The sequence below is a fragment of the Amycolatopsis eburnea genome, from assembly GCF_003937945.1.
Classification (GTDB): domain Bacteria; phylum Actinomycetota; class Actinomycetes; order Mycobacteriales; family Pseudonocardiaceae; genus Amycolatopsis; species Amycolatopsis eburnea.
Window position 1 is genome coordinate 1,119,635 of the sequence record NZ_RSEC01000036.1, and the last position, 53,035, is coordinate 1,172,669.

A 53,035-nucleotide genomic window follows, 5' to 3' on the forward strand; every position below is an offset into this window, starting at 1 on the left:
TCGAGATCGCCGACCTCAAGGACATCCTCGAGAAGCCGGAGCGGCAGCGCGCGCTGATCCGCGACGAGCTGATGGCGATCGTCGAGAAGTACGGCGACGACCGGCGCACCCAGATCGTCGGTTTCGGCGGCGACGTGACCGACGAAGAGCTCATCGCGGTCGAGGACGTCGTCGTCACCATCACCCGCACGGGGTACGCCAAGCGGACGAAAACCGATCTGTACCGCTCGCAGAAGCGCGGCGGCAAGGGCGTGCAGGGCGCGACGCTGAAGCAGGACGACATCGTCCAGCACTTCTTCGTCTGCTCGACGCACGACTGGATCTTGTTCTTCACGAACAAGGGCCGCGTCTACCGGACCAAGACCTACGAGCTGCCCGAGGCCAACCGCAACGCGCGCGGCCAGCACGTGGCGAACCTCATGGCGTTCCAGCCGGACGAGCAGATCGCCCAGGTCATCCAGATCAAGAACTACGAAGTGGCGCCGTACCTGGTGCTCGCCACCAAGCGCGGCCTGGTGAAGAAGACCAAGCTCACGGACTTCGACTCCAACCGCTCGGGCGGCCTGATCGCCATCAACCTGCGCGAAGGCGACGAGCTGGTCGGCGCGGTGCTGGCCGGCGCCGAGGACGACCTGCTGCTGGTGTCGGCCGAGGGCCAGTCGATCCGCTTCCACGCGACCGACGAGGCACTGCGCCCGATGGGCCGCCCGACGTCCGGCGTGATGGGCATGCGCTTCAACGACGGCGACGAGCTGCTCGGCATCAGCGTCGTCAAGGAGGGCAAGTTCCTGCTCGTCGCCACCGACGGCGGGTACTCCAAGCGCACCCCGATCGAGGACTACCCGGTCCAGGGCCGCGGCGGCAAGGGCGTGCTCACCATTCAGCACGACCGCAAACGTGGCAGGCTGGTGGGAGCGCTCATCGTCGACGCCGAGGACGAGCTGTACGCGATCACCTCGAGCGGCGGCGTGATCCGCACGCCGGCGGGCGACGTGCGCAAGGCAGGACGGCAGACGAAGGGGGTCCGGCTGATGAATCTCGGCGAAGGAACCACTCTTCTCGCCGTCGCACGCAACGCGGACGAGCCCTCGGACGTCGCCAACGGTGACACCCCCGAGGACGCACCGGCTCCGGAAGCACCTGACGCGGGTGAGGAAACGACGGCCACGCCGGAGCAGTAAGTTTGCTCCGACGGCGGCCCCACGGCACGGGTAAGGACTGACTCTTCGTGACACCATCCGAGAATCCCGAGGCAGCGGGTTCGAACGGGACTCCGGCGAGCCCGCCCTGGCAGCGGGTCGACAAGGAAGGCGACTCCGAAGCGACGGTCAAGCTGGCCACGGAGCAGCCGGCCGGGGAGACCCAGCCGGTCTCCCCGGAGCAGCGCCCGGTGGTGACCGGAAGCGCCGCCCCCCGCCTCTTCGGCGGCGGCGACACCCCACCGGGCGGCGAGCAGGCGGTGCCGTCGGCGTCGGCCCAGCGAGCCCGCCCCAGCGCGCTCCGCCGCCCGGGCCGCGGCCCGCGCCGGGCCTCGCTGCAGGTGAAGCGGTTCGACCCGTGGTCGGTCCTGAAGCTGTCCCTGGTGCTCGGCGTGGCGATGTTCTTCGTCTGGCTGGTCGCGGTCGGCGTCCTGTACACGGTCCTCGACGGCATGGGCGTCTGGGACAAGCTGAACGGCACGTACTCGTCCCTGGTCGGCGGCGAAGGCGCGAACGCGTCGGCGGAACCCCTGATCAGCGCCGGCCGCGTCTTCGGCATCGCGGCCATCCTCGGCGCGATCAACATCGTCCTGGTGTCCGCGCTGGCCACGGTGAGCGCGTTCATCTACAACGTGTCCGCCGACCTGGCCGGCGGCCTCGAAGTCACGCTGTCGGAACGGGAGTGACCCGGTTGCAGGGCCCCTTCGGGGGTCCTGTAAAGTTCTCCTCGTTCAAGGGCCTATAGCTCAGGCGGTTAGAGCGCTTCGCTGATAACGAAGAGGTCCCAGGTTCAAGTCCTGGTAGGCCCACGCAGGTCAAAGGCCGGTTCGCATGTCGCGAACCGGCCTTTTGCATGACCTGGGTGACAAACAGGGTGACTAAGCGGCTGGATCCGGGAATAGCGTGTCCATCGCCGTCGCCCCGTTCTGGATCACCGGGCGCAGCTGGTGGCGGTAGACCAACTCGGTCACCTTCGTGTCGGAGTGGCCCACGAGTCGGGAGATCTCCTCGATGCTGAGGCCGCTGTCGGAGAGCAGGGACACGAAGCTGTGCCGCAGCTCACGCGGTGTCCAGTCCTTCGGTTCCAACCCGGCAAGCTTCAAGATGCGTCGGAAGCCGCGCCGGACGTTGGCGGCGTCGAGCTCGGTCCCGACGTCCGAGGCGAAGACGATGCCGAGCTCGTGCCACCGTTCGCCGGCCAACTCGCGTTGGCGCGCCTGCCTTCGCTCCTGGCGCGTCAGCGCCTCGATTGCCCGACCGGGGAGCGCGAGCGACCGGCGCGACTTCTTGGTCTTCGTGTCCCCGCCGGCGCGCACCGACCGCCACACGTTGACGTGCGGGGGAATCGGCGGACTCGCGTCCGGTTTCCCGACCTTGTCGACCTCCGACCAGGACAGTGGGCGGGCCTCTTCCGTCCGCGCCCCGGTCAGCAACGACACGACGGTGTAGTCGCCGTAGGTTGAGTCCTCCGCCTCAGCCGCGGCGAGTACCGCGACGGCCTGAGCGAGGGTCAACGACTTCGACCGCCGGCCATCACGACCGACCGGAAGTTCGTCGCACAGCAGCACCACGTTCCGGATTCCCTTGGTTCGCTTCGCTGCCCGGTTGATCGAGCGGCGAAGGACCGAACGGAGATCTTGAAGGGTGCGGGTGGCGAGTACTTCCGCCTTCTCGGCTAGCCAGGCGTCGACATCGTCGGCGCTCAGCTCGTTTTTCTGCTTCGGATCCAGAAGAACCCGTGCTCCGAGATCGGGAATGATGTGAGTTTCGGCGAGGATGGTCAGCTTCTCGACGGTCGAGGCGCTGCGACCGTTCAGGCCGTGTCGGAGCCAGTCGCGCACCGCCTTTTCCACCGTGAACCCGCCGACCGCTGTTGCCGTGCCTTCTTTCCTGCGCTCGACCAACCGGTCAAGGGCAGCCTTTGCCTCCGTCTTCGTTTTCCCGCTGGCCTTGCGCACGATCCGCTTGCCGTTGGGGCGGTAGCCGACCGTCAGCTCAGCAATCCACCGCTGCCGGGGTTCCGACCAGTAGAGCCCGCCATCTCCGCGACTACGCCGCGTGGCCATAGCCGGTCACCTCCGCTTCGCTGATGAGCATGTCCACGTACTGCTGGATGGCTTTCGCCGGAATGAGCCGCGCCCGGCCCTGCTTCACGGACCCAAGGCGACCGGCGCGCAATTGCTCGTAAATCACCGAACGGCTCATGGAAAGCAGCTGCTTGGCTTCCTCGACCGTGTACAGGTGCCGCGCGGGAACCGCGGCCGGCGTGATTGCGGTATCCATCGGGTGTGTCCCCTCGGGTCGTGCTGCTGCTGACGGGCGGGAGCGATGAACATCGGTGACTCCTTTCGGTGGGTGTCACAGCTGGTGTCACACCTGTTTGTGCTGGTCAAGGTGGGTTGAGTGACGGAGTGACAGGTGTGACACCTGCGGGGTGGTCGCTGGTGTCACACCCGGCCGGGGACGTGACAACGTGCAGGTCAGGCGGCTAGGCGAGGCCGCGGCGCTTCTGCTCGGCACGGATCGCGTCGTAGATCTGCGAGGGGGTGAGCGGATCGCGCAGGGCCGCGGCTAGGTCATCGGCGCTGGCGTTGCCGACGCCGGCGGCCTGGACACGGTCCTTTGCGGAGTTGTCACGCGGTTTTTCGATGCAGATGAGGTGCTGGGGTTCTCCGCTGTAGTCCACCGCCGCGGCGTGGTCTTCGTCGGTCAGGGCCTTGCGGTTGTCCTCCATCGTGAGGTGGACATTGGGGTTCGTGCGCGCCATTTCGCGCAGGGTGCGGCTCACTTCGTCGTGGTCGACGTCCCCAAGCATCTTGCGGAGGTCCACAAGACCGACCCATCCGCCTTCCTCTCGGGCCAGCTTGGCGACGGCGTCGCGGATGCGGTCCTGGGTGGAGCTGGCCGGGGTCGTCGGTTCGGGTTTGCTCGGCTGCGGTTCGCTGCGCTTGGACATCGGCTTCTCCGGTGCGGTCGGTTCGGGTGTGGTGGGCAGCTGGCCGGCGAACGTGCCGACGTCGGGCGGCGGTCCGCCGGTGACGGCGGTGTACTTCGCTTCGGCGGCGGCAATCCGGTCCGGGTCGCCGGCGGCGCGAGCGGCTTCCAGGCCGCGGCGGGCGCGGGAGCGGGCTTGGCGGGCGCGGGCGCCGGCGGCTCCGCAGCTGCGTCCGCTGCACCGGCGGCCACCTTCGGCGGCTGAGCGACACATCCGGTTCTCCTCTCGGGTGCGGTGAGCTGGGCTTTGTCACGTCCCCACCGAGTGGGCGGCGGCTCGCGGCGGTGACGGCGGGGTGTGACAGGTCCGAGGGGTGTCACACCCGCTGTCACTCCTGTTCGTGCTGGTCAGCGGTTTGGAGTGACAGCGGTGACAGGGGTGACAGGGCGGGGGTGGTGCTGCTGTCACCGCTCCCGCCGGGCGCGCTGTAGGTGCCGTCCACGGTGCGGGCGAGCTGGCCGGCGTCGCCCATGCGCTTGCAGGTCTGGCGGATGCTGCCCGGGTTGGCCCCGAGCGCTTCGGCGATCCGCGCGGGCTTGAGCGGCCCGTGCTCACGCAGCAACCGCAGGATGTCCGCGCGGGTGTCGCCGACCAGGTGATCGGCGGCGGGGCCGTCGAGCTTGGTCCAGGCGCCGGCGGTGGCGTCGAAGCTCATGGCGTAGTCGGCCTCTTCGACGTCCCGGCCGGTCACGTGCAGCACCCCGTCCGCCTGCCCACGGCCGCGCTCCAGCACCAGGGTGGCGTCCACAGCGCCGGTGATGCCCGCCGTGCCAGAAACGAGGTTCTGCCAGTCTTCGGCGCTCTGCTTGCGGACGTGGTGGATGAGCAGAAACGGGACGCTGTAGTGGTCGGCCAGCTGCTTGAACCGGCCGGCCGCGGCGTAGTCGGCGCTGTAGGCCGACGCGCCCGCGGCGTCGCTGCCGCGCATCTTCTCGAAGGTGTCGATGATGACCAGCCGCGCGTGCGGGTTCTCCTCCAGCCACTCGACCAGCACCGCGTCACCGCCGTTGGTCATGGTGGGGCAGGCGGTTTCGAGGGTGAGCAGCGGCGCGGCCCGGCCGCCGGCGGCGAGCATCTGCCGCCGCCGGCGCTGCAACCGCCGGCCGGTGTCCTCCAGCGCGCAGTACAGGACCGGGCCGCGCTCCACCTCGATCGACCCCAACACCGGGTCGCCGTTGGCGATCGCGGCACCGGTACCGAGGGAAAACCACGACTTGCCCAGCTTCGGCGCGCCGGCCAGCAGGTTCAGCCCTTCCGCGAGCAGACCGGGAACGGCCCACTTCGGCGGCGGGAACTCCTCTCGCATCAGCTCCGCATCGGTCCACCGGGTGCGGCGGGCGGGCGGTGTCGGCACGGCGGCCAGCGGCCGGGGCGTGGTCATGGTTCGGACCTCCAGGGACGTGACAACGTGCAGGTCAGGCGGTCAGGCCGCGGCGGGGACCGGAACGGCAGCGCGAGCGAGCAGCGGCGCGAGCACCGCGGCGGCCAGCGGCGGCGGCATCGCGTCGCCGATCTGCTGCTGTCGCGCTGTCACGTCCCCGCGCCACGGGTAGTCGGCCGGAAACCCTTGCAGCTGCCCGGCTTCGGCGAGGGTGAGCGGGCGGCGGGTGCCGTCCGGGTGCTCCCACTTGTTGCGTCCACATCGGCCGGTCACGGTGAACGCGGGCGCGGTCATCGGCCGCCGGCCGCGGCGCTTGGGGTCGCCGCCGGTGCCGTAGTTGGACACCAGCACCGCACCGCCCCACCCGAGCGCGTCCGCCATCGACACCGGCACCGGGGACGTGACACACGGCCGCTCGACCGGCCGCCCGTCGCGACGGGCCATCAGCACCGCGCGACGCCGGGTTTGCGGGACGCCGTAGTCCTCCGCGGCCAGCACCCCGCACCAGACCCGGTAGCCGAGCTGGGTCAGCAGCTCGGCAGCGTGCTCCCACAACGGCAGCCCCGCACGGACCTGCTCCAGCGCCACCCACCGCGGCGCCAGCGCCCGAACCCACCGCAGCGGCTCCGCCGTCAACGGCGAGCGGGGGTCCGCCCACGCCACCGCCGGCGGGACGTCGCCGGCGGCGAAGGCGGTCATCCGGTCGGCGATCGCCGGACGGTCCCCGAGGCCCTTGCGGGCACCGGCGACCGACAGCCCCGGGCACGGCGGGGACAACACCACCCCGTCCACCGGGCCGAACAGCCGGACGTCGACCGCGGCGACGTCGCCGCGCACCCGCTCGTGCCCGGCCGCCCGCGCGGTCGCACAGGCGTCGGCGTTCAGCTCGACCCCGCGCGCGCGACCGGAGAACCCGGCCATGCGCAGGCCCTGCGACCAGCCGCCCGGCCCGGCGAACCCCTCCACCACCTGCTCGTTCTCGGTGAACATCAGGCCACCTTTCGCGGTCGGTTGGCGCCGGCGCGCAGGCCGGACGTGATCGTGGTTTCCGCCTCGCGGGCGGTGAACTGCCGCGTCCCGATGTGGCGCCCGGCCGCGGTCATCAGCGCCGCACGAACCTCCTCTTCGGTGAGCGCGTTCCCGGCCACCAGCTGTCCGAGCGCGAGCGCGGCGGCGTAGAGGGTGGCGTTGCGGTTCTGTGTGGCGTCGGCGACCTTCCCGGCTTCGGCCCGTACCGCGGCGTCGAGGTAGCGGGAGCGCCGGTCACCGGCGGGCCGGATCGGCAGGACCGGCGCGGCCGGCAGCGGGGCGGGGGTGAGCCGCTCGACCAACCAGCCGGGCAGCGGGGCCACCGGCCCGTCCCAGAGGAACGCGTACCGGCCGGCGGCGGTGAGCGTGCCGGGGCCGACGACGTAGCCGCCGCCGGCGCGGGTGTCGACCTTCCAGCCCAGGCCGTTGCCGTCCTCGCCGCGGGTGTTCCGCAGTGTCACGTCCCCCGGCACCCGGTAGTACAGGTGCAGCCCACCCGAGGGGGTCCGGACGGTGAGGGTGTCCCCGGGCAGTTCCTGCCCGGCCTCGTCGGCGACGACGGCGAGCACGTCCTCTCCGGACCGGGCGCCGGCCGCGGCCCACCGCGCGGGGATCTCCTCGCCTGCCTTGAGCGTGTCGAGGTCCAGCACGCACAGCCCGGACGGGCCGGTCGCGATGCCGATCCCGTACGGGGCGTGCGTCCACGCGGCCCGGATCTTGGCCGGGTCGGTGGTGGCGCGCTGCTCCCAGGTGCGGTGTCCGCCGGCGCACCGGCCGGTGCCGGGGCACCGGTCCTCGGGGTGGCCGGCGGGGCGCTTGCTGCCGGGGCGGAGCGGGAAGACGTGCCACCCGCGGGCGGCGGCGGCGAGTGCGGCGTCCAAAGTGGTCGGTTCCATCGCAGGCTCCTTTCAGTACAGCGACGTGGTGATGGGCAGGGCACCTGGTGTGCCGGCGGGAACGGGCGCATACGTCACGTCCCCGTCCGGGATGCCGGGAACCGGGTTGAGCACCCAGCCGACTTCGAGGTCTGCCGGTGTCTGCGCGTTCAGGTCGCGTAGGGCTTCCGGGTCGTCGAGGTAGGCGGCGTGCTCGCGCAGCAGCGTCAGGGCCTGCTCCCGTGTGCACGGCCCAACCACGTGGTAGTTGGCGTCCTCGTCGACGAAGACGGTCAGCGACCGCGCGCCGGCGCTCATCGGGGCACCTCCAGGTTGAGGCGGTTCAGGGCACTGACGGCGTCGGCGAGGATGTTCGCGTGGTCGAAGGCGACGGAGCCGCGGTTGCGCAGCAGCCACGGCACCGACACCCACGCGGCGTGGGCGGCGTCGTCGCCGGCGGTGGGCATGACCGGGGCGGGCAGGACGGTGTAGAACGCGACGTTCACGTAACGGCCCCGCGGATCACGCTCGGGGTGGTCGTAGATCCCCAGCACCCGCAGGTCGGACAGTCGGAGCCCGGTTTCCTCGGTCAGCTCGCGGGCGGCGGCGGCCCGGAACGTCTCGCCCGGGTCGACGTGCCCGCCGGGGAAAGCCCAGCAGCCGCGGAACGGCTCCCAGCGGCGCTGGATCATCAGGATGTGCCAGATGGTGCGGCGGCGGACGAACACGAGTGCGTCCGCGGTCAAGCGGACCACTTCGGGCGTGTCGTGGGTGGATTCCATCGCAAGGTGTCCTTTCGGGACGGTCGCGGGAGGTGTCGCGTCCCCGCGGTGATCAGGGGAAAGGCGGGTCACTGGTCGGCGGTGTCGTGGATGGTGCCGCCGAAGACGAACCCGACCTGCGTGCGCACCTGGTCGTCTCCGGTGGTGGTGTTGGTGTTCGTCCGCTCGCCTGCCTGGCGGCGGGCCTTGGTGCGGGCGTGGGCCGCGGCCTGCTGCGCGCGGCGGACCGCGTCGCTGACGTCGGCCGGTGCGGCGCCGGCGTCCCGGTGGTCGGCGCCGGCGGCGTCGCCGTAGACCACGCCGTGCTGTTCGCCGACGTGCGCGCCGGGCGCGGCGTAGTTGACGTTGGTGAACGTCGCACCGCCGGGCAGGGTGTGGTGGGTGACCTGCGCGGTGTCACGTCCCCCGGGGCCACCGCTCGCGTCGTCGGCGACGTACGTGAACTGGCGGCCGTTCCCGCCGTGGACGAAACGCGGGTCCTCCCCGAACGTCTCGACCCAGCGACCCCCACCCTGCTCGGATGCCGGTGCGGGAGCGTCGAGGCCGCGGGCGCGTCGCGACGCCGCGACGTCTCCGGCCGTGGTCGTCCACTCCGGTCCCAACTCGACCGAGTCGCCGGCCGCGGTCGAGCCGCTGACGCTGTTGACCTGGTCGGTGTGGGACTCGGGGCCGGCGACCGGGATGGGGGTACTGCCGTGGTTGTGGAAGACGTTGTCTCCGATGCGGTAGCTCTGGCCGGGCTGCACGAAGAACCCGCCGTTCGCTGTCGTGTCCCCCTCGTGGCCACGGGTTTCGCCGTGCCCCGCCGTGTCGGCGGCGTCGGGGTCGGCGCTGTCGGGCATGGTGTCGTCGGTCATGGCGGTGTCCTCTCCGGTGTCGCGTCCCCGCTGCGGGGCGGCGGCGGGGGTGTGCGGGTGCGCTGCACGGGTCTGCTCCAGGCGGTTTTCCGCGGTGGCGAGCCGGGTTTCCGCGGCGGTGACGGCGTCCGGGTCGCCGGCGGTGTGCGCCTGGTCGAGGCGCCCGCGGGCACGCTCGACGGCCTTGCGGGCGGTGCCCAGCGCGCGGGTGCGGTGCCGGCTGCTGCCGGAGCAGCGGCGCCCGCCGTCCGAAGTGGAGCGGCACATCGCTACTTGCCCCCGTTCTTCTGCACCGCCAGGCAGTCCGGGCAGGTCTTGACGAAAACGGGGAACCACAACGACTTGGCGTTGTCGGACGGGAGGATGAGCCCGCAGAGGGTCTTGACGTCGCCGGACCACCAGGACTTCTTGCCGATGTGCGCGTACTGGGTAGCCATGTCGACCCCTTCCGATCGGTGACTGTGTGTGCCTGTTTTTGGGTAGGAGGTGCCGACGCGAGCACCCTGAGGCGGTGTCGCGTGGCGGTGAGATCGGTGAGTTAGGCCGCGGATTTCGGGTTAGGTTCCTAACCCGATGGGTTAGAGACCTGGTCAAGCCGCTGGCCTGCGGTTAGTGAGGTGAGTTAGGTGGGTTAGCCCGTCGCCGGCGGCCGGGTTTCCGGCCGGATTCCGGGGTGTGAGCGGGCCGGCGGGCGAGCTAACCCGGGCTAGCTTTCGTCGTCGAGGTCAGCGGTCGCCTGCCCGGCCAGGGCCTTACGGATCGTGACCGGGTCGACCGGGTAGCGGTTCTGCGAGCTGGGCACCTTCACCCCGACCGCGGCGAGATCGGCGCACAGCTGCTTGCCGGTCAGGCCGCTGTAGTCGGTCGCGAGCGCGATGAGCAGCGGCGCAGCCTTCGCGGCCGGCACCGGCTCGTCCCCGAGGACCTCGGAGAGATCTTCCAGGAGGTTCCGCGGCGCCGGCGGCGCCTCCAGCTCGCCGTTTGCCCTGGTGGACCAGGGGACGCGACCGCGCTTGGCGATCGCGGCCAACCCTCGTTCGATGATCGGGGTGACCTGGTCGTGGTCCTTGGAGACGTCCAGGAAGTACACCTGCACGATCTCCGAGCGCTCCCCGGAGAAGCCCTTGACCACCGCGGTTCCCTTGTCGGTGCCCGGAATCAGCTCCGTTGCGCGGTGCCCGGCCGCGTAGGCGCCCTGCCCGAGCAGCGCGTCGTTGGCGACGTGGTCCCCGACGGCGAACGCGATACCGTTGGAGCAGTTGCGTGTCACGTCCCTGGGCATGCTGTCCTTGGTCGGCGCCTGCGTCGAAACGATCAGGTGGATGGCGCGCTTGCGGCCCAGGCGGACGATGTCCACCAGCAGCTGGCCGATGTCCTCGCCGTACTTCTTGTGCTGGATCGCCACGTGCGCCTCCTCCAGCAGGCAGAAGATCGGGTGCAGCCCGACGTTCTTCGACGCCAACTCCCGGGTCACCGCGGGAATCTCGTTCTTGACCAGCAGGTCACCGCGGCGCTGGACCTCCGCGTGCAGTTCTTGCAGGTCGGCGAGGATCTGCGCGATCTTGTCGTCTTCGGCGCCCATCACGTAGCGGGAGCAGCGCGGCGCGAACACCTCGAAGTCGAAGTTCGCGTCCGGCACCCAAATCCGCAGCTCCGCGGTCGGGTCCAGGGCGGCGCCGGCCATGATGACCCGGGCCGCGGACGACTTGCCCTGACCGGGCATACCCCCGCAGATGGTGTTGCGCTCCAGCAGCGGCGCCATCATCGGCTCCCCACGCAACGTCCGTCCGAACGGGACACCCTTGAACACGTCCACCGTGCCGTCTTCCAGCAGCGGGTAGTCCCCGGCGCCTTCGGCGAGCGCGCCCTTGTCGGCCACCCACAGGTCCAGGATCCCTGCTTCGCTGCCGGTGGTCGGCCAGACCTCTTTGGACAGCCGGTGCAACCCGGTGGCCAAGTCGGCGCGGCGGCGGGCGACCTTTTCCGCGGTCACCCCGGCCGGGAGCCGCACGACGGCGTGCGTGCCGCGGCCGTCCCGGCGCGCCGGGGTGAGGTACTGCATCGGCAACCCTTCCTTGAGGTAGTTGGTGATCTGCGGAATCCGAAGCGCGCCAAGGGCTTGCGCGATGGTCGTCTCGTCGATCGCGACATCGGAGTCCTGTGTGGACGTCGCCAGCCAGCCCGGGACCTTGCCGCGCTGGCGGCCTTCGCGCCACGCGGCGAGCACCACCCCGACGCTGACCACGTAGGGGGCGACCAGCGCCAACGGGGTCCAGGCCCACGCGATGGCGGTGAAGATGAACCGCAGCGCGTCCATCACCGCGCCCACGACGCGGGTGAACTCGCCGGCGCCGGACAGCTGCACGAGCAGCCCGATCAGCAGCACGATCACCACCAGCGCGGCCAGGCCGATCACCCCGGCCTTGACCAGCCCGACCAGCAGTTTCGGCAGGTCCATCAGCCGGCGGTGCCGGGCCTCCTGCACCCGGGCCTTGCGCTCCAGCCAGTCCGCCACGAGGGTCTGGTCGCCCATCGCTTCGGCGGCCTTGATCTGCCGGCGGTAGACGCCCATCGTGCTCGCGTCCCACGCCCGGCCGCGCCACGAGTCCAGCCCCTGAATCACGGTCAGGCCGTGGTTGAGCACAGTTTTGGTCTTCTGGTGCGTCGCGGCCTTCTTGGCTGCGGTGGCGGCCAGCACGACGTCACGGCGGTACCCCTCGTAGCGGGCGAGCGCGCGGGCTTTCTGGGAGGTGAGGCGCTGGTACTCCTCCTCGGAGATGATCTCGCCTTCGATCGCCTCGCCCTGCTCGGTGGCGACGGGCAGGTGGTGGACGGTGGCCAGCTCGCCGGCGGCCGGGTTCGTCTCGGTGCTCATGGTCGTGTCCCTCTCGGCTCAGGCGCGGTTGGCGTGTTCGTCGCGCAGCTGGCGGGCGTACTTCGGCGCGCAGCGCAGCGTCTTGCGGATCGACTCCGCCGACTTCGGGTTGATCGCCACATCGGGGTTGTCCAGGGCCGCGGTGAACGCGGCGCGCAGGTCCTCGATCGACCGCACCTTGGGCGCGCGCGGCGGCCGGGGCTTGCGGGTCGATTTCGGCTGGTCGTCCGGCCGATCGAGGGTCAGCACCGGGGAATCGACGATCGGGCCGTCCTCGGGGCGGGTGGCCTGCTCGTGGGCGGTGAAGAACGCGGCGATCTCCTCGTCGAGGACGTCCGCGGCGTGCCGGTCCGGGTCGACCACCGCGGCCAGGCGGCGACCGTCGAGGGTGTAGCGGCCCGGGGTGAACACCAGCCGCGCCGTCCCGTCCGGGGCCAGCTCCGCGACCGCGTGCCGCACGGCGGCGGCCTGGACCCTGGCGACCTTGCGCAGCGTCTTGCGTTCGATCCTCGCCGCGGCCCGCTCCCCCGCCGATCGGGGCGGGGACGCCACCGCGAGCTGGTGAGCGATGACGCCGGCGACGGACACGATGCCCATCACCACCGCCGCGTCGGCGCCCCGGTGCCAGCCGTGCAGGACGTTGAGGGCGAACCCGACGCCGGCGAACACCCATACTCCGAGCTGCAACGCCCACACCGGCCGGTCGGGGTGGCGGTGGCGGGTGATCTCGACCGCGAACGCGAACGCCCACATGCCCAGCTCCGACAGCGCGGGCAGCGCGGTGCCGGTCACGTCCCCGTAGACCTGCGCGCCGTAGCCGGCCATCGCCGGCACCGCCATACCCGCCGACACCAGCGCGAGCAGGTAGATCGGCAGCCGCACCCGGTTCGTCGACAACCACCCCGCGAGGTTCGCGAGGAAGGCGGCGCGGCGTGCCCGGCGGGCCTCGCGCTGCTTGTCGGCCAGCTTCACCGCCGCCGCGGTGTCGGTGCGGCGCTGCTCGGCGCGGGCGGCCTGCTCGCGCAGCTTCCGTTCGGTCGCGGCGGCGGCGTCCTGGCGGCGCTGCTCCGCGGTGGCCGCGTGGTTCGCGCGGCGCTCTTCGGCCCACGTGCTCATCGGGTCACCTCCCGGTTCTCACGGCTGGTCGTCTCGTCGTCGGCGGCGGCCGGGGCCGGCAGCTGCTTGCGGTCGGTGGCGCCGGCCCGCAACCGGGTCTGCTCGCGGTGGTCGCGCACCTCGTGCACCGCCCACCCCGCGGCCACGACCACCGACACCAGGGCGAACCACGGGGTGAACACCACTGCCAGCACCAGCGGTCCGAGGACGCCGGCCAGCTCACCGAAGTGCCACACCGCCCACTCCATGACCAGCTCCAGGCGGGTTCGCTGCTCGCGCTGCACGTTCATCGGGGCACCTCCTGCCCGGTGGGGAAGTTGAGAGGGAAGAACTGGTTCACCGGCCGCCGCGGCGGGCGCGCGGCCTGCCGGGTGGCGGCCTGGTCGAGGCGGACCAGCACGCCGGCCAGGATCCGTTCGGCGATCACCAGCGGGATCCGCAGCAGGTGCAGGACCAGGAACAGGCACACGGTGCCGGCAAACCGGATCAGGGCGAGAGTTCCGCGCTGCTGCAACACCTCGAACGTGCTCACGTGCGCTCACCCCGCTTCGGCACGTTGGTGATCGCGGCCCAGTCCTCGCCGTCTGCCGGCGACGCGCCGTTGTTCATCCGCGCCCCGAGGGCCGTCGCCGCGGCCAACGCGAGCGTCGCGTGAACCTGAGCCAAGCCGATCCTCTCCATGCGGTGCTCGTGGGAGAGCGTGACGTTGCCGTCGTTTTCGACCTGGTTGATCAGGAAGTTCGCGGTTGCGTAGTGCTCGGGACCGGTCTGGGGCTGGTAGCGGTGGCGAGTCATCGGTTCTCCCTCTTGGCTTTGGCTTCGGCTTCGCGGCGGGCGCGTTCGGCTGCTTCGGCCTGGCGCTGCATCTCGGTGTGCCAGGCACCGGAGTCGTTGGTGGTCACGCGGCCACCTCCGCCCGGTCGGCCTGCTCGCCCTCGAAGCAGGTCCAGCACTGGCGGGTGCTGGTCGGCACGCAGTAGTCCTGCACTTCGGTGCAGTCCACGCAGGTGCGGCGGGCTTCCATCGCGTGGTCCAGCTGCCCCGGCACCGGCGGGCGCTTGGCCGCGGCCCGCTCGACGGAGAACAGCTCCGCCACGGTTTCCCGGGCGTAGGGCTTGACGTGCCGGAACACCAGCAGCGCCACCGGGTCCTGACCGTTCGGGCGCAACCCGACCTCCCGCAGCTGCGAGCGGGTGAGCAGCGTCGAGGGGGCCTCGCCCCAGCCGAACACCGGCAGCCCGTCCCGCTCGCCGCGGCACAGCGCCACGTGGTGCGTGCGGCCGTCGAACACCGTGGTCACCACCTGCCGGCGGCGACGCGGGTTCACCGGGCACCTTCGGTGATGCCGTCCAGCTCGGCGGCGGCCAGCAACCGCAGCTGCGCGGCGACGTCGAGGTACACCCGGGCACGGTCCCGCTTGGCCGCCACCGGCACCGTGTCGTTGGCCAGCAGGAACGCGGCGTTCGACATCAGCGACAGGCCGAGTTCGTGCAGGCGGCCGGAGATCTCGCGGGAGATCAAGCGGTTCAGCTCGGCCGGGGTGTAGGTGAAGGTCGCGGCCTCGCGGGCCGGGGCGGTGGTGTCTACCATCTGGGTTTCCTCCGTGCGGTTTTGTGACTGGGCGGTGGAACCCGGCGCGGTCGGCGCGTTCTTGGCGGAGTGGGCCGCCGCGTCGGGGTGGAAGATCAGGCGAGCGGTCATCGGCGACCACCGGCCCGCAGGGCAAGCCACGTGGTGGTGAGCGAGGCCAGCACGCCGATCGCGCGGTGCGCGGCCTGGTCCAGCTCGGTCAGCGCGGTCCCCGGCCCCGCGGCGTCGATGACGCCGTCGCGGCGCTGGACCGTCGCGTGCTCGACGTAGCCCTGCTTCCCGGCCAGCCGCGCCATCGCCTTGAGCGGTTCCCGGCGGTCGATCACGTAGTGCGTGACCGCGTTGACCGCGGCACCCGCGGCCAGCGCCCGCAGCGGCACCCGGAACCCGAGCACCCGCGTCACCGCGACCGCGGCGCCCACCTGCCCGGCGGTGTAGCTGGCGACGTGGCGGGCGCAGTGCTTGGCGCCCTCGCGGCCCGGCGTGCCCTTGCCCGCGGCGTCCTCGCTGGACTGCAACCACTGGTCGCACAGCGGGTGAATGTCGGCGAACGTGGCCTGCAACGCGGCGAACAGCGCGAGCCCGCGGACGGTCCGGGCGGCCATCAGGCGGCCTCGTCGTCGAACGAGCGGACCAGCTGCACCCGGGTGGGCAGCGCCCGCAGGGCCTCGCGGCCGGCGCGGCGACGTGCCCGGCTCACCCGGCGCTGGTCGTTGAAGTCGTACCGGTAGGCAGCCTGCGCGGCGAACTCGTCCGCGGCGAGCTCGCCGTAGACCTCCTGCAACATCGCGTCGATCGCGGCTTCGGTCAGCCCGTCCGGGTAGACCGCCTCGCCGGCGAACTCGTCGGCGACCGACACGGTGGCGTCGATGCGGCGGCGGTAGACGTTGGTGTCCATTGCGAAGTCCCTTCGAAGAAACGTGCTGGTCAGTGGGGTGTCAGAACGAGCGGAAGAACGTGGTCAGGCTGTGCACGACGTGGCGGACGTGCCCGGCCGCCTCCAGCGGCGACGACACGACGAACACCAGCACCGCGACCACCAGGACCGTGCCGGCGACCTTCCGACCGAACCCCGAACCGGTCTTCAAGACCGGGAACCCCTGCTGCTTCCGTGTCATCGCTGTCTCCCTTGTGCGGTGGCGAACCTTGCGGTTCAGCCGGAGTGATCCGGACCACCAAGAAGCTAACAGTTGAATGGTAAGCAGGTCAACTGTTAGGCGTGAGATTGGTCAAAAGTGGGCCATGACCTGCGGGAACATGGCGACCAACTGATAGGTTCTGATACGGTGACCGTTCAGTTGAACCGATGGGCAACCCGCCCGGCGAGGAGTACGCATGTCGCGCCCAAGGTCGCCTGTGGCCAGGTCTGAGCCGCTAGCGCAGCAGATCGCCCGGAACGTTGAGAACGACATCGAAGCGGGCCGCCTTCGACATGGGCAGCGACTGCCGTCGTCTCGTGACCTGGCGCAAGAGTGGAACGTGAGCGTCTTCACGATCAACGAAGCGATGGACCTGCTCGCGAAAAAGGGGTTGGTGGTGAGCAAGCCGAGAGCTGCTCGAACGGTGAACGCCCCGGATCAGGAGGTCCGCGGGGAGGTTCGTCCCGTGGCTCCGCAGGTCGTCATGATCGGCGGCTACGCCGGCAGCGGGAAGACGGAACTCGGTCGTATCCTCGCGCGCGAGACCGGTTGGCCGATGCTCGATAAGGACACGCTAACTCGGTTCGTGGTCGAGGCTGCCCTTGAAATGCAAGGGCTCTCGCGAAACGATCGTGAATCGGAAACGTATCTGACGAAGATCCGGCCTGCTGAGTACGACTCGTTGCTTGAAGCGATGGCGGAGAACCTGCAATGCGGGAACAATGCGATCGTCACGGCGCCATTTATTCGCGAATTCGCAGACGAAAGCTGGATTCGGCAACGAGAGTTGTTGTGCCGTAATCTCGGTGCTCAGCTGACGATCGTTTGGGTTTACTGTGATGCGGACACAATGCATACCTATGTGCGGCATCGCAATGCGCCACGTGACGCCACGAAGCTTGCCGACTGGGAAACTTACATGAGCGGTGTCAACGTCGAGTTCCGCCCCCCGGTTCAGCATGTTGTTATTGACAATTCTGTTTCCGGTGGCGTCATGGCTGTTCAGGCGCGGCAGCTTATTGATCAGCTTGCATTGAACGGCAAAGGGAAGTAATGACCGCTGCGGTTAAGATTCTTGTTAGTGATGAGACGGACGACGTCGTGGGGCGCGACATCCTGGGTGGCCTTCCAGGTGTCGAGGTTCTGACATATGACCCCAATGTCGCTGAGCTGACGTCGCGACAGTCTGACGCTGCTGTTTTGCTGCCGCCGTACCGCAGCAGTCACCGGCCCATTCCTCTGCTCGCGCAGCTCGGGTCCCTGCGGATGGTGCAGCTCTTGTCCGCAGGGGCAGACGAGTGGTCGGCTGACGTACCAGGCGCGATTATGCTCGCGACCGCGCGGGGTGCGCACGCCGGCCCTGTCGCTGAATGGGTCCTGTCGGCCGTGCTCACGCAGTTTCGTCAGTGGCCTGCGCTTGTCCGATTTCAGGACAAAGGCGTGTGGGCGCATCGCCAATTTGAGGCGGACACGTTGGCGGGCAAAAAAGCGCTCATTGTCGGTGCGGGCGCAATCGGCGGCGAGGTTGCGCGACGTCTCGACGTGTTTGGAATGGAGTCCACGCTCGTCGCTTCACGTGCCCGAGATGGTGTTTTCGGGGCGGACGCGTTGCCAGAAATCGTTTCGGGTCACGCCATTGTGGTGATCACCGCTCCTTTGACGGAGGGGACTCGGGGCATGGTCGGTCCGCAATTTCTGAAGCTCATGGACGATAACGCTCTGCTGGTCAATGCTGGCCGCGGCCAGATCGTCGACACTGACGCCCTGCTCGCCGAGTTGGCGTCGGGACGCTTGCGTGCGGCGCTCGACGTAACCGACCCGGAACCCCTCCCGGCCGATCATCCTCTGTGGGCACAGCGTGGCGCTGTGATCAGTCCTCACTCTGCTCGGACCGTCCCTGGAACCAACCGGCTGTGCTACGAGGTGGCGGCGCGGCAGATCGCTGCGTTCTTGAGGGGTGAGCGGCCGTCCAACGCCGTGCAGCACGGCTGAGCCGCTATGCGGCCTCCCGCTGGCCATCTCGAAGTCGGCGGCCTTACCGGAGAGGTGCCGACGTCGGAGCTCAGGCGCGAAACTGGCTGGTTCTGAGCGGTGCCGGATGACACGAAAGCGGCTGGAACAGGGGGGCTACTCGGTCGATTCGTCGGGTTCGTCGCCCGGCGCGGGAAGTCGTTCGAGGACCTGGCCAACGAGCTGAGTCAGCGAACGAAGTTGAAGGTCCAGCGAGTCGAACCGCCCCGTGTGCTCCTGCTGAGTGCGCTGCACGGTCCGCAGGTCTTCGCGCAACTCCTTGACGTCGTCATCGATGCGGAGCGCGAGCCATCGCGTTTCGGCGTGCTCGACGGCGAGCTTGCGCACCTTACGGCTGAGGTTCTCGTCGTCGGACGGCATGGTAGGCACTCTACCGACGTCCGACGCGCTCGGTCACGGTTGACGCGGCGAGGGCCAGCGAAGCGGCGAGTCCGCCCGTTCCGTCGACTACAGCCGAGCTCAGGCCCCGGAACAGGCCGAATTACGCGCCCTGAGATCGCCGTACGCCGGCGCGCGCGGCCGGGCTGGTGTGGCTGGACCTGCAAACCGGCTCGCGGGCTCTCAGACGGCCGGTTCGCCGGCTCGATTGGTGAGTCGATCGGGAGGTGTGACACTGCTGGGGTGTCGAGGGTGTCACACCTGTCACTCTGTCACTCAACCCTGTCTGACCTGCGTGTTTAGGTGTGACAGGAGAGTGACACCTTCGGTGACAACTCTTTTCCCACTCTAATTCTATGTCTCTGCAGTCACGGGAAGAGGCAAAGAGGCTGAACCAGGAGGCGCCCCCCTGGTTCAGCCTCTTTCGCCAAGCGAGTGTCAAAGTGAGTGACAATCTGGGCGGCGAACCGTGGACGCCTGCGGACGTTCGTGGACTGTGGTCGTGCTGGTCACGGCGGTCCGGGCAAGGTCAAAACTAGCTGAATTTGCCCTGATAACGAAGAGGTCCCAGGTTCAAGTCCTGGTAGGCCCACGCAAAACCAAGCCCGGTTCACCTTCCTGGTGAACCGGGCTTCGTGTTTTCCGCCTGACTGGCCGCCCACGACGCCAACAGGGCCAGCCCGTCCGCGGCCGCCGTGCCGGCCGGCGCGGTGTAGACGTTCAGGAGCAGGCCAGGCTCGGCGGGTAGCTCCATCGTCTCGACGTCCAGATCGAGCCGTCCCACCACCGGGTGGTGCAGCCGCTTGTGCCCGGACCGGTGGAGCCGGACGTCCTGCGACGCCCACCGCTGCCGGAACAGTTCACTGCGCGTCGACAATTCGCCGACCAGGGCGATCAGCCCCTCGTCGTGCGGGTTGCGGCCGGCTTCCATGCGCAGCTTCGCGGCCACGTCGCGGGCGATTCGGTCGTAGTCGACGAAGAACGTGCTCGCCGTTTCGGGAGCCAGGTACACGAAGCGCGCGGTGTTCGCCGGCCGGCGCGGGTCGGCCAGGACCGGTGAATACAGCGCGCGGGCGAGGTGGTTCGCGGCCAGCACGTCGTAACGGCCGTTGCAGATCCACGCCGGCGCTTCGGTGATCGCGTCGAGCACCTGCTGAAGTGCCGGACGCACCGTCGCGGCGGGACGCCGGCGGCGTGGCGCCCTCGACTGCCGCGCGAGGTGGAACAGGTGGTCGCGCTCGGCTTCGTCGAGGTGCAACGCGGCGGCCAACGCGTCGAGCACCTCGTCGGAGGTGCCGGCGAGGCCGCCGCGCTCCATGCGCACGTAGTAGTCGACCGACACCCCGGCCAGCAGGGCTACCTCTTCGCGACGCAGGCCCTTGACCCGGCGGTTGCCGCCGTACGCGGGCAGTCCGGCCTGCTCGGGCGTGATCCGCGCGCGGCGGGAACTCAGGAATTCCTTGATCTCGGTGCGCGGATCGATCGTGGCCACCTCGTCACCGTAGGCCTAGGTACCGGTCGCGGTCGTGGCGATGCCGCCGTCTACCGGGATGACGGTGCCGGTGAGGTAGGACCCGGCCCGGCCGGCGAGGAAAACGGCGACGCCCGCCATGTCGTCGTCGCGGCCGAGCCGGCGCAGCGGGGCCTTCGCCGCGATCCGGTCACCGACGGCGTCGAGCGTGGCCGCCATCATGCGCGACGGGAACGGTCCGGGAGCCACCGCGTTCACCGTGACGTGCTGGGGGCCGAGTTCCCTGGCGAGCACCCGGGTGAGCTGGTGGAGCGCCGCTTTGCTGCCGGCGTAGGAATAGTTGGGCGACTCGGCGACGTGGATGGCGGCGATGCTGCCGATGTTGATGATCCGCGCGGGGTCCTCGGCGGTGCCCGCCCGGCGAAGTGCCGGGAGCAGCGCCTGCGTCAGCCAGAACGGCGCCTTGAGGTTGAGGTCGAGCACGGTGTCCCAGGCCTCGTCCGGGAACGTCTCCAGCGGCTCGCGCCACATCGCTCCCGCGTTGTTGACGAGGATATCCAGGCCTTCGGCCGTGACGAGATCGGCGAGGCGCCGGCATTCGTCGTGCCGGGACAGGTCGGCGGGGATCGCTTGCACGTCACCGAATTCGGACAACAGCTGCTGCGCCTCCGCGCACGCGTCCGCGTCGCGGGAGCTGATGACGACGCGCGCGCCGGCCTGCAGCAGGCCGCGCGCGATCATCAGCCCGATGCCCTTGGTGCCGCCGGTGACGAGTGCGTGCTTCCCGCTCAACTCGAAAAGGCCTGCGTGGGTGGTGAACTGGTTTTCCGACATTCGAGCACCGTGACAGGCGAGGTGGACGGCGGGGAGATCCTGGTGATCAAGGTACTGCGAGGGCCACCCTCGCTGTTCGCGTCAGCAAATAGCTCGGTGTCGTTTCGGCTGTTCCGGGCTTAGCTTCGGGCAATGGCGAACGAACTGACCATTCCGCTCCTGCCGTGCCCTTCCATCGACGAGATCGCGCAGTTCTACGAGATGCTCGGCTTCGAGACCACCTACCGGCAGACGCGGCCGAACCCGCACGTCGCGGTGCGCCGGGAAGACCTCAACCTGCACTTCTTCGGGATGGACGGCTACGACCCGGCGCAGTCGTACAGCACGTGCCTGGTCATCGTGACGGACACCGGCGAGCTGTTCGAGGCCTTCGCGGCGGGAATGCGGTCCGTGCACGGAAAACTGCTCGTCTCCGGCATCCCGCGCATGACCCGGCCGCGGCTGCGCAACGACCGGTACACCGGGTTCACCGTCGTCGACCCGGGCGGCAACTGGATCCGGATCAACGGGGCCGCCCAGGAACCCGAGGCGCGGACCAAGCTCGCGAAAGCCATGGAGAACGCCGCGAGGCAGGCGGACGCGCGCGGTGACGAACGCCAAGGGCTGAAGATCCTGGAAGGCGCGCTGAAGCGGGCGACCGGCGACGAACCGGAGTTCCAGGCGGCGCGGGAGTACCGCGACGAGCTTGTCGAGCGGGTGAACAGGTCAGCCCTGCCGGGAAGAGAAGACCGGCAGGGCTGAGCAGTCACGGCCGATGCGCGCCACGGTCGCCTCTCGGCGATGAGGCTCATCGCGGCTCCAGCCGAACGGTATTCCGCGAAGGCAGTGGTTGAGGCCCGGGGGACACGGTGGGCGCACCGACCAGTGGGTACAACAGGACACCCGGGTCCGGTATTTCCGCCGGCGCGTGACGTCGATCACCGGTGGTTCCACGTGGAACCACCGGCACCCGACATCGGTGCGCGGGCGGTGCAGTAACATCACGGGGTAAGGGAAGCAAGCTGAGAAGGGGGCTTCGGTGAAGAAGCTGCTGGCACTCGCGGTCATCGCGGGCGGCGTCCTGTTCGTCGTGAAGCGCAACAAGGCGGCCAAGGCGGAAGCCGACCTCTGGCGTGAGGCGACCGCGCCGGTCCCCTCGAACAACGGCACCACCCCGGCCAAGCCGGCGGGCGCTTCCCACAACTGAGTTTCCGCGGGCGGCGCGCCGCCCGCGTCCGGGGCTGTAGCTCAATTGGTAGAGCACCGCCTTTGCAAGGCGGGGGTCAGGGGTTCGATTCCCCTCAGCTCCACATCCACGACGAAGGCCAGGTCCGAAGACCTGGCCTTCGTCGTACCCGAAGGTGTCGAAAACCCGAAGCCGGCTCCGTCCCCGGAGTACGAGCGGCCACGGAGGCCGCGTGACACGGGAGGCAATCATGGCGATCCACCGGCTGGACCACACGGGTTTCGTGGTCGAGGACCTCGCGGCCGCCGTCGGGTTCTTCGTCGAACTCGGCATGGAACTCGAAGGCGAGACCACCGTCTCGGGTGACTGGGCCGACCGGCTCATCGGGCTCGACGGCGTCAAAACGGACATCGCCTTCCTGCGCACCCCGGACGGCCACAGCCGGATCGAGGTGTCGACCTTCCACTCGCCGACGTCGACCGTCCCGGCCCCGTGGGCGCCCGCGAACGTGCCCGGCATCCCGCGCATCACCTTCGTCATCGACGACCTCGACGACGTCCTCGCCCGCCTGCGCGGCCACGGCGGTGAACTCGTCGGCGAAGTGGCGCGGTACCAGGACTACTGCCGGTACGCCTACGTCCGCGGCCCCGCGGGCGTCATCGTCGGGCTCGTCGAAGAACTCAGCTGAAGGGAACGCTGCCATGGCCGTAGCCGATGACCTCGATCGCGCCACCGACTCCGCGTGGGATTGGGTTGCCGAGCAGACCCGCACGTACCTGGCCTCCGGAGGAAGCGAAGGGCACGAATCGAACGGGGTGCGCACGCTCATCCTCGCCACGACCGGTCGCCGGACCGGAACTCCGCGGCGCACCTGCCTGATCTACGGCACCTCGGGAGACGACTTCGTCGTCGTCGCCTCGAAGGGCGGCGCCGACGAGGATCCGGCTTGGCTCAAGAACCTGCAGGCGAACCCGAGCGTGGGCGTCCAAGCCGGTACCCGCCGGTTCACCGCCCACGCGCGGGTCGCGTCCCCGGCCGAGCGCGAGACGCTGTGGCCGATGATGGCGGGCATCTTCCCGCTGTACGACGAATACGCGCGGAAGACCGAGCGCGTGATCCCGATCGTGCTGCTCACGCCGCAGGACTGACGTGACAGCGCCCGTGTCAGGGTGAGGTCAGGTCGGTGTCAGGCCGGCCGAACACAGTGCTCCCATGACAGAAATGGCGATCACGGCTTCCGGGCTACGGAAGGCCTACCAGGACAAAGTCGTGCTCGACGGCATCGACTTGCAGGTCCCCGCGGGGACGATCTTCTCCCTCCTCGGCCCGAACGGCGCCGGGAAGACCACGATGGTGAACGTCCTGACCACGCTGCTCAAGGCCGACGGCGGCACGGTCAGCGTCGCCGGGCACGACATCGCGGCCGAGACCAAGAAGGTGCGGGCCGCGATCGGGGTCACCGGGCAGTTCGCGGCCGTCGACGAGCTGCTCACCGGCGAAGAGAACCTCCAGCTCATGGTCGATCTCAGCGGCGTCAAGGACGGCAAGCGCGTCGTCGCGGACCTGCTCGAGCGCTTCGAACTCACGGAGTCGGCGGGCAAGCCGGCGTCGACGTACTCCGGGGGCATGCGGCGGAAGCTCGATCTGGCGATGACGCTCGTCGGCAACCCGCGGATCATCTTCCTCGACGAGCCGACGACGGGCCTGGACCCGCGCAGCCGGCGGACGATGTGGACGATCATCCGGGGACTCGTCGCCGACGGTGTCACGATCTTCCTCACCACGCAGTACCTCGAGGAAGCCGACCAGCTCGCCGACCGGATCGCGGTGCTCGACCAGGGGCGGTTCGTCGCGCAGGGGACCGCCGACGAGCTCAAGCGGCGGCTGCCCGGTACCCACGTCCGGCTCCGGTTCGCCACCGCCGCCGAGCTCGACGCCGCCGCGCGCGTGCTCACCGACGGCACCCGCGACGACGAAGCGCTGGTGCTTCGCGTTCCCGGTGACGGCAGCTCGAAATCGTTGCGCGCCCTGCTCGACCGGCTCGACGAATACGCGCTGAGCGCCGAAGAGTTTTCCGTTCACACCCCCGATCTCGACGACGTCTTCCTCGCCCTCACCGGCCACGCCACGGAGGTTGTTTCCCGATGAGCACCCACGCCACGGTCATGCTCCGCCGCAATTTCAAGCACATCGCCCGGAACCCGACGTCGGTCTTCAACGCCGTCCTGATGCCGATCGTGATCATGCTGATGTTCGTCTACATGCTCGGAGACGCATTCGACGTCGGCGTCCATTACGTCGACTACGCCACGCCGGGCCTGATGCTGCTGGCCATCTGCTACGGCCTCGGTGCCACGGCGACGTCGGTGAACTCCGACATGACGAAGGGAATCATCAACCGCTTCAAGGTCATGGACGTCTCGCGTGGCGCGGTGCTCACCGGGCACGTCGTCGCGAGCGTGCTCACCAACCTGATCGCCATCGCGGCCCTCGTCGGCGTGGCTTTCCTGCTCGGGTTCAGCCCGTCGGCGAGTTTCCTCGATTGGCTCGGCGTGGTCGGCGTGATCGTGCTGCTCGGTTTCGCGGCCGGCTGGTTCACGGTCGCGCTGGGGCTGGCCGCGAAAACGCCGGAAACGGCCGGGATGGCCGCCGTCCCGCTGGTCATGCTGCCGTTCTTCAGCAGCGCGATCGTGCCCGCCGACAAAATGGGTCCCGGGCTCCGGGAATTCGCCGAATACCAGCCGTTCACGCCGATCATCGAAACCGTGCGCGGGCTGCTGACCGGCACGCCGTCCACCGGCTACGCGATCGCCGCGGTTGCCTGGTGCGTCGGGATCGCCGTGATCGGTTACGTCTGGGCGCGCGCGAAGTTCACGAAGCGAGCGTGACGCCGGCCAGCTCGTCCCAGCTCGCCGCCGTCCCCTCCCGCGTCGCCTCGGTGAACCCCTCGTCACCGAGGCGACGCCGGGTTTCCGCTTCGATCCGGGCCACGTCCGGGTGGGAGCGGCCCGGCAGCCCGCGCAGGGCCGCGCTCGCCGCGAGCAGGCGGGCGGCCTGCGCGGGCTCTTCGCCGCGCAGTGCGAGGTCCGCGATCCCCACGATGACCTGCGCGATCATCAGCGGGTGGCCGGTCTCGGACGCCGCCGCGAACGCCGCGGCCCGGTGTTCGCGGGACTCGCCGATGTCCGTGGCCAGGTAGCCGAGCAGGTCTTCGGTCACCGCGCGGACGGTCGGCAACCCGGCGTCGTCGCCCAGCATCGTGGTCGCCACTTCGAGCTGGTGGCGAGCCTGCTCGACGTCACCGCGCCACCGCGCCAGCTCCGCCTTCGACAGCGCCAGCTCGGCCAGCGCGTTCGGCCAGGCGACCCGTTCCGCCGCTCGCTGCGCGGCGGCCAGCGCGGTCGCGCTCGCGTCTTCGTCGCCGAGCAGCCAGTACAGCTGGGCCTGCCGCATCCGCATCCGCACGACGTCCTCGACGGCCCCGACCTCGGTGACCACCACGACGGCTTCCTCGTAGTGCGCGCACGCGGCGGCGAACTCGCCGCGCATGGCCATCCGGTCGGCCAGCTCGGTCAGCGCGAACGACATGCCCCAGCGTTCGCCGATCGCGCGGAACTCGGCGAGCGCCGTCTCGAGGTGCTCGTCAGCCGCACGATCGCCGTGGCCGAACTGGATCCGCATCTTGCCGAGCTGCAGCCGGGCCACCGCGCGGGCCCACGGGTCCTCGTCGGCGAGCAGCGGCTCGAACGCGGTCAGCGCCGCGTCCGGCCCGTGCAGCAGGCGTTCCAGCGCGGGGGCGAACCGCAGCTCCAGGTCGCCGTCCGGGTGCCGCAGGCTGATTTCGTAGGCCTTCCGGATCCAGTCGACCGCCTGGGATTCGTCGCTCTGCTGCCCGGACGTCACGAACTGGACGACGAACGAATAGACGACGCCGCGCAGGACGTCCGGCACCTCGCCGGGCACCGCCGTGGCCGCCAGGACCAGCTCGTTGCCCTCCGCCCGGTGCCCGCCGAGCCACCAGTACCAGGCGGCGCCGGCGGCCAGGCGCATCGCGGCTTCGGCTTCGGCCGCCGCGAGCGCGCCGCGCATCGCCGCCGCGATGTTCTCGTGCTCGGTTTCGAGCCTGGCCAGCCAGTCCAGCTGTTCGGCGCCGCGCAGGTGCGGCTTCGCGGTCTCGGCGAGGTCGGTGAAGTACGCCAGGTGCGCGTGCCGCGCCTGCGTCGTTTCCCCCGCCTCCGCGAGCCGCTGTTCGGCGTACTCCTTGATCGTGCCGAGCATCCGGTACCGCTGCGCGCCGTCGCGCTCGCCGGCCACCACCAGCGACTTCTCGGTCAGCGCGGTCAGCAGCTCGAGGACTTCCCACTCCTCGACGGCGTCGCCGCCGCAGACCCGCTCGGCCGCTTCCAGGCTCGCCCCGCCGGCGAACACCGAGAGCCGGCGCAGCACGACGCGCTCGGCGTCGGTCAGCAGTTCCCAGCTCCAGTCGATGACCGCGCGCAGCGTCCGGTGCCGGGGCAGCGCGGTGCGGCTGCCGCCGGTCAGCAGGCGGAAGCGGTCGTCGAGCCGGTGGGCGAGCTGGTCGAGGGACATGGTGCGCAGCCGCGCCGCGGCGAGTTCGATCGCCAGCGGCATCCCGTCGAGCGCCCGGCAGACGCGGGCCAGCGTCGGCAGCGCGGCGTCGTCGGTCGCCAGCTCCTTGCGCACCGCGCCGGCCCGGTCTCGCAGCAGCCGGACGGCCGGGGCGGCTTCGATCTCGGCGGGGTCGGCGTCCGGCGGGGGCAGGACCAGCGGCGCGAGCTGCCACAGCGCCTCGCCGGTGATGCCGAGCGGCTCCCGGCTCGTGGCGAGGATCCGCAGCCGGCGGCACTCCCCGAGGACCCGGTGGGCGAACGCCGCCGCGGACTCGATGACGTGCTCGCAGTTGTCCAGCACCAGCAGCATCGACCGCTCGCGCAGCGCCGCGATGACCCGGTCCGTCGGTTCCGCGTCCGGTGCCTCGCCGAGCAGCGCGTCCCGCAGCTTGAGCGCGCCGAGCGTGGCTTGCGCGACGTCGCCGTCCGCGCCGATGCCCGCCAGCTCCACCACCCAGGCGCCGTCCGGCAGGTCGGTCAGCAGCTGCCGCGCGGTTTCCGTGGCCAGCCGGGTCTTCCCGGACCCGCCCGGGCCGATCACGGTGGTCAGCCGGTGCTCGGCGATCAGCTCGCCGACCGCGGTGACGTCGGCGTCCTTGCCGACGTAGCTGGTGAGCTCGGCCCGCAGGTTGGTCTTCCGGTCCGCCTCCGGCCGCACCAGCTCGCCCCGCAGCAGCGCGACGTGCAGTGCCGAGAGCTCCGGTGAGGGGTCGACGCCGAGCGAATCGGCGAGCGCGTCCTTCGTGCGCTGGTACACGAGCAGCGCCTCGGTGTCGCGGCCGCTCGCGACGAGGGCCCGCATCAACGCGGCCACCAGCCGTTCACGCAGGGGGTTCGCGGCGACCAGATCGGTCAGCTCGGTGACGACCTGCGCGCCGTGGCCGAGGTTGAGCTCCGCGTCGAAGTACTCCTCCATGGCCGTCAGGCGCAGGGCTTCGAGACGGGTCACCGCAGCCTCGAGCGCGGCGCTTTCCGGCAGGTCGACGTCCTGCAGAGCCGGACCGCGCCACAGCTCGAGCGCTTCCCGCAGCCGGTTCGGATCGGCGGCGAGGCGTTCGAACCGCACGGCGTCGACGTCGTCGGGACCGATCAGCAGCCGGTAGCCGGTCGGCTGGCCGTCGACGGAGCCCTCGGGCAGCGCTTTCCGGAGCCGGGAAACCAGGCGTTGCAACGCGTTCGCGGCGTCGGCGGGCGGGTGCTCGCCCCAGATCCAGTCGACCAGCGTGGCCTTCGGGACGACGTGCCCCGGGTCGAGCGCGAGGGCGGCCAGCAGGCCGCGCAACCGGGCACCCGGCACGTCGGACGGCACGCCGTCGTCCGCGCGGACCTCGAATGGACCCAGCATCCCGATCTGCACCAGGCAGATCTTGCCACGGGCGGCGGTGTCCGAGCGGTGTCAGGCCCGTGTCAGCCGGCCCGGCCACCGTGGTGGCAGCCACCACGAAAGGAAATCCGATGAGCAACGTCCCGCACGGTCTGGCGATGGAACGCGACGCCGGCCCGTTCGACCCGCCGAGCGAGATCAGCCGGCTGCGCGACGCGCGCCCCGTCAGCCCGCTCGTCTTCCCCGACGGCCACGAGGGCTGGCTCGTCACCGGCTACGAAGAAGTGCGGCAGATGATGGCCGACACCCGGTTCAGCTCGCGGCTGGACCTCGACGTCATCCACGTGCCGTACGAGACCGGCATGCCCACCCCGACCGAGCCGTCGCCGCAGCTCCCCGGCATGTTCATCGCGATGGACCCGCCGGACCACGGCCGGCTGCGCCGCAAGCTCACCGGCGCCTTCACCGTCAAGCGGATGAAGACGCTGGAGGACCACATCGTCGAGATCGTCGAGAAGCAGCTGGACCACCTGGCGCGGCTCACCCCGCCGATCGACCTGGTGAAGGAGTTCGCGCTGCCGGTGCCGTCGCTGGTCATCTGCGAGCTGCTCGGCGTCCCGTACGCGGACCGGGACAGCTTCCAGGCGAACTCGGCGCAGTTCATGGTCCGCGACCAGCCGCTCGAGACGAAGATGGGCGCGTACGTCGCGCTGAACACGTACTTGACGGAACTCGTCACGAACAAGCGCGCCGAGCCCGGTGACGACATCCTGTCCGACCTGGCCCGCCACGAAGACCTGACCGTCGAGGAGCTGACCGGCGCCGCGTTCCTGCTGCTGCTCGCCGGCCACGAGACGACCGCGAACATGCTGTCGCTGGGCACCTTCGCGCTCCTGGAGCACCCGGAGCAGGCCGCCGAGCTGCGCGCGAACCCGGACCTGCTGCCGGGCGCCGTCGAGGAGCTGCTGCGCTACCTGTCGGTGGCCGACATCTTCTTCCGCTACGCCACCGAAGACCTGGAGCTGGGCGGCGAAACGATCCCCAAGGGCTCGACGGTCGTGGTTTCGCTGCTGGCCGCGAACCACGACCCCCGCCGCTTCGAAAACCCGGACACCCTCGACGTCCACCGCAACGCCCGCGGCCTGCTCTCCTTCGGCCACGGCGTCCACCAGTGCCTCGGCCAGCAGCTGGCCCGCATCGAGATGCGCGCCGGCTTCGAGGCCCTGCTGCGCCGCTTCCCGACGCTGGAACTCGCCGTGCCGGCCGGGGAGGTGAAGCTGCGGACGGACATGAACATCTACGGCGTGCACGAACTGCCGGTCACCTGGTCGGCTACTGGAGGAAACTGAGCACGGCGTCGCGGCCCGCGTGCCCGCGCTCCCGGTTCTGGATCGAGTGGGATTCGCCCGGCACGATCACCAACCGGCCGCGCGGGGCCTGGGCCGCTTCCTCCTTCGCCCACTCCAGCGGCGTCGACAGGTCTCGGTCGCCGTTGAGCAGCAGCACCGGGACGTCCGGCAGCTTCCCGGCCGGGTTCGAACCCGGGCGTTCGGCCGGCCACGGGAGGCAGCTCTGGATGAATCCCTGCTGCGTCGCGACTTCCGTGGTGTACGGCCAGGTCGCGCTCGGCGGCAACGTCCGGGCGGCCAGCGACAGCAACGGCTGCCGCAGCGACACCGGCGTCGCCGCGGAGCCCCACGGGAAGCGCTGGTCCGCGCACAGCGTCGCCGCGTGGAGGCCGGAGCTGAACCCCGCCGGGTCGTCGCCGCCGGACTTGTACGCCTCCAGCAAGCCGTCCAGGTGCGCTGAACTGCCGCCGCGGGCTTCGTGGAGGGCGCCGATGAGGTCGCCCGCCTCAGCGTTGCGGTAGGTCGGGTCGACGAACTCGTAGGTGACGACCAGGTCGAAGATCCGCACGCCGTCGGCGGTCCCGCGGTGGCGGACCACCCACGCCAGGTCGTCGGCCGGGTCGTAGCCGCAGGCCGGGGCCACCGCGCACGCCGCGCGCAGCACCCGGGCCTCGGCCGTCAGGCCGGTCAGGTACAGCGACGCCGACGCGGTCGCGTGGTGCGGCAGCACGGAATCGAGCACGACCTTGCTGACGTTCGCCGGGTGCGCGAGTGCGTACCGCGCCGCCGTGAAGGAGCCGTACGAGACGCCGTCGACGACCATCTTCGGCACGTCCAGCGCGCGGCGCAGCTGGTCGAAGTCCGCGACGGTCTGGTCGGTCGAGTACAGCGGGGCCGTGTCGCCGAGGATGTGCGCGCACTCGAGCACGGCCTCGCGGGACGGCGTCGCGATGTCGGAGCTGCCCATCTGCTCCTGCAGGCCCGGGCACTTCAGCGCGCCCGACGGGCCGGTGCCGCGCTGGTCGAGCATGACGAACCGGTAGTCCTTCGCGACTTCCGGCAGCCGCTGCTTCGCGATCCGCGTGATGGAGCCGACGCCGCCCTGCCCGGGACCGCCGGTCAGGAACAGCAGCACGCCCTTGGGCGCGTCGGCGTTGTCGGCGGTCGCCACGGCGAGGTCGAGCGTCCCCGGCACGCGGCCGGTGTGGTCGAGCGGCACGGTCAACGTCGAGCAGGTGAAGCCCGGCTGTCCCGGGCACGGGTGCGGATCCGTCAGCTTCGGTCGTCCCCCAGGACGCGCGTCGGCCGAGGCCACACCCCCGAGTGCGGCGGTCAGCGCCAGGACCAGCCCGGCGGTCAGGATCTTCGAGCGCATGGGTGCATCATGCGCACAGCCGCCCGCGTGCGGGATACCCCCGATCAGGGCCAAAGGCGTTCGCGGACCCAGCCGCCGTCGCTCTTGCGGTACCGCAGCCGCACGTGCCGCCGGTCGTGGCTCGCCTGCCAGAACTCGACGGTGTCCGGGTCGACGAGGTACCGCGTCCACGTTTCGGGCGCGGTGGACGGGTTCTCAGCCACCCAGCGTTCCGCTTCCGCGGCCGCCGCGTCGAGGTCCGCCGGGTCCGCCAGCACCTGGGACTGGCGCCCGATGAACGCTTCGACGCGGGAAGCCGGCGGCCGGGCGAGGAAGTCCTCCGCCGACACCTCGGGCGCGGCGGGGGAGACCGGTCCGCGCAGCCGGACCTGACGGCCGCGGCCGGGCCAGAAGAACGTCAGCGCGGCACGGGGATCCTTGCGCAGCTGCAGGCCCTTCGGGCTTTCCGAGCTGGTCGCGACCGCCCAGCCGGCCGGCCCGACGTCCTTGAGGATAACGACGCGGGCGTCCGGCGCGCCATCGGCGTCCACTGTGGACAGCGTGACGGCGTGCGGTGCGAGCACGTGCTCGCCGGCCTCGGTAAGCCACTCCAGGAACAGCGCCTGCGGGTCGGCCGGCGCCGTTTCCGGCGTGAACACGGGGAGTTCTTCGGGGAACGAGGGCCAGCCGCGCAACCGCACCATGTCAGTAACCGTACGGCCCCTGCTGCGGGTGCTGCCCCGGCGGCGGGTAGACCGGCGGCTGCGGACCGGCCGGGCCGACCACCGGTGGCGGCGGGACCTGCGGCATCGGTGGCTGCTGCTGCCAGCCCGGCGGCGGCTGCTGCGGCGCGGGCGGCGGTTGCTGCTGCTGGTGCTGCGCCTGCTGCCACTGCACCTGCTGGTAGACCTCGGCGGGCTGCGGGAAGCAGTAGGTCAGCTTGGCGTTGACCGACCCCTGCACGGCGGCACCCCAGAACTTCCCGCCGACGAAGGCGAACATCTGCCCGGCCGAGAGGTCGACCGCGACCATCCGCGTCTCGCCGCCGAACTGGTTGCCCGACTTCGCGGACGCGGCCTGCGCGGCGTCCGGGTACACGCGCTGGCCGACGAGCCCGGCGATGACGACCGAAGCCGCGGTCCAGCCCATGGTGCCGATCATGTTGGCGCGCGCGTGCTGCGTGGCGCGGCCGGTGAAGTCGTACAGCGCCGCGGCGCTGACCTCGGGCACGGCCGCCGCGATGACGCAGTAGTTCATCGTCGAAAGCATCACCGATTCGGTGAACAGGCCGACGACGGCGGTCGCGGGCCCGATCTGCACGGAGTTCAGCCGGCCGCCCGAGCGCTGGATGCGCTCGGCCACCGCGCCGAGGTACTGCTCGGGGGTGAGCACGCCGGGACCTCCCTGATCTGGACCGACCTCGCGGCCATCGTCTCACGGCGACGTCGGCCAGCGGTTTTCACACACGCCTCATGGTTGACTGTGCGCGCTATGCGACGACTCGTACTTCTCGCGCCCGCCGTGGTCCTGCTGGCCGGCTGCGGCGCCACCACCGTGACCGGCACCGCGACGCCCAGTTCGCCGTCCGCCGCGTCGACGGCCGGCACCGGCCTGCCGCCGGAACCGCAGCCGGGCGCGACCGCGGACTGCCCGTACCTGGACAGCGAATTCGTGGCCGACTCGAACGGCCAGCACGTCTCGAAGGTGCGCGTGTCCGCCGACCAGCCCCACCCGGCGTGCTTCTTCTATCGCCCGGACGGGAAGGTCCAGCTCACCGTTCGGGTGTACGTCGGCGACGCGAAGACGGCGACGGCGCTGGTCAACCAGGCGGCGCCGGTGGACTCGTCGAACCCGGCGAGCGACCCTTCCGGCTGGAAGGGCGGCTATTTGTCCACCGACGACGGCGCTGTCTACGCTGTCGCCAAGGGCCCGGCGGCGGTCATCGCGACCACCAACCAGAAGCAAAGCGTGAAGGCACGCACAGTGGTCAAGAAGGCTATCGCTGCCCTGAAGCTCTAGGTAGCGGGCTCCACACGGGTGAGTGATGTTGATCTTGTATTACCCTGTGCGTCACGCGCAGGCTTCGTGGACTCGCGCACCGCAGCCACCGGGGCATCCCCACCCCGGGGCGGGGCACCAACTCTGCAACGACAAAGGACAAGATTCGTGGCTGACACCCTCAAGGAAATCCTGCTCGACTCCAGCCGTCGCCCGGCGGTCGTGACCGACTTCGAGACCCTCGTCGACGCCGAGGTCTCGGACAAGGGCGGCGTTTCGGGTGCCGTTGTGAAGACCGGCTTCGCCGCGGTCAAGAAGATCAAGCCGGGCATCATCCCCTCGGCCGTCGACACCCTGCTGCCCGACTTCGTGGTCGCGCTCGAGCCGTTCTACGGCGACTACCGCGCCAAGGGCGGCAACGACTTCGGTGCCTACCTGTCCAGCCGCTCGGACGAGGCTTCCGACGCGCTGCTGAGCGTCACCGACTCGCGCGCGGAGAAGAGCAGCCGCGACAGCATCAAGAAGGTCTACAGCAAGCTGCGCCCGAACGGCAAGAAGAACGTCGAGGAGGCGCTGCCCCGCCTGGGCGCGCTGGTCGACAAGCACGCCGCCAACGCGTGAGCTAGCCCCGAGCACGACTGAAGAGGCCCCCGGTGCACCCCCGGGGGCCTCTTCGCGTCGCGTTCAGTTCTTCTTTTCGGCGGGCGCGGGCGCGGGCGAGGGCGCCTTGCCGTTGGCCTGCGGGGTCGGCTTCGCCGCTTCGGCGGGCTTCGGCGCGGGCGGGGTGGCCTTCGGCGGCGCGGGCGCGACCGGCGGCTCCTGCTTCGAGCGGAGGGCGTAGGCGGCGCCGGCGCCGACCACGACCAGGCCGAGCAGCCACGGCCACTTGCGACGGCCGCGGGTGCCCTTCGCGGCCGACTTGGCCTCGGTCACGGCAGCGTAGAAGTCCTTCTTCGCCGCCTTGAAGTCCTTCTTGCCGCGGCGCTTCGACTCGCCGGCCGCCTTCGCGGCCTTGATGGCGGCCTTCTTCGCCTTGCGACCCGGCTTGCGCAGCTCGGACAGGCGCGCGAGCGCCTCCTGGCGAGCGGCCTTCGAGCTCTTCTTGAGCTCCTTGCGGGTCAGTTCCGTCTTCTTCGCGAGCTTCTTCTGCGCGCGCCGCCCCTGCTTGACACCCTCGGTGACGAGTTTGTCGGCGGTCTCGACGGCCTGGGCTGTCGCCCGGGACATGGGCTTCACCTCATCATTCGTTTTGACACTGCTCTGTTACCCGTAACCTATCGTGCCCCTTTTTCCCGCCGCCCGCCGCAGATGGCACGATGAGCCTCGTGAAAGCTACGCTGCACACCAACCAGGGTGACATCCACCTGAACCTGCTCCCCGACCACGCGCCGAAGACGGTCGCGAACTTCGTCGGGCTCGCGGAAGGCACCAAGGAGTACACCCAGCCGAACGCGGCGGGCACCAACTCCGGGCCCTTCTACGACGGTTCGATCTTCCACCGGGTCATCGACGGCTTCATGCTGCAGGGCGGCGACCCGACCGGCACCGGCCGCGGCGGACCCGGCTACAAGTTCGGCGACGAGTTCCACCCGGAGCTGCAGTTCAGCAAGCCGTACCTGCTGGCGATGGCGAACGCCGGGCCCGGCACCAACGGCTCGCAGTTCTTCATCACCGTGGCGCCGACCGCCCACCTGAACTTCCGGCACACGATCTTCGGCGAGGTGGCCGACCAGGAGTCGCGCAACGTCGTCGACGCGATCGCCCGGACCGCCACCGGCCCGGCGGACCGCCCGCTGACCGACGTCGTGATCGAAAAGGTCACCATCGAGCACTGACGGCCCGTGCAGCGAGGTTTCGGTAGGTTGGTTCCATCGTGAACCAACCGCCGAACCCCGCCGCCGAACAAGCCGCGCTCCCCGGGTGCTGGTGGCACCCGAACCGCCCGACCGGACTGAGCTGTTCCCGGTGCGGGCGTCCGGCGTGCCCGGATTGCCTCCGCGAAGCCCCCGTCGGCTTCCAGTGCACCGACTGCGTGCACACCGGGGGCCAGCAGCAGCGCCGTCAGCACCGCGGCTACCAGGAAGCCGGCTTCGGCCAGCGGACGGTGTTCGGCGCGCGCCTCTCGCAGTCCGTGCTCGTCACCCAGGTCATCCTCGCGGTGAACGTCCTGGTCTTCCTCTTCACCGTCTTCCAGGCGCAGAGCCTCAACGACAACGACTTCTCGGCGCTGTTCCAGTACGGCAAGCTCTACGGCGACGCGACCCTCGGCAACGGCGAGTGGTGGCGGGTCTTCACCAGCGGCTTCCTGCACTACGGCCCGATCCACGTCGCGGTGAACATGTTCTCGCTGTGGATGATGGGCCGGTCGCTGGAGCAGGTCTGCGGCCGGGGCCGCTACCTGGCGCTCTACTTCATCTCCATGCTCGGCGCGTCCGCGGCCGTGCTGCTGTTCGACGACCCGCAGAAGTCGACGGCCGGCGCGTCCGGCGCGTTGTTCGGCCTGATGGGCGCCTACGCGGTGATCGTGCTCAAGCTCCGGCTGAACCCGACCGGGCTGATCATCACCCTCGCCCTGAACGCCTTCATCACCTTCGGCATCCCGGGCATCTCGATCTACGCGCACGTCGGCGGCCTGGTCACCGGCGCGCTGGTCACGGTCGCCCTGCTCTACGCCCCGGAGGCGAACCAGCTGCGCTGGCAGGCCATCGGGCTGGTGATCATCGTGCTGGCCATCGTGGGCCTGCTGGCGTTCCAAGGGAGCCAGTACGGGCCCGAGACCTGCGGGTTCGTCCAGTACCGCGGGGTTCAGCTCTACAGCTGCGGTTAGCCGCGCGCCCGCAGCGTGCTGAGGACGTCCAGGACGTCCCGCGGGTCCTCGCCGAGGTCCAGCCGGCCGAAGACGTACAGCTGCTCGTCGTGCTCGACCTCGAGGGTGACGCCGTCGCGGCCCATCCGGCGGGTGGTGCGCAGCCGCGTGCGGGTCTGCACCCACGGCAGCCGGTGCTCACCACCCAGCGTGCGGGCCACCAGGCCCTCGGCGTCGGCGGCCAGCCGCGGCCGGACGAGCGTGGCGTGGGCGGCGAACGCGCCGACGGCCACCGCCGCCAGCGCGAACAGCACCAGCCCGCCGCGGTCGCCGCGCAGCGCGTCGGTCACCACGCCGAGCAGCAGCAACGCCGTGACCGCCCAGGCCGATACCACAACGGCCCGGCGCGGCGCCCAAGAGGTGGGGTAGTTATCCACAGGGGTTATCCACACTGGGGATGAGTCACACCGGTGTAATTCGGCGTCAAGCCGCCAATCGGAGTAATAATCAGCGCCAGCGCATAGTCATGAGCAGACCCGCGATCATCAGCGCGAACCCGCCGGCGAAGTTCCAGTTGCCCAGATCGGCCATCCAGGAGATCTTGTCCCCGGCGATGTAGTTCACCAGCAGCCACACCAGGCCCACGAGCATCAGCCCGAACATGGGGATCTTCCAGGCGAGGCCGGTGGGGCCGGCTGCCCGCACCTTCACCGGCGTGCGCCGGTCGGCAGGCGGGGTGTAAGCCGTCTTCTTGCGGACCTTGGACTTGGGCATCGTGTGTTCCTCGCGGTGCTCTTCGGGCTCGTCTGGTGGCGATGTCCCGCTGAGGGTGCGCAACCAGCGCCACGTGCACACGTTAACGTAAACGACCGCAGGAAAGCAGCGGCCGGACTGGTCGGATTTTCCCGCACCGTGACAACGGCGTCACCCAGGGTTCGGCGCGGCTTGAGAGGAGCTTGCGTGGAGATGCGCGAAGGACCGGATGACGACCGGCGCAGACACCCAGGGCAGCGGCCGGTGCCGCCCCGCCGCCCCGCCACGCCTCCTCGCGGCCAGGTGCCGCCGCGGCCGCCCCAGCGCGGCCCCCAGGGCCAGCCGCCCCGGCGTTCGCCCGCGCCCCGCCGCTACGCCAGCCCGCCGCCGCCCGGCGCGAACGAGGAGACCGTCGTCTTCGCCCCGGTCGGGAAGGGTGGCGCCGCGACCAAGGAGAAGCCCGCCCCCGCGCCGCTGGGCAAGGGCGGCGTCGCGATCCGGACGGCCGGCGAAATCCTCATCACGCTGGGCCTGGTCGTGCTGCTGTTCATGGTCTACGAGCTCTACGTGACCGACCTGTTCTCGGCGGGCAAGCAGTCCGAGGCGAGCGACCAGCTCGACGGCGAGTGGGCGCACGACCGGACGCTGCACCCCGAGCTGATCGACGGCAAGGCGTTCGCCCGCATCCACATCCCGTCGTTCGGCGTCGACTACAACTTCACCATCCAGGAGGGCACCGACGAGGCCGCCCTCGAAGTCGGCCCCGGCCACTACAAGGGCACGTCGCTGCCCGGCGAGCCCGGCAACTTCGCCGTGGCCGGCCACCGCGTCGGCAAGGGCGCCCCGTTCAACGACCTGGACAACCTCTCCTCCTGTGACCAGATCGTGATCGAAACCTCGACCGACTTCTACATCTACAAGGTGCTGCCGTACGACGACGAGGTCGAGAACTGGGCGGGCACCAAGGGCGCCGACCCGAAGTGCAAGGGCGTCTCGACCCTGCGCGACCCGAACGCCGAAGACGGCGGCGCGTACAGCGAGACGTTCGGCCGCAAGGTCGTCCTGCCCAGCCAGGGCACCGCGGTGAACCCGGTCCCGTACAAGGACGCCGACACGCTCCCGAAGGCCCAGCAGGCGGCGCTGCTCACGCTCACGACGTGCCACCCGCAGTTCTCCGCCCGCGAGCGGCTCATCATCACCTCGGTGCTGACCCAGCAGGTGCCGAAGAACCAGGTCAAGGACTACGGCGACCTGCTTTCGAAGATCGGGGAGGCCTGATGTACGCCTGGCTGTGGCGGAAGTTCCCCGGCCCGTTCGCGGTCAAGCTGACGATCGCGGTGGTCCTCGTGCTCGGCGTGGTCGCTTTGCTGATGTTCGTGATCTTCCCGTGGCTGGAGCCCCGGCTGTGGTTCAACGAGGTCGCGGTCAACTGAGGTTCGGCGTCTTCCTGGTCAGCGGCCGCTTCCCCGGCCAGCCGGACGGTGACGTCCTGCGCCGGTCCGTCCGCGCCGCCGAGGTGGCCGAGGAAGCCGGGTTCGACGACGTCTGGTTCGCCGAACACCACTTCCTGCCCTACGGCGTCTGCCCGTCGGCCATCACGCTGGCCGGGTACGTGCTCGGGCGGACGTCGCGGATCGGGGTCGGGACCGCGGTGAGCGTCCTGTCGACCACGCACCCGGTCGCGCTTGCCGAGCAGTGGGCGATGCTCGACGCCGTTTCCGGCGGGCGGCTGCGGCTCGGCGTCGGGCGTGGTGGTCCCTGGCAGGACCTCGAGGTCTTCGGCACCGGGCTGGACCGCTACGAGACCGGCTTCGAGGAGACCCTCGACGTCTTCCTGCGGGCCACCACCGGCCGGGTGCACGCGCGAGGGCGGCACTTCGCGTTCCGGGAGGTGCCCGTGGTGCCCGCGCCCGAGCGGCGGCCGGACGTCGTCGTCGCGTGCGGCGGGCCGAAGTCGGACGCGGTGCGCCAAGCGGCGGCGAGGAACCTGCCGCTGCTGCTCGGCCTGCACGCGGACGACGAGGAGAAAGCCAAAACCGTCGCGGCCTACGGGAAGCCGGCGGCGCACGTCTCGACCGTGCTCTGCCAGGTGGGCGACGCCGACGTCGTCCGGCAGGCGCTCCCGGCGTGGCTGAAGGACGGGCTCGGCGCGCACGTGACGGTCGACGGGCGGCCGGGGCCGTCGCGGGATCCGGGCGAGTACACCGAACGGCTCTGCGCGATCCACCCCGTCGGCGACGCGGACCACTGCGTGCGGACCCTGGAGACGAGCCTCCGGCGCACCGGCGTCTCCCACGTGCTGATGTTCGTGGAAGCGTCGGGTACGCCGGAGGGCACGTACGCGAACATCGCGCGGATCGGCACCGAGGTGCTGCCCGCGCTGCGGGCTAGCAGTCCCGCAGTTCCGGGCTCTGGTTGAGCAGCTGGCCGCGCGGCGAGACGAACGCGCGGTAGCGGTCACCGTCCACTTCGGACGTTTTGAACACGGCGACCCGGTGGCAGTTCTGGAACGCCAGCTTGACGCCGAAGTGCCGCTCGAGGCCGCCGCGGATCGCGTCCGAGGCCAGCGCGCGCAGCAGCTGCCCGCGGGCGGCCTCGCTCGGCGGCGGCGTCTCGTTGTCGGCGAAGCCGTCCGCCGCGCCCTCGGCGTCGGCGATGACGCCGGTGATGACCTCCCAGGCGTACGGCAGGGATTCCTTGACGCAGGTGACGAACTCGGCGTCGGTGACCTCCCCGCGCTCGGCCTTCTCCAGCAGCGCGGGTGACACGTCCAGGGACATCGAACCTCCAGTTTGAGCAGGGCCACCCTCTTGGCTACCGGCCGGGTGGCCCGGCCACAAGAGAAAACGATGATCATCACCAATATGGCGGAAGGTCCGGTCACTCCCAGCGAAAGAGCTTCGCCGCCAACGCCGTTCCGGCCACCGCGAAGGCGCCGAGCACGACCAGCTGCAGCGGTTGCACGCCGGCGCCGACCCAGGCGTCCTGCAGCGGCTGCGTGCCCGGCGGGACGTAGTCGCCGATCCGCCGCAGGACCTCCGGCAGCAGCGGCCGCGGCAGGTAGACGCCGCCGAAGAACATCGTGGGCAGGAAAGCGATCAGCGCGAACCCGCCCGCGCTCTTGGCCGTCCGGGCGACCGCGGCCGCCAGCAGGCCGAAGGCGAACATCGAGACCGTGCCGAGCAGCAGCGTCAGCGCGAACGACGCCGGGTGCTTCGGCAGCGGGACGTCGTAGGCGGCGTGGGCCACGCCCAGGGTCAGTCCGATGCCCGCCAGCGCCACGACGACGTGGATCAGCAGCTGCGCGCCCAGCAGGTTCGCCGGGTGCACCGGGGTGGTGGCCAGCCGGCGCAGCACGCCCTGCTCGCGGTAGGCGGCGACCGCGCCCGGGATCGACTGCAGCGCCAGCATCGCCAGGCTGATCACGACCACCGACGGCACCCAGGCGTCGATGAACCGGAGCCCGCCGGCGGCCGGGCTGGGTTCGGTCATGCCGGGGATGGCCCCGACGGCGAGCAGGATCGCGGCCGGCAGCAGGACGCCGGCGATCGCCATGAACGGCGAGCGGAGGAAGAGCTTCGTTTCGGTGGTGGTGATCTTGGCGAAGGTGTTCACAGTGCGCTCCCGGTCAGCGAGACGAACGCGTCGTCCAAAGTGGCTGCCCCGGCCGCGGCGCGGAGCTCGGTCGGGGTGCCGGTCGCGACCACGCGCCCGGCGTCGAAGATCGCGACGCGGTCGCAGAGCCGCTCGGCTTCGTCCATGAAGTGGGTGACGAGCAGGACCGTGACGCCGGTGGCGCGCACGCCTTCGACGAGCTGCCACGTCTCCCGGCGGGCGTGCGGGTCGAGGCCGGTGGTCAGCTCGTCGAGGATCGCCAGTTCGGGCTGCCCCACCAGGGCCAGCGCGATCGAGACGCGCTGCTTCTGGCCACCGGAGAGCTTCCCGAACGGGCGGCGGGCGTGGGCCCGGAGGTCGAGCTGGTCGAGCAGGACGTCGATGTCCGCCGGGTCGGGGTAGAACGACGCGAACAGCTCGAGCGCCTCGCGCACCCGCAGCTTCGCGGGCAACTGGCTTTCCTGCAGCTGGACGCCGACGCGGCGGGTCAGCGCGGTCCGGTCGGCCGCCGGGTCGAGGCCGAGCACGGACAGCGTGCCGCTGTCGGCCCGGCGCAGGCCCTGGAGGCATTCGACGGTGGTGGTCTTCCCGGCGCCGTTCGTGCCGAGGATGCCGAAGATTTCGCCGCGCTCGACGGTGAACGAAACGCCGTCGACCGCGACCCGGGAGCCGTAGCGCTTGCGGAGGTCGGTGACTTCGATGAGGGGCATGCCGACAAAGCTACGAATCGGTCGGCTCGCTCGGAATGACGCTGAAACCCCAGCTCAGGTAGCGTTTTGCTGAAGCGGGGGTGGGGCTGGGCCCACCCCGTTCGTGGGGCTCCGGGCAGTGCGCCCGCGCGGGTGGTTCGGCGAGGATTCCGGGGGAAGGAGGTGCCGGGATGACGTACCCACGGGCCCTCGGCCGGGCGCTGGCGCTGGCCGCGCGGTCGCTGCTGAGCTGGTTCGACGTGCTCGTCGAGCTGATCGCGTTCGCGCTGCTGTGCGTCGGGCTGGTGTTCTTCCTCGGCCCCGCGGTCGAATGGGCCCGCGGCCGCTCGACGACGGCCCGTGCCCTTGCCGGACGCTGGTGTGGCGTCGAAGTCGCGACGCCGTACCAGCCCGAGCCGCCGGAGCCGGTCCGCGAGCGCGACGGCTGGTACCGCGACGGCAACACGCTCTACAAGCGGGCGTTCTGGATCCGCTGGCAGCACCGGCTCACCTGGGCGCTGGAGGACCCGGCGGCCGAGCGCGAGTTCGCGTGGCAGCTGGTGAACCCGCTCGTCACGCTGCTGCTGCCGGTCGCGGTGCTGTTCGGTGGGCCGCCGGTGCTGCGCGGCTACGGCCGGTGGACGCGCTGGTGGCTCGGTCCCCGGCCGGTCGTCGAACGCCGGGGGAACTGGCTGCAGCGGCACCTGGAATCGCTGGGGCACCAAATCGGCATCCTCGTGCTTTCCCTGGTGCAGTTCGTGTTCTCGGCGTGGCAGCTGGTCGTCATCGCCGGCGCGCTGCCGGTGGCGGCCCCGGTCGTGCTGTGGAGCCGGACCATCACCGACACGCTGCGGCGCGAAGCCGGGACCTGGACCGGGGTGCGGATCACCCGCCCGTACCTGCCGCCGCCCGGGCTGCCGGTACCCCGTCCGGACGGGCTCTACCAGGTCGGCAAGCAGCTGTACGAGGAGCCGTTCTGGCCGGTGCAGCACGCGCGGCGGCGGTGGGTCCTCGGCGACCGGGCCACCTGGCGCGACCTCGCCGGCGGCGGCCTGATCCCGCTCGTGTCGCTGGCGCTGACGCTGCCGACGGTGGCGTTGCTCGGCTGGGGGTTCGTCGGCCTGGCGACGCTGTGGATCTGGCGCCCGTTCGTGTCCTCACCGGTCCGCTGGCTGGTCCTGCCTGAGGTGTCGACGCACCTGGGCGCGCTCGCGCAGACCCCGCTGGCGCTGGCGATGATCGTCGCCGGCCTGGTGCCGACCACGTGGCTCGCCCGGCAGCAGGCGCGGTTCGTCAAGCTGTGGCTCGGGCCGACCGAGTCGTCCCGGCTCGCCCGGCGCGTCGAACGGCTCAAGCAGACGCGCACCGACGTCACGGTCGCGCAGGCGGCGGAGCTGCGGCGCATCGAGCGCGACCTGCACGACGGCATCCAGTCCCGGCTGGTCGCGATGGGCATGAAGCTCGGCGCCGTCGAAGCGCTGGTGGACACCGATCCGGCCGCGGCGAAACGGCTCGCGGCCGAGCTGCGCGCGGCGTCGTCGGAGGCGCTCACCGAACTGCGGGTGCTGATCCGCGGCATCCACCCGCCGGTGCTGTCCGAGCGCGGGCTGCTGGACGCCGTGCGCGCGCTGGCGCTGGACAGCCCGCTCAAGGTCCAGGTCACCGGCTCGCTGCCGGGCCGGCTGGAGGAGCCGGTGGAGGCGTGCGCGTACTTCACGGTGTCGGAGCTGCTCGGCAACGCGGCCAAGCACGGCGCGAAACGGGCGTCGATCGACGTTTCCTTCGACGACGACCAGGTGACGCTGGTGGTGACCGACGAGGGCCCGGGCGGCGCCAACCCGGCGCGCGGATCCGGACTCCGCGGAATCGAGCGCCGGCTGGGCGCCTTCGACGGTAGGTTGACGCTGACCAGCCCGATCGGCGGGCCGACCAGGGCGACCGTGGAGCTCCCGTGTCAGATCGACCCAGAACCGTTGTCGCCGAAGACCAGTACCTCCTCCGAGACGGTCTGACGCACTTGCTGGCGGCGCACGGCTTCGACGTCGTCGCGGCGGTCGGCAGCGGCCCGGAACTGGCGGACGCGTTGCGGGAGCACCGTCCTGACGTGTCCATTGTGGACGTCCGGATGCCGCCGACGAACACCGACGAGGGCCTGCAGGTCTCGCTCGCGGCCCGCCGGGAAACCCCGGGGTTGCCGATTTTGGTGCTGTCGCAGCACGTCGAGCAGCTGTACGCGCGCGAGCTGCTCGCCGACGGCACGGGCGCGATCGGCTACCTGTTGAAGGACCGCGTGTTCAACGCCGACCAGTTCATCGACGCGGTCCGCCGGGTCGCCGCCGGCGGCACGGTGATGGACCCCGAGGTGATCGCGAAACTGGTGGCGGGCAACGCTTCCGACCCGCTGGCCGCGTTGACGCCCCGCGAGCGCGAGGTGCTGGGCCTGATGGCGGAAGGCTGTTCGAACGCGGCGATCGCGGCGAAGCTGCACTTCAGCGAAGGCGCGGTCGGCAAGCACACGGCGAACATCTTCGCGAAGCTCGGGATTTCGGCTTCGGACGACACGAACCGCCGCGTGCTGGCCGTGCTCGCCTACCTCGGCGCGGACGTCTAACCGCGCGAAACCCGCGTCATCTCGTCGCGTTCGACCACCTTGATCCGCTCGCGGCCCGCCGCCGAACCGAGCGCCTTCTCGTGCGCGTCGAGGCGGCCCCAGCCGTCCCACGTCGTGAACGGGATGCCGCGGGTGGCCAGGAAGTCCAGGATCGCGTCCGGCGACGAGAACTTCGGCTCCGTCAACGTGTCCGCGTCCGCCAGCAGGCTCGCGACTGTCTCCGCCGCGTCGCCCTTCGTGTGGCCGATCAGGCCGACCGGGCCGCGCTTGATCCAGCCCGTCACGTACACGCCCGGCAGCTGGTTCTCGTCCAGGTCCAGCACCCGGCCCGCCTGGTTCGGGACGACGCCCGCGACGTGGTCGAACGGGATTTCCGGCAGGTGCGAGGACAGGTAGCCGACCGCGCGGTAGACCGCCTGGACGTCCCAGTCGTGGAACTCGCCGGTGCCGCGCACGTTCCCATCGCCGGTCAGCTCGGTGCGTTCGGTGCGCAGCCCGGTGACGCGGCCGTCCGTGCCGACGATCTCCGCGGGGGAGTGGAAGAAGTGCAGGTGGAGCCGCCGCTGCCGGGTACCGGGCTCGCGGATCGCCCACTCCTGCAGCGTCTTCACGACCATGTCGATCTGCTTCGACGCGCGCAGCGCCGCGATGCTGCCCTCGTCGAACTCGATGTCCTCGGGGTACACGATGACCTCGACGTTCGGCGAGTGGTCCAGCTCCCGCAGTTCCAGCGGCGTGAACTTCGCCTGCGCCGGCCCGCGGCGGCCGAACACGTGCACGTCGGTCACCGGGCTGGCCTTAAGGCCCTGGTAGACGTTGTCCGGGATGTCGGTCGTGAGCAGCTCGTCCGCCGTCTTCGCGAGGACGCGCGCGACGTCGAGCGCCACGTTGCCGACCCCGAGCACGGCGACCGAAGTCGCGGTCAGCGGCCAGGTCCGCGGCACGTCCGGGTGGCCGTCGTACCAGGACACGAAGTCGGCGGCGCCGTAGCTGCCGTCGAGGTCGGCACCCGGGATGCCGAGCGCGCGGTCGGCCGACGCGCCGGTGGAGAAGATCACCGCGTCGTAGAACTCGCGCAGCTCGTCGAGCTTGATGTCGGTGCCGTAGTCGATGTTGCCGAGCAGCCGGATGTTCGGCTTCGACAGCACCTTCTCCAGCGCGGTCACGATGCCCTTGATGCGCGGGTGGTCGGGCGCGACGCCGTACCGGATCAGCCCGAACGGCGCCGGCATGCGCTCGAACAGGTCGATCTGCACATCGGCGTCGGACTTGTCCAGGATGTCGGCGGCGTAGATCCCGGCGGGACCGGCGCCCACCACGGCTACGCGAAGAGTTCGGCTCACACGTTCCACCGTAAGTTAGGGTCACCTAACTCGAAATGTGATTTGGCGTACGGTCCACGGACTGGGAGCCGGTAAGCTCGGCGCCATGCGCGTCCTCGTCGTCGACAACTACGACAGCTTCGTCTACAACCTGGTCCAGTACCTGGCCCAGCTCGGCGCCGACTGCACGGTCTGGCGCAACGACGTCGTGGACCTCGACCGCGTGCCCGAGTTCGACGCCGTGCTGGTTTCGCCCGGCCCCGGGACACCCGAACGCGCTGGCCAGAGCATGGACGTCATCCGCAAGTGCGCCGAGACGCGCACGCCGATGCTCGGCGTCTGCCTCGGCCACCAGGCGCTCGGCGTCGTCTACGGCGCCACCGTCGACCGCGCGCCGGAGCTGCTCCACGGCAAGACGAGCCAGGTGCGGCACACCGGCGCCGGCATCCTCAAGGACCTGCCGGCGGAGTTCACAGCCACCCGGTACCACTCCTTGACCGTGCTGCCCGACACGATCGCCGAAGACGTCTTCGAGGTCACCGGGCGCACCGAGTCCGGCATCGTGATGGGCATGCGGCACCGCGAGCTGCCGCTGGAAGGCGTCCAGTTCCACCCGGAGTCCGTGCTCACCGAGGGCGGGCACCGGATGCTGGCGAACTGGCTGGCCGCCGCCGGTCATCCCGTCGACCCGGTCCGGGTGGACGAGCTCGAGCGCGCGACCAAGGCGCTCCAGAAGGCCGCTGTTGCGTGATCCGGCTCGCGGGGGTCGGCAAGCGGTACGGGCGCGGTGACTTCGTCCTCCGCGACGTCGACCTGACCGTCGAACCCGGGCACGTCGTCGGCGTCCTCGGCAGCAACGGGTCCGGCAAGTCGACGCTGCTGCGAATATTGGCGGGCGTCTCGCACCCGACCACCGGGTCCCTCACGGGCAGCCCGCGGATCGGCTACCTGCCGGACCGCTTCCCGGCAGGCCAGCGCATGGGCGCGCGGGCGTACCTGCGGCACATGGCGCGCATCCACGGGCTCACCGACCTCTCGGTGATCGACCCGCTGCTGGAACGGCTGGCGCTGGTCGGCGGTCCGGCCGCGCCGCTGCGGACGCTGTCCAAGGGCAACGCGCAGAAGGTCGGGCTCGCGCAGGCCGTCATGGTGCGCCCCGACCTGCTGATCCTCGACGAGCCGTGGTCCGGCCTCGACGTCGGCACGCACGCGATCCTCGGCGAACTCGTCGCCGAGACGCGGGCGCGCGGGGCGAGCGTTGTGTTCACCGACCACCGCCCGCAGGTCGTGCACGACCACGCCGACGTCGTCCACCTCATCGACGAGGGCAGGCTCACGGCGGAAAGCGCGGAGCCGACCACCCGCATCGTCCTGCGCGGCGGCGGCACCGGCTGGGCCGACGAGCCCGGCGTCCGGCACGCGGTCGTCGAAGGCGCCCAGGTGGTGCTCACGGTCGAAGTCGCTTCGGTGGACGCCGTGCTGCTGCGGGCGCTGAAGGACGGCTGGTCGGTGCGGGAGGTGGCGCCGTGCTCGCCATGACCCGCTACTACTTCGTGCTGCTCGGCCATTCGCAGCGGTACCTGCCCGCGCTGCTGGCCTACCTCGCGCTCTGCGTGATCCTCTACGCCGACCCGAACTCGCCGCCGCTGCCGCTGTTCGGCGTGAGCGCCGGCGGCCTGTTGGTCGTGTCGTGCTGGCTGACGATCGCGCTGCTCGACATCGAGGACCCGGTCCAGCGCCTGGTGACCCTCAGCCACGCCCGCCACTGGCGGCGGCTGGTCACCGGCGCGATCCTCGCGGTGCTGGCCTGTTCGCTGGTCCTCACGGTGATCACCGAGGTCTGGTCGGCGCTCAAGTCGTTGAAGGTCCAGCCGTCGGCGCTGGGCATCGGGCTGCTCGCCCACCTCGCGTGCGCGCTGCTGGGCATCGCGATCGCCCTCCCGTGCTCGCGGCTGCTGGTGCACCGGATCGGCTGGACGGTGCTCGCCGCCGTCATCACGCTGATCGTCGTCCTGCTGGCGAAGATTCCGCTGGTCCACCCGCTGCTGCACGCCCTGACCGACGAGGAACCGGTCGCCGGCCCGCTGGCGCTCGCGCTCGGGACGTCGGCGGCACTGCTGGCTGTCAGCTTCTTCGCCGTCTCCGCACTGGTCCGCCGTCGCTCGTGATTGCAAATTGCAGAATTCAATTTCCGGACCGGACTTCCTGCCGGACCAGGTGTCCGACTAAGGTTCGGGGCCTCTCCGGTTCCGGGTGAAGGGAGAACGGGTGACGGCTGGGATCGTCGCGATCACCGTGCCAGACTCCGACGGCGAGCTCCCCGAGCTCGCCGCCTGGCTGCGCGGCGAAGACGAACTCCGCGGCCGCGTCCAGCTCTTCGACGCCGTCGTGGTCGGCGTGACGAGCAACTCCGCCGGCGTCTTCTGCAGCTCCCTCTTCGCCTGGCTGCGGCGCTGCCGCGAAGCCCGCGTCTCCCTGAAGGTCAAACGCTCCGGCGCGGCCGAGGAACTCGAACTCGACTGCGGCCCGGCGAGCGACGCCGAACAGGTGCTCGGTGCCGTCCGGGGTTTCCTCGACAAAGCCTGAACGACGAAAATCAACCAGTTTCGCGATTGTAGTCCCGCTACCACTCAGAGTTACGATGATCATCATGAGACGTGGATGCCTGCACGCGATGTCGGTGGTGGCGGCCGCAGTGCTGCCGTTGGTAATGGCGACGGCGTCCTACGCCGGTGAACAGCGGGCTGCCCCGGTGAGTGCCCAAGCCAGTTGCTCGGCGGGGTACTTCTGCTTCTTCAACTCATCGTGGGTCTCGCTGGGCTACGTTTCGCCCATCGCGCCCGGGCAATGCTGGGACGGCAACGCTTACGCGTGGACCAACTCGATCAACCACACCGGGGTGCCGCAGCGCATCACCAGCGGGCTTTCCTGCGGCGGTGTTGCCATCGTGATCCCGAACGGCGGCCAGCACGTCGGTGGATCATGGCACTCGCTCGGTGGTTGATCTCTTCACCCGGGCACGAAAAAGCCCCGCACGGCGAACCGTGCGGGGCCTTTTTCGGCTTCGCTAGCGCGAACTCGGCGGCGTGAGCGTGAAGCTCGGGATCCCGTTGCCCTCGGACACGGTCACCGTGACGTTCGCGTCCTTGGCGATCTGCGAGCCCGGCTGCGGGCTCTGGCCGGTGATCGTGCCTTCTTGCGCATTGCTGTTCCGGTCGGACTTCTCGTTCAGCTTCCCGGTCCAGCCCATGCTCCGCAGCTTGTCCTCCGCCTGCTCGGTGGTCATCCCGACCAGCGTTGGCATCTGGATCTGGTCGGTGTTCTCCGGACCCGTCGACACCGTCAGCGTGATCGTCTGGCCCACGGCCAGCGAACCGCCGTTCGGGTTCTGCGTGATGACGCTGTCCTTCGGCACCGAGTCCGAAGCCTGCTCGACCTTCTTGGTCTTGAAGCCGAGCGCGCGCAACGAAGAGTCAGCCTGCGAGTACGGCTTGCCGGTGAAGTCCTGGACCTGCTTGAGCTCCTTGGACTTCGCGACCGTGATCTGCACGCTGGTGCCCTCGTCGACCTCCGACGACGCCGACGGCGTCTGGTTCTGCACCAGGCCGGCCTGGTTCGGGTCGTCGACCTCGATTTCCTGGACGTCCGGGTTCAGCGTCAGCTTCGCGTCGGTCAGCGCCTTCTCCGCCTGGTCGCGGGTCTTGCCCTTGAGGTCCGGCACGCTGGCCTTGCCCGGGGCGACGCCGACGTACATCACGATCTTCGTGCTGGTCGCGACCTGGGTGCCGACCGAGGGGTCGATCTTGACGACCTTGTTGATGTCGTCCTGCCCGCACTGGGGGCTGCCGTCGGTCGGCTGCACCCCGCACGTCACGTTCTTCGTCTCGAAGGTGCTGAAGCCCTTGCCGGTCAACGTTTCCCGGGCCTGGGGCACCGTCTGGTGCAGCACGTCCGGGATCGCGACCGTGGCGTTCTCGTTGCTCTTGAACGAGCCCGACAGCCACATGATGAGCAGCACCGCGCCCAGCACGAACAGCGCGGCGAGCGCGGCCAGGATCGTGCGGCGGCGGCGCTTGGCCTTCGGGTCCTCGTCGTCCGGCTCGCTGTACTCCTCGTAGCGCTGCGGCTGCCGCCGGTCGGCGTTCATGACCTGCGTGCGCTCGTCCTCGGACATCACCATCGGCGCGGCCGGGCGCTGGCCCGACAAGGTGCGCACCAGGTCCGAACGCATCTCCGCCGCCGACTGGTAGCGGTTCGCCGGGCCCTTCGCGAGCGCCTTCAGCACGACGGCGTCCAGCTCCGGGGCCACCGCCGGGTTCACCGACGACGGCGGGTTCGGGTCTTCCCGGACGTGCTGGTAGGCCACCGCGACCGGGGAGTCCCCGGTGAACGGCGGCTCGCCGGTGATCAGCTCGTACAGCACGCAACCCGCGGCGTAGACGTCGGAACGGGCGTCGACGGACTCACCGCGGGCCTGCTCCGGCGACAGGTACTGCGCCGTGCCGATCACCGCGGCGGTCTGGGTCATGGCGGACTGGCCGTCGTGCATCGCGCGCGCGATGCCGAAGTCCATCACCTTGACCGCGCCGTTCTTCGTGATCATCACGTTGGCCGGCTTGACGTCGCGGTGCACGATGCCGTGGCGGTGTGAGAAGTCCAGCGCCGCGCAGACGTCGGCCATGACCTCCATCGCGCGCTTCTGCGACATCGGGCCTTCGGTCTTGACGATGTCGCGCAGCGTCCGGCCTTCGACGTACTCCATGACGATGTACGGCAGCGGCCCGAACTCGGTGTTGGCCTCACCCGTGTCGTAGACCGCGACGATCGCCGGGTGGTTCAGCGCGGCGGCGTTCTGCGCCTCGCGGCGGAAGCGCTCCTGGAACTGCGGGTCCCTGGCGAGGTCGGCACGGAGGATCTTGATCGCGACTTCCCGGCCGAGGCGCACGTCGTGGCCGTGATGGACCTCGGACATGCCTCCGTAGCCGAGCGTTTCGCCCAGCTCGTACCGGTTGGAGAGCAGTCTGGGTGTGCTCATCTCTGGGTGCCGTTCCATTCCGTCCAAGGTGTGGTCATGATGCCTTGCTGGCCATCGTCGGTCGTGCCGGGAGACTCCGCCGGTAGGACACTCGTCGCGGGCGGTTCTTCCGTGGGCGGCTGTCTGCCCGGGACCACCTGGCTCGACGTCTGTCCGGTGTGCGGTGGCGAGCCGGAACTGCCGATCATCTTGGCGATCAGCACGATCCCCGCCACCAGGACAACGAGCAGGATGGCCGCGAGGAGCGCCCACCAGCCCCACTGGGACTTCTTCTTCGGGACCGGCATCATGACCGGCCGCACCGCGGGGCGGGACGGCGGGCCGATGACGACCATGGGGTTCACCGCCGGGGACGGCGGCCCGACCGGCACGTGCTGCTGCTGCGGCGGGACCGGCTGCGGCGGAACCTGCTGCTGCGGCGGCTGTTGCTGCGGTTGCTGGCCGGTCGCGTAGGTGGCGTTGACCAGGCCGGACGGCGTGGGCAACGGCAGCCCGGCCCGGACCGCGGCGACGGCGGCCGCGAACTCGCCGCCGTTGTTGTAGCGCTGCCGCGGGTCCTTGACCAGCGTCGCTTCGATCACCGCGCGGGCCGCGGGCGGCACGTCGGGTGGCAGCGGCGGCGCGATGTCGCGGATGTGCATCATCGCGACCGTGACGGCGTTCTCGGAGAGGAACGGCCGGTGCCCGGCGAGGCACTCGTACCCGCACACCGCCAGCGAGTAGACGTCGGACGCCGGCTCCGCCGGGTGCCCGAGCGCCTGCTCCGGCGCGATGTAGTGCGCGGTGCCCATGACCATGCCGGACCGGGTGACCGGGGCGGCGTCGGCGGCCTTCGCCACCCCGAAGTCGGTGATCTTGACCTGGCCCGTCGACGTCACCAGGATGTTGCCCGGCTTGACGTCGCGGTGGACCAGGCCCTGCTCGTGCGCGGCCTGCAGCGCGTTGCCCGCCTGCTCGAGCATGTCGAGCGTGAACTCCGCCGACAGCCGCCCGTGCTTGGCCAGCAGGCCGGCCAGCGGGTCGCCGTCGACGAGCTCCATCACGAGGTACGCGATCGACAGGTCGCCGTCGAACACGGTCTCGCCGTAGTCGTGCACCGCGGCGATGCCGGGGTGGTTGAGCGACGCCGTCATCCGCGCTTCGGTCCGGAAGCGGTGGAGGAACTCGGCGTCACCGGAGAGCTCGGCCTTGAGGATCTTGACGGCCACGGTCCGGTCCAGCCGGGTGTCGCTGGCCTGCCAGACCTCGCCCATCCCGCCGACGGCGATCCGGCTCGTCAGCTTGTACCTCTCGGCCAGCAGCTGGCCCGAGGACAGCATCCGCTATCCACCCCCGAGCTTGGCGTTGATCGCGGCGCGGCCGATCTCCGCCGCGACGGTGCCGCCGGTGGCCGCGAGCCCGCGGTTGCCGCCGTCCTCGACGATGACGGCGACCGCGATCTGCGGGTCGTTCGCCGGGGCGAAGGCGGTGTACCAGGCGTGCGGTGCGGTGTTCTTGGAGTCCGTGCCGTGCTCGGCGGTACCGGTCTTCGACGCGATCTGGATGTCCGCGCGCTTGCCGCCGCCCTTGGTGAAGCCCTCGGAAGCGATCATCATGTCCTTGAGGATCGCGGCGTTCGACGACGAAAGTGCCGCCGTGCCGGTGAGCTCGGTGGGGCTGTAGTCCTCGATGGTCGACAGGTCCGGGGCCAGCACCGACTGCACCAGCTGCGGCTTCATCGCCATCCCGCCGTTGGCCACGGTGGCCGCGAGCAGGCAGTCCTGCAGGGGCGTCAGCCGGACGTCGCGCTGGCCGATGCCGCTCTGGTAGAGCGCGCCCTGCGAGTCGAGCGGGCCGACGGTCGACGGCGCGACCTTCATCGGCACGGTCAGGTCGGTCTGCCCGATGCCGAAGTTCGCCGCCGTCTTCTTCATCTTGTCCGCGCCGAGCTGGCCGGCGAACTGCGCGAACGGCACGTTGCAGGAGTGCGCGAGCGCGTCCTTGAACGTGGTGCCCGGGCAGGCGGCGCCGGCGTAGTTCTCCAGCGTGACGCTGGTGCCGGGGAGCTTCGTGTTCGGCGCGGGGTCGACCGGGGTGTCCGGGCCCTTGCCGTCTTCGAGCACGGCCGCCGCGGTGACGAGCTTGAACGTCGAGCCCGGCGGGTAGGTCTCCGAGATCGCCCGGTTCAGCATGGGCTTCTTCGGGTCCTTGTTGTTCGCGTTCCAGGCGTCGGTCTGCGCCTTCGACGTGTGCGAAGCCAGCTTGTTCGGGTCGTACGACGGGGTCGAGACCATCGCCAGGATCCGGCCGGTCTTGGGCTCCAGCGCGACGACGGCGCCGGTGTAGCCCTTCTGCGTCATCAGGTCGTACGCGGCCTTCTGCACGGCCGGGTCGATGGTCAGCCGGACGTTGCCGCCGCTGGGGTCGCGGCCGGTGACCATGTCCGACAGCCGCCGCACGAACAGCCGCGGGTCGGAGCCGTTGAGGACGTCGTCCTCGGACCGCTCGAGCCCGCCGGCGCCGTAGTTGATCGAGTAGTAGCCGGTGACCGGCGCGTACATCGGGCCGTCGGCGTAGGTCCGGATGTACTTGTACTTGTCGTTGGACGGGTCGACGCTCGCCAGCACCTCGCCGTTGGCCTGCGACACGATCTTGCCGCGCTGGCGGGCGAACTCGTCGTAGAGCACGCGCGCGTTGCGCGAGTCCGTGCGGTAGTCGTCGGCCTTCACCACCTGGATGTAGGTGGCGTTGGCCAGCAGCAGGACGACCATGACGAGCATCGCCATGCCGACCTTGCGGAGCGGGGTGTTCATGCCTGCGCGCCCCCGTCCGCCGGCGGGCGCTGCACGAGCACGGTGTGCGCTTCCGCGATCGGCGCCTGGGGCTGCTGCTGCGGCTTCGGGCGGGTGGCCGGCTTGCGGGCGGCGTCGGAGATCCGGAGCAGCAGCGCGACCAGGATGTAGTTCGCGAGCAGCGACGAGCCGCCCTTGGACAGGAACGGCGCGGTGATACCGGTCTCCGGGATGAGTTTCGTGACCCCGCCGACGACGACGAAGATCTGCATGACCATGGTGAACGCGAGCCCGCCGCCGAGCAGCTTGCCGAACGTGTCGCGCACGGCGAGCGCGCTGCGCATGCCGCGCATCGCGACCAGCAAGTACAGCATCAGGACGGCGGCCAGCCCGATGAAGCCGAGCTCTTCGCCGATCGCCGCGGTGATGAAGTCGGTGGCCGCCTCGGGCACCATGTCCGGCCGTCCGGCGCCGAGCCCGGTGCCGCCGACGCCGCCGGTGCCGAGCCCGAACAGGCCCTGTGCGAGCTGGTAACCGCCGCCCGCCTGGTCGTAGGTGGCCAGCGGGTCCAGCCAGTTCGCCACGCGCTGCTGGACGTGCGTGAAGAGGTTGTAGGCGATGACGCAGCCGACGGCGAAGAAGCTGAGCCCGAGCACGACCCAGATGACCCGCTCGGTCGCGACGTAGAGCATCACCAAGATGACGCTGAAGAACAGCAGCGAGGTGCCGAGGTCCTTCTCGAACACCAGGATGCCGATGCAGACGAACGCGGCGATGAGGATCGGGCCGAGGTCGCGGGCGCGCGGCAGCTCGACGCCGACGAGTTTCTTGCCCGCCACCATGAACAGGTCCCGCTTCGACACCAGGAACGATGCGAAGAAGATCATCAGCAGGATCTTCGCGAACTCGCCCGGCTGGATCGAGAAGAACGGCAGCTTCAGCCACACCTTGGCGCCGTTGACCTCGGACAGGCTCGACGGCAGCAGCGCGGGCAGCGCCAGCGCGACGATCCCGACCAGGCCGGCGGTGTAGCCGTAGCGGGTCAGCGTGCGGTGGTCGT

At 70.4% G+C, this 53,035-nt stretch carries 63 protein-coding genes and 2 tRNA genes (2 of these 65 cut by a window edge); 27 read left to right on the forward strand and 38 right to left on the reverse strand.

Annotation, left to right across the window (positions count from 1 at the left end; genetic code table 11):
- From gyrA to EIY87_RS17990, 3 genes are all read left to right on the forward strand, one after another.
- Positions 1-1,181: the 3' end of a DNA gyrase subunit A gene (gene gyrA / locus EIY87_RS17980; RefSeq protein ID WP_125309363.1), read on the forward strand. 1,375 nt of this gene lie to the left of the window's left edge; the window shows 1,181 of its 2,556 coding nt (coding positions 1,376-2,556); the start codon falls outside the window, past its left edge; its stop codon occupies positions 1,179-1,181.
- Positions 1,182-1,228: 47 nt separating this feature from the next.
- On the forward strand, positions 1,229-1,885 hold the full coding sequence (locus EIY87_RS17985) for a DUF3566 domain-containing protein (protein WP_125309365.1): 657 nt from the start codon (positions 1,229-1,231) through the stop codon (positions 1,883-1,885).
- Positions 1,886-1,934: 49 nt separating this feature from the next.
- Positions 1,935-2,008: transfer RNA gene (locus tag EIY87_RS17990), tRNA-Ile, on the forward strand.
- A gap of 69 nt (positions 2,009-2,077) precedes the next feature.
- Here EIY87_RS17990 and EIY87_RS17995 read toward each other — a convergent pair.
- The 20 genes from EIY87_RS17995 to EIY87_RS18085 all read right to left on the reverse strand — a co-directional run bounded on the left by EIY87_RS17995 (position 2,078) and on the right by EIY87_RS18085 (position 15,817).
- Positions 2,078-3,265 carry a site-specific integrase gene (locus tag EIY87_RS17995; RefSeq protein ID WP_125309367.1) on the reverse strand — a complete coding sequence of 396 codons (1,188 nt, stop codon included), beginning with the start codon at positions 3,263-3,265 and terminating at the stop codon, positions 2,078-2,080.
- Entirely contained in the window at positions 3,249-3,482 is a 234-nt protein-coding gene (locus EIY87_RS18000) for a helix-turn-helix domain-containing protein (protein WP_125309369.1), read from the reverse strand. Before EIY87_RS18000 ends, EIY87_RS17995 begins: the two co-directional genes overlap by 17 nt.
- Positions 3,483-3,687: 205 nt before the next feature.
- Complete coding sequence (locus tag EIY87_RS18005) at positions 3,688-4,407, reverse strand: hypothetical protein (protein WP_125309371.1); 720 nt, start codon at positions 4,405-4,407, stop codon at positions 3,688-3,690.
- Between the two features lie 115 nt (positions 4,408-4,522).
- On the reverse strand, positions 4,523-5,575 hold the full coding sequence (locus tag EIY87_RS18010) for an AAA family ATPase (RefSeq protein WP_125309373.1): 1,053 nt from the start codon (positions 5,573-5,575) through the stop codon (positions 4,523-4,525).
- 42 nt (positions 5,576-5,617) lie between these two features.
- Complete coding sequence (locus tag EIY87_RS18015; protein WP_125309375.1) at positions 5,618-6,565, reverse strand: DNA cytosine methyltransferase; 948 nt, start codon at positions 6,563-6,565, stop codon at positions 5,618-5,620.
- A complete protein-coding gene (locus tag EIY87_RS18020; RefSeq protein WP_125309377.1) occupies positions 6,565-7,500 on the reverse strand; it encodes a bifunctional DNA primase/polymerase in 936 nt (311 codons plus the stop codon). The genes EIY87_RS18015 and EIY87_RS18020 overlap by 1 nt, the downstream gene beginning before the upstream one ends.
- Positions 7,501-7,512: 12 nt before the next feature.
- Entirely contained in the window at positions 7,513-7,797 is a 285-nt protein-coding gene (locus tag EIY87_RS18025) for a hypothetical protein (protein ID WP_125309379.1), read from the reverse strand.
- On the reverse strand, positions 7,794-8,261 hold the full coding sequence (locus tag EIY87_RS18030; protein WP_125309381.1) for an NUDIX domain-containing protein: 468 nt from the start codon (positions 8,259-8,261) through the stop codon (positions 7,794-7,796). Before EIY87_RS18030 ends, EIY87_RS18025 begins: the two co-directional genes overlap by 4 nt.
- Before the next feature lie 68 nt (positions 8,262-8,329).
- Positions 8,330-9,385, reverse strand: a complete 1,056-nt coding sequence (locus EIY87_RS18035; protein WP_125309383.1) for a hypothetical protein — start codon at positions 9,383-9,385, stop codon at positions 8,330-8,332.
- A gap of 2 nt (positions 9,386-9,387) precedes the next feature.
- Complete coding sequence (locus tag EIY87_RS48060; protein WP_191984139.1) at positions 9,388-9,555, reverse strand: hypothetical protein; 168 nt, start codon at positions 9,553-9,555, stop codon at positions 9,388-9,390.
- A 269-nt stretch (positions 9,556-9,824) separates the two neighbouring features.
- Complete coding sequence (locus EIY87_RS18040) at positions 9,825-11,993, reverse strand: FtsK/SpoIIIE domain-containing protein (RefSeq protein WP_125309385.1); 2,169 nt, start codon at positions 11,991-11,993, stop codon at positions 9,825-9,827.
- An 18-nt stretch (positions 11,994-12,011) separates the two neighbouring features.
- Positions 12,012-13,109, reverse strand: coding sequence for a hypothetical protein (locus EIY87_RS18045; protein ID WP_125309387.1), 1,098 nt, complete (start codon positions 13,107-13,109; stop codon positions 12,012-12,014).
- The gene (locus EIY87_RS18050; RefSeq protein ID WP_125309389.1) at positions 13,106-13,399 is read right to left on the reverse strand and encodes a hypothetical protein; all 294 of its coding nucleotides are present in this window, start codon (positions 13,397-13,399) and stop codon (positions 13,106-13,108) included. Before EIY87_RS18050 ends, EIY87_RS18045 begins: the two co-directional genes overlap by 4 nt.
- Positions 13,396-13,641, reverse strand: a complete 246-nt coding sequence (locus EIY87_RS18055) for a hypothetical protein (RefSeq protein WP_125309391.1) — start codon at positions 13,639-13,641, stop codon at positions 13,396-13,398. Before EIY87_RS18055 ends, EIY87_RS18050 begins: the two co-directional genes overlap by 4 nt.
- Positions 13,638-13,904, reverse strand: coding sequence for a hypothetical protein (locus EIY87_RS18060; RefSeq protein ID WP_125309393.1), 267 nt, complete (start codon positions 13,902-13,904; stop codon positions 13,638-13,640). The genes EIY87_RS18055 and EIY87_RS18060 overlap by 4 nt, the downstream gene beginning before the upstream one ends.
- Positions 13,905-14,007: 103 nt before the next feature.
- The gene (locus EIY87_RS18065) at positions 14,008-14,436 is read right to left on the reverse strand and encodes an RRQRL motif-containing zinc-binding protein (RefSeq protein WP_125309395.1); all 429 of its coding nucleotides are present in this window, start codon (positions 14,434-14,436) and stop codon (positions 14,008-14,010) included.
- Entirely contained in the window at positions 14,433-14,699 is a 267-nt protein-coding gene (locus tag EIY87_RS18070) for a hypothetical protein (protein WP_125309397.1), read from the reverse strand. Before EIY87_RS18070 ends, EIY87_RS18065 begins: the two co-directional genes overlap by 4 nt.
- A 107-nt stretch (positions 14,700-14,806) precedes the next feature.
- A complete protein-coding gene (locus tag EIY87_RS18075) occupies positions 14,807-15,304 on the reverse strand; it encodes a hypothetical protein (protein ID WP_125309399.1) in 498 nt (165 codons plus the stop codon).
- Positions 15,304-15,597 (reverse strand): hypothetical protein, encoded by a 294-nt coding sequence (locus tag EIY87_RS18080; protein WP_125309401.1) that lies wholly within the window; start codon positions 15,595-15,597, stop codon positions 15,304-15,306. Before EIY87_RS18080 ends, EIY87_RS18075 begins: the two co-directional genes overlap by 1 nt.
- A gap of 40 nt (positions 15,598-15,637) precedes the next feature.
- Positions 15,638-15,817, reverse strand: a complete 180-nt coding sequence (locus tag EIY87_RS18085) for a hypothetical protein (RefSeq protein WP_125309403.1) — start codon at positions 15,815-15,817, stop codon at positions 15,638-15,640.
- Positions 15,818-16,034: 217 nt separating this feature from the next.
- Between EIY87_RS18085 and EIY87_RS18090 the strand changes: the two genes are divergently transcribed.
- Together EIY87_RS18090 and EIY87_RS18095 are read left to right on the forward strand one after the other, a co-directional pair.
- Positions 16,035-16,892, forward strand: a complete 858-nt coding sequence (locus EIY87_RS18090; protein ID WP_191984140.1) for an AAA family ATPase — start codon at positions 16,035-16,037, stop codon at positions 16,890-16,892.
- Positions 16,892-17,830 carry an NAD(P)-dependent oxidoreductase gene (locus EIY87_RS18095; protein ID WP_225439921.1) on the forward strand — a complete coding sequence of 313 codons (939 nt, stop codon included), beginning with the start codon at positions 16,892-16,894 and terminating at the stop codon, positions 17,828-17,830. Before EIY87_RS18090 ends, EIY87_RS18095 begins: the two co-directional genes overlap by 1 nt.
- Positions 17,831-17,965: 135 nt before the next feature.
- On the opposite strand, the gene EIY87_RS18100 is transcribed toward EIY87_RS18095, so the two are convergent.
- From EIY87_RS18100 to EIY87_RS18110, 3 genes are all read right to left on the reverse strand, one after another.
- Positions 17,966-18,229 (reverse strand): hypothetical protein, encoded by a 264-nt coding sequence (locus EIY87_RS18100; protein ID WP_125309407.1) that lies wholly within the window; start codon positions 18,227-18,229, stop codon positions 17,966-17,968.
- Positions 18,230-18,857: 628 nt separating this feature from the next.
- Complete coding sequence (locus tag EIY87_RS18105; protein ID WP_125309409.1) at positions 18,858-19,739, reverse strand: MmyB family transcriptional regulator; 882 nt, start codon at positions 19,737-19,739, stop codon at positions 18,858-18,860.
- A gap of 15 nt (positions 19,740-19,754) precedes the next feature.
- Positions 19,755-20,552 carry an SDR family oxidoreductase gene (locus EIY87_RS18110; protein ID WP_125309411.1) on the reverse strand — a complete coding sequence of 266 codons (798 nt, stop codon included), beginning with the start codon at positions 20,550-20,552 and terminating at the stop codon, positions 19,755-19,757.
- A gap of 132 nt (positions 20,553-20,684) precedes the next feature.
- Here EIY87_RS18110 and EIY87_RS18115 point away from each other — a divergent pair, with 132 nt between their 5' ends.
- From EIY87_RS18115 to EIY87_RS18145, 7 genes are all read left to right on the forward strand, one after another.
- Positions 20,685-21,293 (forward strand): VOC family protein, encoded by a 609-nt coding sequence (locus EIY87_RS18115; protein ID WP_125309413.1) that lies wholly within the window; start codon positions 20,685-20,687, stop codon positions 21,291-21,293.
- A 277-nt stretch (positions 21,294-21,570) separates the two neighbouring features.
- Positions 21,571-21,738: a DLW-39 family protein gene (locus EIY87_RS18120; RefSeq protein ID WP_086679331.1), complete on the forward strand. Its 168-nt coding sequence runs from the start codon at positions 21,571-21,573 to the stop codon at positions 21,736-21,738.
- Positions 21,739-21,768: 30 nt separating this feature from the next.
- Positions 21,769-21,841: transfer RNA gene (locus EIY87_RS18125), tRNA-Ala, on the forward strand.
- A 108-nt stretch (positions 21,842-21,949) separates the two neighbouring features.
- Positions 21,950-22,405 (forward strand): VOC family protein, encoded by a 456-nt coding sequence (locus EIY87_RS18130; RefSeq protein ID WP_318531892.1) that lies wholly within the window; start codon positions 21,950-21,952, stop codon positions 22,403-22,405.
- Positions 22,406-22,418: 13 nt separating this feature from the next.
- Positions 22,419-22,865, forward strand: coding sequence for a nitroreductase family deazaflavin-dependent oxidoreductase (locus tag EIY87_RS18135; protein WP_125309415.1), 447 nt, complete (start codon positions 22,419-22,421; stop codon positions 22,863-22,865).
- A gap of 64 nt (positions 22,866-22,929) precedes the next feature.
- Positions 22,930-23,865 (forward strand): ATP-binding cassette domain-containing protein, encoded by a 936-nt coding sequence (locus tag EIY87_RS18140; protein WP_125309417.1) that lies wholly within the window; start codon positions 22,930-22,932, stop codon positions 23,863-23,865.
- Positions 23,862-24,605, forward strand: a complete 744-nt coding sequence (locus tag EIY87_RS18145) for an ABC transporter permease (RefSeq protein ID WP_125309419.1) — start codon at positions 23,862-23,864, stop codon at positions 24,603-24,605. Before EIY87_RS18140 ends, EIY87_RS18145 begins: the two co-directional genes overlap by 4 nt.
- Here EIY87_RS18145 and EIY87_RS18150 read toward each other — a convergent pair.
- Positions 24,589-27,705, reverse strand: a complete 3,117-nt coding sequence (locus tag EIY87_RS18150) for a BTAD domain-containing putative transcriptional regulator (protein ID WP_125309421.1) — start codon at positions 27,703-27,705, stop codon at positions 24,589-24,591. The genes EIY87_RS18145 and EIY87_RS18150 overlap by 17 nt on opposite strands.
- Before the next feature lie 98 nt (positions 27,706-27,803).
- Here EIY87_RS18150 and EIY87_RS18155 point away from each other — a divergent pair, with 98 nt between their 5' ends.
- Positions 27,804-29,021 (forward strand): cytochrome P450, encoded by a 1,218-nt coding sequence (locus EIY87_RS18155; protein ID WP_125309423.1) that lies wholly within the window; start codon positions 27,804-27,806, stop codon positions 29,019-29,021.
- On the opposite strand, the gene EIY87_RS18160 is transcribed toward EIY87_RS18155, so the two are convergent.
- From EIY87_RS18160 to EIY87_RS18170, 3 genes are read right to left on the reverse strand one after another with little or no spacing between them, the layout of a single operon-like run.
- The gene (locus EIY87_RS18160) at positions 29,005-30,396 is read right to left on the reverse strand and encodes an alpha/beta fold hydrolase (RefSeq protein WP_125309425.1); all 1,392 of its coding nucleotides are present in this window, start codon (positions 30,394-30,396) and stop codon (positions 29,005-29,007) included. The genes EIY87_RS18155 and EIY87_RS18160 overlap by 17 nt on opposite strands.
- A gap of 44 nt (positions 30,397-30,440) precedes the next feature.
- Positions 30,441-31,079 carry a pyridoxine/pyridoxamine 5'-phosphate oxidase gene (locus EIY87_RS18165; RefSeq protein ID WP_125309427.1) on the reverse strand — a complete coding sequence of 213 codons (639 nt, stop codon included), beginning with the start codon at positions 31,077-31,079 and terminating at the stop codon, positions 30,441-30,443.
- A 1-nt stretch (position 31,080) separates the two neighbouring features.
- Entirely contained in the window at positions 31,081-31,767 is a 687-nt protein-coding gene (locus EIY87_RS18170) for a hypothetical protein (RefSeq protein ID WP_125309429.1), read from the reverse strand.
- Between the two features lie 99 nt (positions 31,768-31,866).
- Here EIY87_RS18170 and EIY87_RS18175 point away from each other — a divergent pair, with 99 nt between their 5' ends.
- Both EIY87_RS18175 and EIY87_RS18180 read left to right on the forward strand, forming a co-directional pair.
- Positions 31,867-32,394, forward strand: coding sequence for a DUF2020 domain-containing protein (locus EIY87_RS18175; protein ID WP_191984141.1), 528 nt, complete (start codon positions 31,867-31,869; stop codon positions 32,392-32,394).
- Positions 32,395-32,541: 147 nt separating this feature from the next.
- On the forward strand, positions 32,542-32,994 hold the full coding sequence (locus tag EIY87_RS18180; RefSeq protein ID WP_125309431.1) for a DUF6918 family protein: 453 nt from the start codon (positions 32,542-32,544) through the stop codon (positions 32,992-32,994).
- Between the two features lie 63 nt (positions 32,995-33,057).
- On the opposite strand, the gene EIY87_RS18185 is transcribed toward EIY87_RS18180, so the two are convergent.
- Positions 33,058-33,600, reverse strand: coding sequence for a hypothetical protein (locus EIY87_RS18185; protein WP_125309433.1), 543 nt, complete (start codon positions 33,598-33,600; stop codon positions 33,058-33,060).
- Between the two features lie 89 nt (positions 33,601-33,689).
- Here EIY87_RS18185 and EIY87_RS18190 point away from each other — a divergent pair, with 89 nt between their 5' ends.
- Positions 33,690-34,208 (forward strand): peptidylprolyl isomerase, encoded by a 519-nt coding sequence (locus EIY87_RS18190; protein ID WP_191984142.1) that lies wholly within the window; start codon positions 33,690-33,692, stop codon positions 34,206-34,208.
- Positions 34,209-34,405: 197 nt separating this feature from the next.
- The gene (locus EIY87_RS18195) at positions 34,406-35,200 is read left to right on the forward strand and encodes a rhomboid family intramembrane serine protease (protein WP_125309435.1); all 795 of its coding nucleotides are present in this window, start codon (positions 34,406-34,408) and stop codon (positions 35,198-35,200) included.
- On the opposite strand, the gene EIY87_RS18200 is transcribed toward EIY87_RS18195, so the two are convergent.
- A complete protein-coding gene (locus tag EIY87_RS18200; protein WP_125309943.1) occupies positions 35,197-35,574 on the reverse strand; it encodes a PH domain-containing protein in 378 nt (125 codons plus the stop codon). The two genes, EIY87_RS18195 and EIY87_RS18200, sit on opposite strands and share 4 nt — an antisense overlap.
- 112 nt (positions 35,575-35,686) lie before the next feature.
- Positions 35,687-35,953: a cell division protein CrgA gene (gene crgA / locus EIY87_RS18205; protein ID WP_033261030.1), complete on the reverse strand. Its 267-nt coding sequence runs from the start codon at positions 35,951-35,953 to the stop codon at positions 35,687-35,689.
- 192 nt (positions 35,954-36,145) lie between these two features.
- On the opposite strand from crgA, the gene EIY87_RS18210 reads away from it, so the two are divergent.
- The 3 genes from EIY87_RS18210 to EIY87_RS18220 are packed head-to-tail and all read left to right on the forward strand — an operon-like array spanning position 36,146 to position 38,351.
- Complete coding sequence (locus EIY87_RS18210; protein WP_125309945.1) at positions 36,146-37,210, forward strand: class E sortase; 1,065 nt, start codon at positions 36,146-36,148, stop codon at positions 37,208-37,210.
- Complete coding sequence (locus tag EIY87_RS18215; protein ID WP_125309437.1) at positions 37,210-37,365, forward strand: hypothetical protein; 156 nt, start codon at positions 37,210-37,212, stop codon at positions 37,363-37,365. Before EIY87_RS18210 ends, EIY87_RS18215 begins: the two co-directional genes overlap by 1 nt.
- Positions 37,338-38,351, forward strand: a complete 1,014-nt coding sequence (locus tag EIY87_RS18220) for an LLM class flavin-dependent oxidoreductase (protein ID WP_225439922.1) — start codon at positions 37,338-37,340, stop codon at positions 38,349-38,351. Before EIY87_RS18215 ends, EIY87_RS18220 begins: the two co-directional genes overlap by 28 nt.
- Here the strand turns inward: EIY87_RS18220 and EIY87_RS18225 are convergent.
- The 3 genes from EIY87_RS18225 to EIY87_RS18235 all read right to left on the reverse strand — a co-directional run bounded on the left by EIY87_RS18225 (position 38,320) and on the right by EIY87_RS18235 (position 40,257).
- On the reverse strand, positions 38,320-38,712 hold the full coding sequence (locus EIY87_RS18225; protein ID WP_086856199.1) for an SCO5389 family protein: 393 nt from the start codon (positions 38,710-38,712) through the stop codon (positions 38,320-38,322). The two genes, EIY87_RS18220 and EIY87_RS18225, sit on opposite strands and share 32 nt — an antisense overlap.
- A 100-nt stretch (positions 38,713-38,812) precedes the next feature.
- Positions 38,813-39,547: an ABC transporter permease gene (locus EIY87_RS18230; RefSeq protein ID WP_125309441.1), complete on the reverse strand. Its 735-nt coding sequence runs from the start codon at positions 39,545-39,547 to the stop codon at positions 38,813-38,815.
- Positions 39,544-40,257: an ABC transporter ATP-binding protein gene (locus EIY87_RS18235; protein ID WP_125309443.1), complete on the reverse strand. Its 714-nt coding sequence runs from the start codon at positions 40,255-40,257 to the stop codon at positions 39,544-39,546. Before EIY87_RS18235 ends, EIY87_RS18230 begins: the two co-directional genes overlap by 4 nt.
- 170 nt (positions 40,258-40,427) lie before the next feature.
- On the opposite strand from EIY87_RS18235, the gene EIY87_RS18240 reads away from it, so the two are divergent.
- Positions 40,428-42,248: a sensor histidine kinase gene (locus tag EIY87_RS18240; RefSeq protein ID WP_125309445.1), complete on the forward strand. Its 1,821-nt coding sequence runs from the start codon at positions 40,428-40,430 to the stop codon at positions 42,246-42,248.
- Positions 42,188-42,847 (forward strand): response regulator, encoded by a 660-nt coding sequence (locus tag EIY87_RS18245; protein ID WP_125309447.1) that lies wholly within the window; start codon positions 42,188-42,190, stop codon positions 42,845-42,847. Before EIY87_RS18240 ends, EIY87_RS18245 begins: the two co-directional genes overlap by 61 nt.
- Here the strand turns inward: EIY87_RS18245 and EIY87_RS18250 are convergent.
- Positions 42,844-44,163, reverse strand: a complete 1,320-nt coding sequence (locus tag EIY87_RS18250) for an FAD-dependent oxidoreductase (protein WP_125309947.1) — start codon at positions 44,161-44,163, stop codon at positions 42,844-42,846. The genes EIY87_RS18245 and EIY87_RS18250 overlap by 4 nt on opposite strands.
- Positions 44,164-44,275: 112 nt before the next feature.
- Here EIY87_RS18250 and EIY87_RS18255 point away from each other — a divergent pair, with 112 nt between their 5' ends.
- The 5 genes from EIY87_RS18255 to EIY87_RS18275 all read left to right on the forward strand — a co-directional run bounded on the left by EIY87_RS18255 (position 44,276) and on the right by EIY87_RS18275 (position 47,173).
- Positions 44,276-44,920: an aminodeoxychorismate/anthranilate synthase component II gene (locus EIY87_RS18255; protein ID WP_125309449.1), complete on the forward strand. Its 645-nt coding sequence runs from the start codon at positions 44,276-44,278 to the stop codon at positions 44,918-44,920.
- Entirely contained in the window at positions 44,917-45,708 is a 792-nt protein-coding gene (locus EIY87_RS18260; RefSeq protein ID WP_125309451.1) for an ABC transporter ATP-binding protein, read from the forward strand. The genes EIY87_RS18255 and EIY87_RS18260 overlap by 4 nt, the downstream gene beginning before the upstream one ends.
- Entirely contained in the window at positions 45,696-46,337 is a 642-nt protein-coding gene (locus EIY87_RS18265) for a hypothetical protein (RefSeq protein ID WP_125309453.1), read from the forward strand. The genes EIY87_RS18260 and EIY87_RS18265 overlap by 13 nt, the downstream gene beginning before the upstream one ends.
- 100 nt (positions 46,338-46,437) lie before the next feature.
- Entirely contained in the window at positions 46,438-46,755 is a 318-nt protein-coding gene (locus tag EIY87_RS18270) for an effector-associated constant component EACC1 (RefSeq protein ID WP_086856190.1), read from the forward strand.
- Between the two features lie 64 nt (positions 46,756-46,819).
- A complete protein-coding gene (locus EIY87_RS18275; protein ID WP_125309455.1) occupies positions 46,820-47,173 on the forward strand; it encodes a hypothetical protein in 354 nt (117 codons plus the stop codon).
- A 63-nt stretch (positions 47,174-47,236) separates the two neighbouring features.
- Here EIY87_RS18275 and pknB read toward each other — a convergent pair whose 3' ends face one another.
- The 4 genes in view from pknB to EIY87_RS18295 are tightly spaced (at most 3 nt apart) and all read right to left on the reverse strand, a layout consistent with a single transcriptional unit that may run on beyond the window.
- Complete coding sequence (gene pknB, locus EIY87_RS18280; RefSeq protein WP_125309457.1) at positions 47,237-49,204, reverse strand: Stk1 family PASTA domain-containing Ser/Thr kinase; 1,968 nt, start codon at positions 49,202-49,204, stop codon at positions 47,237-47,239.
- On the reverse strand, positions 49,201-50,523 hold the full coding sequence (locus EIY87_RS18285; RefSeq protein ID WP_125309459.1) for a serine/threonine-protein kinase: 1,323 nt from the start codon (positions 50,521-50,523) through the stop codon (positions 49,201-49,203). Before EIY87_RS18285 ends, pknB begins: the two co-directional genes overlap by 4 nt.
- 3 nt (positions 50,524-50,526) lie before the next feature.
- On the reverse strand, positions 50,527-51,996 hold the full coding sequence (locus EIY87_RS18290; RefSeq protein ID WP_125309461.1) for a peptidoglycan D,D-transpeptidase FtsI family protein: 1,470 nt from the start codon (positions 51,994-51,996) through the stop codon (positions 50,527-50,529).
- Positions 51,993-53,035 carry the 3' portion of an FtsW/RodA/SpoVE family cell cycle protein gene (locus tag EIY87_RS18295; RefSeq protein WP_125309463.1) on the reverse strand. Its footprint extends 445 nt past the window's final position, so the window shows 1,043 of its 1,488 coding nt (coding positions 446-1,488); its start codon lies beyond the right edge, outside the window — the gene reads right to left on this strand; the stop codon is at positions 51,993-51,995. The genes EIY87_RS18290 and EIY87_RS18295 overlap by 4 nt, the downstream gene beginning before the upstream one ends.

What these genes read in the sequence shown, in the direction of transcription:
- EIY87_RS18145 (WP_125309419.1), top strand. Translation starts at nt 23,862, where the DNA reads ATGAGCACCCACGCCACGGTCATGCTCCGCCGCAATTTCAAGCACATC.
- EIY87_RS18010 (WP_125309373.1), bottom strand. Translation starts at nt 5,575, where the DNA reads ATGACCACGCCCCGGCCGCTGGCCGCCGTGCCGACACCGCCCGCCCGC.
- EIY87_RS18190 (WP_191984142.1), top strand. Translation starts at nt 33,690, where the DNA reads ATGAGCCTCGTGAAAGCTACGCTGCACACCAACCAGGGTGACATCCAC.
- EIY87_RS18020 (WP_125309377.1), bottom strand. Translation starts at nt 7,500, where the DNA reads ATGGAACCGACCACTTTGGACGCCGCACTCGCCGCCGCCGCCCGCGGG.
- EIY87_RS18085 (WP_125309403.1), bottom strand. Translation starts at nt 15,817, where the DNA reads ATGACACGGAAGCAGCAGGGGTTCCCGGTCTTGAAGACCGGTTCGGGG.
- EIY87_RS18225 (WP_086856199.1), bottom strand. Translation starts at nt 38,712, where the DNA reads ATGTCCCTGGACGTGTCACCCGCGCTGCTGGAGAAGGCCGAGCGCGGG.
- pknB (WP_125309457.1), bottom strand. Translation starts at nt 49,204, where the DNA reads ATGAGCACACCCAGACTGCTCTCCAACCGGTACGAGCTGGGCGAAACG.
- EIY87_RS17995 (WP_125309367.1), bottom strand. Translation starts at nt 3,265, where the DNA reads ATGGCCACGCGGCGTAGTCGCGGAGATGGCGGGCTCTACTGGTCGGAA.
- EIY87_RS18290 (WP_125309461.1), bottom strand. Translation starts at nt 51,996, where the DNA reads ATGAACACCCCGCTCCGCAAGGTCGGCATGGCGATGCTCGTCATGGTC.
- EIY87_RS18185 (WP_125309433.1), bottom strand. Translation starts at nt 33,600, where the DNA reads ATGTCCCGGGCGACAGCCCAGGCCGTCGAGACCGCCGACAAACTCGTC.
- EIY87_RS48060 (WP_191984139.1), bottom strand. Translation starts at nt 9,555, where the DNA reads ATGGCTACCCAGTACGCGCACATCGGCAAGAAGTCCTGGTGGTCCGGC.
- EIY87_RS18135 (WP_125309415.1), top strand. Translation starts at nt 22,419, where the DNA reads ATGGCCGTAGCCGATGACCTCGATCGCGCCACCGACTCCGCGTGGGAT.
- EIY87_RS18025 (WP_125309379.1), bottom strand. Translation starts at nt 7,797, where the DNA reads ATGAGCGCCGGCGCGCGGTCGCTGACCGTCTTCGTCGACGAGGACGCC.
- EIY87_RS18240 (WP_125309445.1), top strand. Translation starts at nt 40,428, where the DNA reads ATGACGTACCCACGGGCCCTCGGCCGGGCGCTGGCGCTGGCCGCGCGG.
- EIY87_RS18115 (WP_125309413.1), top strand. Translation starts at nt 20,685, where the DNA reads ATGGCGAACGAACTGACCATTCCGCTCCTGCCGTGCCCTTCCATCGAC.
- EIY87_RS18060 (WP_125309393.1), bottom strand. Translation starts at nt 13,904, where the DNA reads ATGACTCGCCACCGCTACCAGCCCCAGACCGGTCCCGAGCACTACGCA.
- EIY87_RS18080 (WP_125309401.1), bottom strand. Translation starts at nt 15,597, where the DNA reads ATGGACACCAACGTCTACCGCCGCCGCATCGACGCCACCGTGTCGGTC.
- EIY87_RS18165 (WP_125309427.1), bottom strand. Translation starts at nt 31,079, where the DNA reads ATGGTGCGGTTGCGCGGCTGGCCCTCGTTCCCCGAAGAACTCCCCGTG.
- EIY87_RS18090 (WP_191984140.1), top strand. Translation starts at nt 16,035, where the DNA reads ATGTCGCGCCCAAGGTCGCCTGTGGCCAGGTCTGAGCCGCTAGCGCAG.
- EIY87_RS18210 (WP_125309945.1), top strand. Translation starts at nt 36,146, where the DNA reads ATGCGCGAAGGACCGGATGACGACCGGCGCAGACACCCAGGGCAGCGG.
- EIY87_RS18110 (WP_125309411.1), bottom strand. Translation starts at nt 20,552, where the DNA reads ATGTCGGAAAACCAGTTCACCACCCACGCAGGCCTTTTCGAGTTGAGC.
- EIY87_RS18215 (WP_125309437.1), top strand. Translation starts at nt 37,210, where the DNA reads ATGTACGCCTGGCTGTGGCGGAAGTTCCCCGGCCCGTTCGCGGTCAAG.
- EIY87_RS18000 (WP_125309369.1), bottom strand. Translation starts at nt 3,482, where the DNA reads ATGGATACCGCAATCACGCCGGCCGCGGTTCCCGCGCGGCACCTGTAC.
- EIY87_RS18040 (WP_125309385.1), bottom strand. Translation starts at nt 11,993, where the DNA reads ATGAGCACCGAGACGAACCCGGCCGCCGGCGAGCTGGCCACCGTCCAC.
- EIY87_RS18015 (WP_125309375.1), bottom strand. Translation starts at nt 6,565, where the DNA reads ATGTTCACCGAGAACGAGCAGGTGGTGGAGGGGTTCGCCGGGCCGGGC.
- EIY87_RS18235 (WP_125309443.1), bottom strand. Translation starts at nt 40,257, where the DNA reads ATGCCCCTCATCGAAGTCACCGACCTCCGCAAGCGCTACGGCTCCCGG.
- EIY87_RS18285 (WP_125309459.1), bottom strand. Translation starts at nt 50,523, where the DNA reads ATGCTGTCCTCGGGCCAGCTGCTGGCCGAGAGGTACAAGCTGACGAGC.
- EIY87_RS18255 (WP_125309449.1), top strand. Translation starts at nt 44,276, where the DNA reads ATGCGCGTCCTCGTCGTCGACAACTACGACAGCTTCGTCTACAACCTG.
- EIY87_RS18275 (WP_125309455.1), top strand. Translation starts at nt 46,820, where the DNA reads ATGAGACGTGGATGCCTGCACGCGATGTCGGTGGTGGCGGCCGCAGTG.
- EIY87_RS18140 (WP_125309417.1), top strand. Translation starts at nt 22,930, where the DNA reads ATGACAGAAATGGCGATCACGGCTTCCGGGCTACGGAAGGCCTACCAG.
- crgA (WP_033261030.1), bottom strand. Translation starts at nt 35,953, where the DNA reads ATGCCCAAGTCCAAGGTCCGCAAGAAGACGGCTTACACCCCGCCTGCC.
- EIY87_RS18075 (WP_125309399.1), bottom strand. Translation starts at nt 15,304, where the DNA reads ATGGCCGCCCGGACCGTCCGCGGGCTCGCGCTGTTCGCCGCGTTGCAG.
- EIY87_RS18045 (WP_125309387.1), bottom strand. Translation starts at nt 13,109, where the DNA reads ATGAGCACGTGGGCCGAAGAGCGCCGCGCGAACCACGCGGCCACCGCG.
- EIY87_RS18070 (WP_125309397.1), bottom strand. Translation starts at nt 14,699, where the DNA reads ATGGTAGACACCACCGCCCCGGCCCGCGAGGCCGCGACCTTCACCTAC.
- EIY87_RS18095 (WP_225439921.1), top strand. Translation starts at nt 16,892, where the DNA reads ATGACCGCTGCGGTTAAGATTCTTGTTAGTGATGAGACGGACGACGTC.
- EIY87_RS18155 (WP_125309423.1), top strand. Translation starts at nt 27,804, where the DNA reads ATGAGCAACGTCCCGCACGGTCTGGCGATGGAACGCGACGCCGGCCCG.
- EIY87_RS18035 (WP_125309383.1), bottom strand. Translation starts at nt 9,385, where the DNA reads ATGTGCCGCTCCACTTCGGACGGCGGGCGCCGCTGCTCCGGCAGCAGC.
- EIY87_RS18160 (WP_125309425.1), bottom strand. Translation starts at nt 30,396, where the DNA reads ATGCGCTCGAAGATCCTGACCGCCGGGCTGGTCCTGGCGCTGACCGCC.
- EIY87_RS18175 (WP_191984141.1), top strand. Translation starts at nt 31,867, where the DNA reads ATGCGACGACTCGTACTTCTCGCGCCCGCCGTGGTCCTGCTGGCCGGC.
- EIY87_RS18050 (WP_125309389.1), bottom strand. Translation starts at nt 13,399, where the DNA reads ATGAACGTGCAGCGCGAGCAGCGAACCCGCCTGGAGCTGGTCATGGAG.
- EIY87_RS18030 (WP_125309381.1), bottom strand. Translation starts at nt 8,261, where the DNA reads ATGGAATCCACCCACGACACGCCCGAAGTGGTCCGCTTGACCGCGGAC.
- EIY87_RS18005 (WP_125309371.1), bottom strand. Translation starts at nt 4,407, where the DNA reads ATGTGTCGCTCAGCCGCCGAAGGTGGCCGCCGGTGCAGCGGACGCAGC.
- EIY87_RS18100 (WP_125309407.1), bottom strand. Translation starts at nt 18,229, where the DNA reads ATGCCGTCCGACGACGAGAACCTCAGCCGTAAGGTGCGCAAGCTCGCC.